Annotated in this window: 60 protein-coding genes (2 of these 60 only partly in view); 25 read left to right on the top strand and 35 right to left on the bottom strand. The window is 51.4% G+C overall.

The window, feature by feature from the left end:
* A protein-coding gene (locus tag H9644_RS15195) for an MgtC/SapB family protein (RefSeq protein WP_105289378.1) crosses the window boundary here: on the top strand, positions 1–423 show its 3' portion. The gene continues 225 nt to the left of window position 1, outside the view; only the last 423 of its 648 coding nucleotides appear in the window; its start codon lies beyond the left edge, outside the window; the stop codon is at positions 421–423.
* A 42-nt stretch (positions 424–465) separates the two neighbouring features.
* On the opposite strand, the gene H9644_RS15190 is transcribed toward H9644_RS15195, so the two are convergent.
* The 3 genes from H9644_RS15190 to H9644_RS15180 form a co-directional block, all read right to left on the bottom strand.
* On the bottom strand, positions 466–996 hold the full coding sequence (locus H9644_RS15190; protein ID WP_105289331.1) for a helix-turn-helix transcriptional regulator: 531 nt from the start codon (positions 994–996) through the stop codon (positions 466–468).
* 155 nt (positions 997–1,151) lie between these two features.
* Positions 1,152–1,721 (bottom strand): Slp family lipoprotein, encoded by a 570-nt coding sequence (locus tag H9644_RS15185; protein WP_105289332.1) that lies wholly within the window; start codon positions 1,719–1,721, stop codon positions 1,152–1,154.
* A 615-nt stretch (positions 1,722–2,336) separates the two neighbouring features.
* Positions 2,337–3,413: a permease gene (locus tag H9644_RS15180; protein ID WP_191775185.1), complete on the bottom strand. Its 1,077-nt coding sequence runs from the start codon at positions 3,411–3,413 to the stop codon at positions 2,337–2,339.
* A gap of 105 nt (positions 3,414–3,518) precedes the next feature.
* On the opposite strand from H9644_RS15180, the gene H9644_RS15175 reads away from it, so the two are divergent.
* Positions 3,519–3,839, top strand: coding sequence for an ArsR/SmtB family transcription factor (locus tag H9644_RS15175; protein WP_064527767.1), 321 nt, complete (start codon positions 3,519–3,521; stop codon positions 3,837–3,839).
* Between the two features lie 20 nt (positions 3,840–3,859).
* Here H9644_RS15175 and arsC read toward each other — a convergent pair whose 3' ends face one another.
* From arsC to H9644_RS15155, 4 genes are all read right to left on the bottom strand, one after another.
* Positions 3,860–4,285, bottom strand: coding sequence for a glutaredoxin-dependent arsenate reductase (arsC, locus tag H9644_RS15170; RefSeq protein ID WP_105289334.1), 426 nt, complete (start codon positions 4,283–4,285; stop codon positions 3,860–3,862).
* Between the two features lie 9 nt (positions 4,286–4,294).
* Positions 4,295–5,587 carry an arsenite/antimonite:H(+) antiporter ArsB gene (gene arsB, locus H9644_RS15165; protein ID WP_191775183.1) on the bottom strand — a complete coding sequence of 431 codons (1,293 nt, stop codon included), beginning with the start codon at positions 5,585–5,587 and terminating at the stop codon, positions 4,295–4,297.
* Between the two features lie 54 nt (positions 5,588–5,641).
* The gene (arsR, locus tag H9644_RS15160; protein WP_064527761.1) at positions 5,642–5,995 is read right to left on the bottom strand and encodes an As(III)-sensing metalloregulatory transcriptional repressor ArsR; all 354 of its coding nucleotides are present in this window, start codon (positions 5,993–5,995) and stop codon (positions 5,642–5,644) included.
* A 543-nt stretch (positions 5,996–6,538) separates the two neighbouring features.
* Positions 6,539–6,712 carry a hypothetical protein gene (locus H9644_RS15155; protein ID WP_157945703.1) on the bottom strand — a complete coding sequence of 58 codons (174 nt, stop codon included), beginning with the start codon at positions 6,710–6,712 and terminating at the stop codon, positions 6,539–6,541.
* A gap of 27 nt (positions 6,713–6,739) precedes the next feature.
* Between H9644_RS15155 and dinQ the strand changes: the two genes are divergently transcribed.
* Positions 6,740–6,823, top strand: a complete 84-nt coding sequence (gene dinQ / locus H9644_RS15150) for a damage-inducible type I toxin DinQ (protein WP_001295215.1) — start codon at positions 6,740–6,742, stop codon at positions 6,821–6,823.
* 53 nt (positions 6,824–6,876) lie between these two features.
* On the opposite strand, the gene gorA is transcribed toward dinQ, so the two are convergent.
* Positions 6,877–8,229 carry a glutathione-disulfide reductase gene (gorA, locus tag H9644_RS15145; RefSeq protein WP_000160819.1) on the bottom strand — a complete coding sequence of 451 codons (1,353 nt, stop codon included), beginning with the start codon at positions 8,227–8,229 and terminating at the stop codon, positions 6,877–6,879.
* 71 nt (positions 8,230–8,300) lie between these two features.
* A complete protein-coding gene (gene rlmJ / locus H9644_RS15140; RefSeq protein WP_105289337.1) occupies positions 8,301–9,143 on the bottom strand; it encodes a 23S rRNA (adenine(2030)-N(6))-methyltransferase in 843 nt (280 codons plus the stop codon).
* A 202-nt stretch (positions 9,144–9,345) separates the two neighbouring features.
* Between rlmJ and prlC the strand changes: the two genes are divergently transcribed.
* Together prlC and rsmJ are read left to right on the top strand one after the other, a co-directional pair.
* Positions 9,346–11,388 carry an oligopeptidase A gene (gene prlC, locus H9644_RS15135; RefSeq protein ID WP_021550035.1) on the top strand — a complete coding sequence of 681 codons (2,043 nt, stop codon included), beginning with the start codon at positions 9,346–9,348 and terminating at the stop codon, positions 11,386–11,388.
* A gap of 7 nt (positions 11,389–11,395) precedes the next feature.
* Positions 11,396–12,148, top strand: coding sequence for a 16S rRNA (guanine(1516)-N(2))-methyltransferase RsmJ (gene rsmJ, locus H9644_RS15130; protein ID WP_064527753.1), 753 nt, complete (start codon positions 11,396–11,398; stop codon positions 12,146–12,148).
* Positions 12,149–12,196: 48 nt separating this feature from the next.
* Here rsmJ and dtpB read toward each other — a convergent pair whose 3' ends face one another.
* The gene (dtpB, locus tag H9644_RS15125; RefSeq protein WP_191775181.1) at positions 12,197–13,666 is read right to left on the bottom strand and encodes a dipeptide/tripeptide permease DtpB; all 1,470 of its coding nucleotides are present in this window, start codon (positions 13,664–13,666) and stop codon (positions 12,197–12,199) included.
* 355 nt (positions 13,667–14,021) lie between these two features.
* Positions 14,022–14,456, bottom strand: a complete 435-nt coding sequence (gene uspA, locus H9644_RS15120) for a universal stress protein UspA (RefSeq protein WP_000323571.1) — start codon at positions 14,454–14,456, stop codon at positions 14,022–14,024.
* Positions 14,457–14,846: 390 nt separating this feature from the next.
* Between uspA and uspB the strand changes: the two genes are divergently transcribed.
* On the top strand, positions 14,847–15,182 hold the full coding sequence (gene uspB / locus H9644_RS15115; RefSeq protein WP_064527750.1) for a universal stress protein UspB: 336 nt from the start codon (positions 14,847–14,849) through the stop codon (positions 15,180–15,182).
* Positions 15,183–15,249: 67 nt separating this feature from the next.
* On the opposite strand, the gene pitA is transcribed toward uspB, so the two are convergent.
* Positions 15,250–16,749, bottom strand: a complete 1,500-nt coding sequence (gene pitA / locus H9644_RS15110) for an inorganic phosphate transporter PitA (protein WP_064527748.1) — start codon at positions 16,747–16,749, stop codon at positions 15,250–15,252.
* Between the two features lie 230 nt (positions 16,750–16,979).
* Here pitA and H9644_RS15105 point away from each other — a divergent pair, with 230 nt between their 5' ends.
* Positions 16,980–18,173, top strand: a complete 1,194-nt coding sequence (locus tag H9644_RS15105) for a BaiN/RdsA family NAD(P)/FAD-dependent oxidoreductase (protein ID WP_191775179.1) — start codon at positions 16,980–16,982, stop codon at positions 18,171–18,173.
* A 97-nt stretch (positions 18,174–18,270) separates the two neighbouring features.
* Here H9644_RS15105 and H9644_RS15100 read toward each other — a convergent pair whose 3' ends face one another.
* A complete protein-coding gene (locus tag H9644_RS15100; RefSeq protein ID WP_191775196.1) occupies positions 18,271–19,323 on the bottom strand; it encodes a DUF2776 family protein in 1,053 nt (350 codons plus the stop codon).
* A 494-nt stretch (positions 19,324–19,817) separates the two neighbouring features.
* Between H9644_RS15100 and H9644_RS21610 the strand changes: the two genes are divergently transcribed.
* The 4 genes from H9644_RS21610 (at position 19,818) to H9644_RS15085 (ending at position 24,917) form a co-directional block, all read left to right on the top strand.
* The gene (locus tag H9644_RS21610; RefSeq protein WP_222928543.1) at positions 19,818–19,931 is read left to right on the top strand and encodes a hypothetical protein; all 114 of its coding nucleotides are present in this window, start codon (positions 19,818–19,820) and stop codon (positions 19,929–19,931) included.
* A 62-nt stretch (positions 19,932–19,993) separates the two neighbouring features.
* Positions 19,994–21,061 (top strand): HlyD family secretion protein, encoded by a 1,068-nt coding sequence (locus tag H9644_RS15095; protein WP_105289340.1) that lies wholly within the window; start codon positions 19,994–19,996, stop codon positions 21,059–21,061.
* On the top strand, positions 21,058–23,793 hold the full coding sequence (rbbA, locus tag H9644_RS15090) for a ribosome-associated ATPase/putative transporter RbbA (protein ID WP_191775177.1): 2,736 nt from the start codon (positions 21,058–21,060) through the stop codon (positions 23,791–23,793). The genes H9644_RS15095 and rbbA overlap by 4 nt, the downstream gene beginning before the upstream one ends.
* Positions 23,793–24,917, top strand: coding sequence for an ABC transporter permease (locus H9644_RS15085; protein WP_105289342.1), 1,125 nt, complete (start codon positions 23,793–23,795; stop codon positions 24,915–24,917). Before rbbA ends, H9644_RS15085 begins: the two co-directional genes overlap by 1 nt.
* Positions 24,918–25,027: 110 nt before the next feature.
* On the opposite strand, the gene H9644_RS15080 is transcribed toward H9644_RS15085, so the two are convergent.
* The 15 genes from H9644_RS15080 to H9644_RS15010 form a co-directional block, all read right to left on the bottom strand.
* On the bottom strand, positions 25,028–25,879 hold the full coding sequence (locus H9644_RS15080; RefSeq protein WP_191775175.1) for a class II aldolase: 852 nt from the start codon (positions 25,877–25,879) through the stop codon (positions 25,028–25,030).
* A 31-nt stretch (positions 25,880–25,910) separates the two neighbouring features.
* The gene (locus H9644_RS15075) at positions 25,911–26,180 is read right to left on the bottom strand and encodes an HPr family phosphocarrier protein (protein ID WP_191775173.1); all 270 of its coding nucleotides are present in this window, start codon (positions 26,178–26,180) and stop codon (positions 25,911–25,913) included.
* Entirely contained in the window at positions 26,170–27,678 is a 1,509-nt protein-coding gene (locus H9644_RS15070) for an FGGY-family carbohydrate kinase (RefSeq protein ID WP_191775171.1), read from the bottom strand. The genes H9644_RS15075 and H9644_RS15070 overlap by 11 nt, the downstream gene beginning before the upstream one ends.
* Positions 27,671–29,029, bottom strand: coding sequence for a PTS galactitol transporter subunit IIC (locus H9644_RS15065; RefSeq protein ID WP_064527733.1), 1,359 nt, complete (start codon positions 29,027–29,029; stop codon positions 27,671–27,673). The genes H9644_RS15070 and H9644_RS15065 overlap by 8 nt, the downstream gene beginning before the upstream one ends.
* A 76-nt stretch (positions 29,030–29,105) precedes the next feature.
* Positions 29,106–29,387 (bottom strand): PTS sugar transporter subunit IIB, encoded by a 282-nt coding sequence (locus H9644_RS15060; RefSeq protein WP_000084021.1) that lies wholly within the window; start codon positions 29,385–29,387, stop codon positions 29,106–29,108.
* Positions 29,384–29,857 (bottom strand): PTS sugar transporter subunit IIA, encoded by a 474-nt coding sequence (locus H9644_RS15055; protein ID WP_064527731.1) that lies wholly within the window; start codon positions 29,855–29,857, stop codon positions 29,384–29,386. The genes H9644_RS15060 and H9644_RS15055 overlap by 4 nt, the downstream gene beginning before the upstream one ends.
* A gap of 24 nt (positions 29,858–29,881) precedes the next feature.
* Positions 29,882–30,628, bottom strand: a complete 747-nt coding sequence (locus tag H9644_RS15050; RefSeq protein ID WP_105289345.1) for a GntR family transcriptional regulator — start codon at positions 30,626–30,628, stop codon at positions 29,882–29,884.
* 198 nt (positions 30,629–30,826) lie between these two features.
* Positions 30,827–31,228 carry a nickel-responsive transcriptional regulator NikR gene (gene nikR / locus H9644_RS15045; RefSeq protein WP_001190062.1) on the bottom strand — a complete coding sequence of 134 codons (402 nt, stop codon included), beginning with the start codon at positions 31,226–31,228 and terminating at the stop codon, positions 30,827–30,829.
* Between the two features lie 5 nt (positions 31,229–31,233).
* Entirely contained in the window at positions 31,234–32,040 is an 807-nt protein-coding gene (gene nikE, locus H9644_RS15040; protein ID WP_191775168.1) for a nickel import ATP-binding protein NikE, read from the bottom strand.
* Complete coding sequence (nikD, locus tag H9644_RS15035) at positions 32,037–32,801, bottom strand: nickel import ATP-binding protein NikD (protein ID WP_191775167.1); 765 nt, start codon at positions 32,799–32,801, stop codon at positions 32,037–32,039. Before nikD ends, nikE begins: the two co-directional genes overlap by 4 nt.
* The gene (nikC, locus tag H9644_RS15030) at positions 32,801–33,634 is read right to left on the bottom strand and encodes a nickel ABC transporter permease subunit NikC (protein ID WP_064527724.1); all 834 of its coding nucleotides are present in this window, start codon (positions 33,632–33,634) and stop codon (positions 32,801–32,803) included. Before nikC ends, nikD begins: the two co-directional genes overlap by 1 nt.
* Positions 33,631–34,575: a nickel ABC transporter permease subunit NikB gene (gene nikB, locus H9644_RS15025; protein ID WP_086642429.1), complete on the bottom strand. Its 945-nt coding sequence runs from the start codon at positions 34,573–34,575 to the stop codon at positions 33,631–33,633. The genes nikC and nikB overlap by 4 nt, the downstream gene beginning before the upstream one ends.
* Positions 34,575–36,149 (bottom strand): nickel ABC transporter substrate-binding protein, encoded by a 1,575-nt coding sequence (nikA, locus tag H9644_RS15020; RefSeq protein ID WP_191775164.1) that lies wholly within the window; start codon positions 36,147–36,149, stop codon positions 34,575–34,577. The genes nikB and nikA overlap by 1 nt, the downstream gene beginning before the upstream one ends.
* Positions 36,150–36,259: 110 nt before the next feature.
* Complete coding sequence (gene acpT, locus H9644_RS15015; protein ID WP_064527720.1) at positions 36,260–36,847, bottom strand: 4'-phosphopantetheinyl transferase AcpT; 588 nt, start codon at positions 36,845–36,847, stop codon at positions 36,260–36,262.
* 54 nt (positions 36,848–36,901) lie between these two features.
* Positions 36,902–37,951: an AI-2E family transporter gene (locus H9644_RS15010; protein ID WP_191775162.1), complete on the bottom strand. Its 1,050-nt coding sequence runs from the start codon at positions 37,949–37,951 to the stop codon at positions 36,902–36,904.
* Between the two features lie 98 nt (positions 37,952–38,049).
* On the opposite strand from H9644_RS15010, the gene H9644_RS15005 reads away from it, so the two are divergent.
* Complete coding sequence (locus H9644_RS15005; RefSeq protein ID WP_123057972.1) at positions 38,050–39,300, top strand: MFS transporter; 1,251 nt, start codon at positions 38,050–38,052, stop codon at positions 39,298–39,300.
* A 2-nt stretch (positions 39,301–39,302) separates the two neighbouring features.
* On the opposite strand, the gene dcrB is transcribed toward H9644_RS15005, so the two are convergent.
* Together dcrB and H9644_RS14995 are read right to left on the bottom strand one after the other, a co-directional pair.
* Positions 39,303–39,860 (bottom strand): phage sensitivity protein DcrB, encoded by a 558-nt coding sequence (dcrB, locus tag H9644_RS15000; protein ID WP_064527714.1) that lies wholly within the window; start codon positions 39,858–39,860, stop codon positions 39,303–39,305.
* A 71-nt stretch (positions 39,861–39,931) separates the two neighbouring features.
* Positions 39,932–40,597, bottom strand: coding sequence for a 7-cyano-7-deazaguanine/7-aminomethyl-7-deazaguanine transporter (locus H9644_RS14995; protein WP_064527712.1), 666 nt, complete (start codon positions 40,595–40,597; stop codon positions 39,932–39,934).
* A 221-nt stretch (positions 40,598–40,818) separates the two neighbouring features.
* On the opposite strand from H9644_RS14995, the gene tusA reads away from it, so the two are divergent.
* Both tusA and H9644_RS14985 read left to right on the top strand, forming a co-directional pair.
* Positions 40,819–41,064, top strand: coding sequence for a sulfurtransferase TusA (tusA, locus tag H9644_RS14990; RefSeq protein WP_064527711.1), 246 nt, complete (start codon positions 40,819–40,821; stop codon positions 41,062–41,064).
* Positions 41,065–41,317: 253 nt separating this feature from the next.
* Positions 41,318–41,626, top strand: a complete 309-nt coding sequence (locus tag H9644_RS14985) for a hypothetical protein (RefSeq protein ID WP_064527709.1) — start codon at positions 41,318–41,320, stop codon at positions 41,624–41,626.
* A 32-nt stretch (positions 41,627–41,658) separates the two neighbouring features.
* On the opposite strand, the gene zntA is transcribed toward H9644_RS14985, so the two are convergent.
* A complete protein-coding gene (zntA, locus tag H9644_RS14980; RefSeq protein ID WP_064527707.1) occupies positions 41,659–43,857 on the bottom strand; it encodes a Zn(II)/Cd(II)/Pb(II) translocating P-type ATPase ZntA in 2,199 nt (732 codons plus the stop codon).
* A 73-nt stretch (positions 43,858–43,930) separates the two neighbouring features.
* On the bottom strand, positions 43,931–44,557 hold the full coding sequence (locus H9644_RS14975; protein ID WP_064527705.1) for a lysoplasmalogenase: 627 nt from the start codon (positions 44,555–44,557) through the stop codon (positions 43,931–43,933).
* Between the two features lie 141 nt (positions 44,558–44,698).
* On the opposite strand from H9644_RS14975, the gene H9644_RS14970 reads away from it, so the two are divergent.
* Positions 44,699–45,058 carry a DUF2500 domain-containing protein gene (locus tag H9644_RS14970; RefSeq protein WP_191775160.1) on the top strand — a complete coding sequence of 120 codons (360 nt, stop codon included), beginning with the start codon at positions 44,699–44,701 and terminating at the stop codon, positions 45,056–45,058.
* A gap of 137 nt (positions 45,059–45,195) precedes the next feature.
* Here H9644_RS14970 and H9644_RS14965 read toward each other — a convergent pair whose 3' ends face one another.
* Positions 45,196–45,465 (bottom strand): DUF1145 family protein, encoded by a 270-nt coding sequence (locus H9644_RS14965; RefSeq protein ID WP_064527701.1) that lies wholly within the window; start codon positions 45,463–45,465, stop codon positions 45,196–45,198.
* The gene (gene rsmD, locus H9644_RS14960; RefSeq protein WP_064527699.1) at positions 45,455–46,051 is read right to left on the bottom strand and encodes a 16S rRNA (guanine(966)-N(2))-methyltransferase; all 597 of its coding nucleotides are present in this window, start codon (positions 46,049–46,051) and stop codon (positions 45,455–45,457) included. Before rsmD ends, H9644_RS14965 begins: the two co-directional genes overlap by 11 nt.
* 149 nt (positions 46,052–46,200) lie before the next feature.
* Here rsmD and ftsY point away from each other — a divergent pair, with 149 nt between their 5' ends.
* From ftsY to ataT, 7 genes are all read left to right on the top strand, one after another.
* Positions 46,201–47,739 carry a signal recognition particle-docking protein FtsY gene (ftsY, locus tag H9644_RS14955; protein ID WP_105289347.1) on the top strand — a complete coding sequence of 513 codons (1,539 nt, stop codon included), beginning with the start codon at positions 46,201–46,203 and terminating at the stop codon, positions 47,737–47,739.
* Positions 47,740–47,741: 2 nt separating this feature from the next.
* Positions 47,742–48,410: a cell division ATP-binding protein FtsE gene (gene ftsE / locus H9644_RS14950; RefSeq protein WP_000617723.1), complete on the top strand. Its 669-nt coding sequence runs from the start codon at positions 47,742–47,744 to the stop codon at positions 48,408–48,410.
* Entirely contained in the window at positions 48,403–49,461 is a 1,059-nt protein-coding gene (ftsX, locus tag H9644_RS14945) for a permease-like cell division protein FtsX (RefSeq protein ID WP_064527696.1), read from the top strand. Before ftsE ends, ftsX begins: the two co-directional genes overlap by 8 nt.
* Positions 49,462–49,705: 244 nt before the next feature.
* Entirely contained in the window at positions 49,706–50,560 is an 855-nt protein-coding gene (rpoH, locus tag H9644_RS14940; protein WP_000130220.1) for an RNA polymerase sigma factor RpoH, read from the top strand.
* A 271-nt stretch (positions 50,561–50,831) separates the two neighbouring features.
* Positions 50,832–51,935 carry a branched chain amino acid ABC transporter substrate-binding protein LivJ gene (gene livJ, locus H9644_RS14935; RefSeq protein ID WP_074399485.1) on the top strand — a complete coding sequence of 368 codons (1,104 nt, stop codon included), beginning with the start codon at positions 50,832–50,834 and terminating at the stop codon, positions 51,933–51,935.
* 150 nt (positions 51,936–52,085) lie between these two features.
* A complete protein-coding gene (gene ataR, locus H9644_RS14930) occupies positions 52,086–52,352 on the top strand; it encodes a type II toxin-antitoxin system antitoxin AtaR (protein ID WP_191775158.1) in 267 nt (88 codons plus the stop codon).
* 6 nt (positions 52,353–52,358) lie between these two features.
* Positions 52,359–52,886, top strand: coding sequence for a type II toxin-antitoxin system toxin acetyltransferase AtaT (gene ataT, locus H9644_RS14925; protein WP_000342453.1), 528 nt, complete (start codon positions 52,359–52,361; stop codon positions 52,884–52,886).
* Here the strand turns inward: ataT and panM are convergent.
* On the bottom strand, positions 52,883–53,266 hold the full coding sequence (gene panM / locus H9644_RS14920) for an aspartate 1-decarboxylase autocleavage activator PanM (protein WP_191775156.1): 384 nt from the start codon (positions 53,264–53,266) through the stop codon (positions 52,883–52,885). The two genes, ataT and panM, sit on opposite strands and share 4 nt — an antisense overlap.
* 423 nt (positions 53,267–53,689) lie before the next feature.
* Between panM and livK the strand changes: the two genes are divergently transcribed.
* The 3 genes in view from livK to livM are tightly spaced (at most 47 nt apart) and all read left to right on the top strand, a layout consistent with a single transcriptional unit that may run on beyond the window.
* The gene (gene livK, locus H9644_RS14915; protein ID WP_064527689.1) at positions 53,690–54,799 is read left to right on the top strand and encodes a high-affinity branched-chain amino acid ABC transporter substrate-binding protein LivK; all 1,110 of its coding nucleotides are present in this window, start codon (positions 53,690–53,692) and stop codon (positions 54,797–54,799) included.
* 47 nt (positions 54,800–54,846) lie between these two features.
* Positions 54,847–55,773 carry a high-affinity branched-chain amino acid ABC transporter permease LivH gene (gene livH, locus H9644_RS14910; RefSeq protein ID WP_135405475.1) on the top strand — a complete coding sequence of 309 codons (927 nt, stop codon included), beginning with the start codon at positions 54,847–54,849 and terminating at the stop codon, positions 55,771–55,773.
* Positions 55,770–56,312: the 5' portion of a branched chain amino acid ABC transporter permease LivM gene (livM, locus tag H9644_RS14905; protein ID WP_191775147.1), read on the top strand. It continues 735 nt past the right edge of the window; only the first 543 of its 1,278 coding nucleotides appear in the window; its start codon is at positions 55,770–55,772; the stop codon falls past the right edge of the window. Before livH ends, livM begins: the two co-directional genes overlap by 4 nt.

Raw genomic sequence — 56,312 nt, 5'->3', positions numbered from 1 at the left:
GGCGTCGGTTTTATCGGTGCGGGTAACATCCTCGTTCGTAATCAAAATATTGTCGGCCTCACCACTGCAGCGGATATCTGGGTAACGGCAGCCATCGGCATGGTGATTGGCAGTGGTATGTATGAACTGGGTATCTATGGTTCAGTAATGGCTTTGCTGGTGCTGGAAGTTTTTCATCAATTAACCTACCGCTTGATGAATAAAAATTACCATTTACAGCTCACGTTGGTGAACGGTCATACGGTGTCGATGCTCGATTGGTTTAAGCAGCAAAAAATCAAAGCTGACTTAGTCTCATTACAAGAAAATGAAGATCATGAAGTAGTTGCTATTGATATTCAGCTTCGGGCTATGACATCAATTGAAAATCTATTGCGGTTATTGAAGGGAATGGCAGGCGTGAAAGGTGTCTCGATAAGTTAATGTGTGCGGCAGGGAAGCCTGGTTTGCCGTACCGCTCACAACTCAGACCAGATAATCAATATGTTGATGGCGCACCAGTTCATTGATCCGCTTAAGGTTGAGGATCATCATGATATTGTGCTTATGACAGTAAAACGTTTTTAATGATATTTTTAGTTGTTCCAGAATATCTTCCGTCGTCATTTGATTGGCAATGCAGGTAAGAACCTGATGCTGTTTGCATGAGAGTGAAACATCAGCTTCTGGCGCAGAGCAGTAACTGCCATTGATGAGCGCGATAAAGTCGATGATCGTGATGGCCCGCTGAACAAACGTCACCGGTATTTTCCCCAGACAACGTTTTATATTAAACGGTGAGAAAATGATTACATGAACGGGATTCAATCGTTTAATTTTATTGAGCAATGTTGAATGAAATACATTATTCATTAATGTATCAATAATGACTAAGGAATTTTGGTGCAACGTTAAGTCGATTTCTTCTTCGGTCTGTATATGGACGACATTACCTTTATTCAGGATGCTTTTCATCGCGGTGAAGAACATCATATCCCTAGTAATTATAAGAAACATAACCGACTCCTGTTGCGGACATTAACTTTATAATCAGGCTGCCAAAAGTAATTAACAGGACAGTGCTTATAATTATACTAATTAGCTTGCTGTGCATTAATTGGATGTGTTCGAAGATGCAGATACTTCATCAATATCCGCATCTTCAAGTAATGTTATTTGACCAGTTCTGGCGTTACCTGGCTAACCGCATCGGTATAGTAAGGTGTTCCGCCCCAGCCGGGTTCTGGCCAGAATGCGCCGTAGCCGTAATCCCACAGGTTGTAGGTGGTGTTCACCACTTCTCGTAAATGCCACACCTGAATTCCCTGCATATTCACTTCAACGAAGTTATATGGGACTTTATTGATAAAGCCAGGTTGTTCGCCCTGAATGGTTCCGAGGATGGTGACATAGTGGTTACGGTAGTTTACTGGGTCAAGGAAACCACTTTGTCTGGCAAGAAGCCGGCCCTGATAATTTGCTTCAATATCCGGTTTTGCATAGCTATCCAGCGGTAATACTGCGATTTCTAACAGTGTATCTGTTTTACCATTAATGACGTTAAGCACTTTACCGCCAAAACGAGCCTGCTGACCAACGTATAAATTGGGTTGGTTATGTACAGCAACAAAACTTTTCTGAATATCAGGCTGGTTGTTACCTTTGATATTTTGTGGAATAGAACTACACGCGGCAAGCAATAATGCAAGGCTGACGATGAGAGCACCTTTTGACTTGTTCATGTTACTATCCTTATCAACAAATGTTAAAACCATAATAGATATTTATTTATGGTTTTCATCTGATTCTTAAGTGATATGCCTGATAGTAGTGAAAAACTGTCTGATATTTATATGGCTTGCATTTAGTTCAATGCGGGAAATATTGGGGAGTGATATTATTATGTGTGGTATAGAACACAATCTATTTATTTTAAAATCACAAAAATTATATTATTCATTTGATGACTATAGAGTGTTAATCTTCAACGCGATGATAACACATTCAGATAAAAAATTTGTATGCTTTTTCACCACTTAGAATATCGATTTTCAATCTATGTTTAGTGTCTTTTACATCAGACCCTGGATGCATGTTTAAATTATTTGAAATCGTGTTGTATTAGTTATTAAAGTCTCTTCTTTAAAAATGAGCAAAACAGTTAGAAAGATATATTGCTTCTCTGACAAGAAGTCAGAGAAGCACGATTGTCCTTTTCTTGTTGATGGGACTATCAATTTTTTAGTCAATTCGTTAATTAAGATTATTGTGATTTTTAATTGATGTTGAATCCATGATTTTCTACTTAGATTGATTAGGAACTAACAATTCTATCTATAACATTATATTAGACTTTTTTAAAACAGCACTTGAGTCAAATAACCCATCAAGATAGCCATACTTAAAATAACCGTCAAAAATGCGATTATCATCGGCATTCTGAACATTGATTTAAGCAATATTACTTCTGTCAGGCTTGCTCCGGCACTACCGATAATCAGGGCCATTAATGCTCCCAGACCCATTCCTTTCGTCATCAGAACGGATGCAAGCGGTATCATTGCCTCAGCCCTGATATACAGCGGAATACCGACAATTGCACTTAGCGGAATGGCGAAGGGATTATCTGCTCCTGCATGAGTGGCAATCCATTCTGAAGGGATAAAACCATAAATAAAAGCGCCTATTAAAACGCCTAACAAAAGATAGGGCAGTACGTCTTTAAACTGCTGCAATGCATCATTCATAGCTAATTTTATGGGATTAATACTTACCTCAGCTTCGGCACTGCAACAGTTTACTGTGGATTTCTCAATGGGGTTAGCAGGGCAGCACCCTGATACGTTCTGCTCGTTTCGTATTGTCTGTATGTTAATGATGGGGTTTGCGGCTGAACTACAGCAACTCACTTTGATCGGCGTATATGTTGCCTTTGGCGCAGGTGTTGTCGAAGCTTTGGACGGAGTACAACAACTTGCTGATGAGCTTTTATTGGCAACGATATGGCGTTCAAATCCCAGAGAATCCAGGACAATGCTGGCGAGGACTGAGACACCGGCAGCGATAATTGCGTACAACAATGTGACTTTCCAGCCAAAGGTCATCCACATTAGCCCGACGATAATGGGATTAAGTAGCGGTGAGACAAATAAAAAAGTGAGGGTCGGACCAAACCCGGCTTTTGCCGATAACAATCCACGTAACATGGGTATTGTCGAGCAACTACAGAAAGGGGTAACGGCCCCTAATAGAGCTGCCAGAAGGTAGCCTTTCCCTTTTCTTGCCCCCATCATCTGCTGGATTTTATGGTCAGGCACCTTTTGTCTTATCAGACTGACACCGGCACTAATCACTATAAACAGTAAAGAAAGCTCGACGGCGAGAAACACAAACATCTCTGCGGCATCTTGCAGCATCGCAAGCCAACTACTCATATGTAACCTCATTGGATAAAACTATATTTCCAGAATAATCGAAATAAAATTCAGATCAAGATATTTCTGGTATTATCGAAATGTCAACCAGACAGAGGGGGTCACATGCAGTTGGAAGAAGTTGCTAAAGCGCTGAAAGAGCTAGGTCACCCGACCCGTTTGTTCATATTTAAACATCTTGTCAAAGCCGGGGAACAAGGTTTACCTGTCGGTGATTTGCAAAAGCAGCTTGGGATCCCTGGCTCGACACTCAGTCACCACATTTCCGCACTGGTATCCGTAGGGCTGGTTAAGCAAAACCGTGAGAGCCGGACGCTGATGTGTGTTTCGCAATACGCAATGCTGGAAGCGATAATTGAATTCTTACGCGAGGAGTGCTGTGTAAACAGCAAAACAGATGGCGAAGGAGCCGCGGAGAACAAATAAGGGGGTATATCCCCCTTTAGTCATTTCAGGCGCTTACCTGCCTCATCAACCACTTTCTCGCCATCTTCCTTGGTGAACGCGCTTTTTTGCGCATCTGGCAGAATTTCCAGCACGACTTCTGAAGGGCGGCACAATCGCGTACCCAGAGGCGTCACAACAATCGGGCGGTTAATGAGGATGGGATGTTGCAGCATAAAGTCGATTAACTGAGCGTCAGTTAAATCATCATCTTCAAGGTTTAGCGCTTCATAAGGTTCAACGTTCTTACGTAGCAGCGCACGAACGGAAATCCCCATATCGGCAATGAGTTTTACCAGCTCATCACGCGTCGGTGGTGTTTCCAGATAATGGATAATGGTCGGCTCTGTACCACTGTTACGGATCATCTCCAGCGTGTTACGCGACGTGCCGCAGGCCGGGTTGTGATAAATGGTAATGTTGCTCATTTCAGTATCTCATTGCAAAGTGAAAGAGAGGCGTAGCGCCAGCGCGGCCAGCGTTACAAACAGCACAGGCAGGGTCATGATAATCCCTGTACGGAAGTAATATCCCCAGCTGATTGTCATATTCTTCTGCGAAAGTACATGCAGCCAGAGCAGCGTCGCCAGGCTACCAATCGGTGTAATTTTTGGCCCCAAATCGCAGCCAATCACGTTGGCGTAAATCATCGCTTCTTTGATAACGCCAGATGCCGTGCTGCCATCAATGGACAATGCGCCAACCAGTACCGTTGGCATATTGTTCATAATAGAAGAGAGGAAAGCGGTGAGGAATCCAGTACCGAGCGTCGCGGCCCACAGGCCGTGATTTGCCAGCACGTTGAGTACGCCAGAAAGAGATTCCGTAAGTCCGGCATTGCGCAGGCCATAAACCACCAGATACATGCCGAGCGAGAAGATGACAATCTGCCAGGGCGCACCGCGTAGCACCTTACCCGTATTAATCGCATGACCGCGTTTAGCGACCACAAACAAAATCAGCGCACCTACCGCTGCAATGGCGCTCACCGGAATACCGAGTGGTTCAAGGACGAAAAATCCCACCAGCAGAAGCAGTAAAACAACCCAGCCAGTTTTGAAGGTAGCGGGATCTTTAATCGCTTCTGCGGGAGGTTTCAGCCGCGCCATATCGTAGTTTTGCGGAATGTCTTTGCGAAAATAGAGATGTAACATCACCAGAGTGGCAACAATCGCGGCGATATCAACAGGCACCATCACCGAGGCATATTCGCGAAAACCGAGGCCAAAGAAATCTGCCGAAACGATATTCACCAGGTTGGAGACAATAAGTGGCAGGCTGGCGGTATCGGCAATGAATCCGGCAGCCATCACGAACGCAAGCGTAGTGCCTTTACTGAACCCTAAAGCCAGCAGCATGGCGATGACAATCGGCGTCAAAATAAGCGCCGCACCATCATTGGCAAACAGGGCGGCAACGGCGGCACCGAGCAGGACAATCCAGGTAAACAGCAAGCGACCGCGTCCATTGCCCCAGCGTGAAACGTGCAGCGCCGCCCATTCAAAAAAGCCGGACTCATCCAGCAGCAGACTAATAATAATAACGGCAATAAATGCGGCAGTCGCGTTCCAGACAATATTCCATACCACTGGAATATCGTGTGGATGGACCACTCCCGTAACTAACGCCAGTACTGCGCCTAATGTCGCACTCCAGCCGATGCCTAAACCTTTCGGTTGCCAGATAACCAATACGATGGTCAGGACAAATATAGCGCCTGCCAGTAACATAATGCCTCCCTGATAAAACACATTCGATAATCCATATGTGTTTAGATAAATTTTTTAACTGCAAATGTTCTTACTGTCTGCGGAACAATTTTGTCGGGCCAGATTACGGACAATAGCCTGAACTTTTTCCTGTTCACATCGCCAGGCCTGCTCAATAATTTTCGCCGCCCAGGAAGGAATATGCGGTGATAAGCGGTAATGAACCCACTTACCTTGCTTGCGATCCAGCAATAACCCGCTTTCACGCAGCAATGCCAGGTGGCGCGAGATCTTGGGCTGCGACTGATTCAGGGCTGTACAGAGATCACAGACGCATAACTCACCCATCTCACTGAGCAGTAAAACGATGCCCAGACGCGTTTCATCGGCAAGAATTTTGAAGAGTTGGATGGGTAGCAGAAATGACATATTGCGCTCCTGATTGTTGCAGGTAGTGTCTATCTTTGAAGCGGATAAGTCAAAAACATATATGGTTTAACGAATGCGTAAGTGCAGAGGAAGATAATAGATGTGAATTAAGCGTTGGGTATTCATTTGAAAAAATGACCCGAATCAGGACGTAAAAAAACCGACTTTGCGTCGGTTTTTTACTTTCCAGCCCCGAGTTGGTGGCTCTGGCCGGAGTGAGAATGCCATCATCTAACAGCTCAATACTATTAGCCAGTGGCTAACATTGCAAGCGTTAGCGATTTCTTCAGCTGGCGGAGGGGGCTCTTCGGTATATATCGCAGTGAAAGACGATTTATATACTTTCACCGGGTCATCGCCGTATTAAGCCTTGTCCGAATCAGGACGTAAAAAAACCGACTTGTCGTCGGTTTTTTACTTTTCAGCCCTGAGTTGGTAGCTCTGGCTGGAGTGAGATAGCCATCATCTAACGCATCAATGCTAATACCATACTGAAACTATTGCAAGGACGTGCTGGTTTTATCACCTACACGTACTGTATGATTATCCAGTTAGCTCTGAGGCATTTTCACTCTGGTAATGCGCATAAACGCTTTCAAAGTCCTGGTCAGAAGTACGGGTGGTGCCGTTAACTGATGCTCTGGCCGGAGTGAGATAGTCGTCATCTAACAATGGGACATGCGCCGTGACAGGCAATGGATGAGTAAGCGGATGCATTCTCACTCCATCGCATGGAGAAAACGGGTGATTGATAAAGCAATCATCGTTCTTGGGGCGTTAATTGCGCTGCTGGAACTGATCCGCTTCCTGCTTCAGCTTTTGAACTGATAGCGGAAACGTAGCTAAGGGCTAAGAGCACACTACTCTTAGCCCTTTAACATTTAACGCATGGTAACGAACTCTTCTGCCGCCGTTGGGTGAATGGCGACGGTATTGTCGAAGTCTTTCTTGGTTGCGCCCATCTTCAGCGCCACCGCGAAGCCCTGCAACATTTCATCCATACCAAAACCAATGCCATGAATACCGACAATCTTCTCTTCCGGTCCAACGCATACCAGTTTCATGCGGCACGGTTGGCGGTGTGTGGTGACGGCGGTATACATGGCGGTGAAAGAGGATTTATACACTTTCACCTGGTCGTCGCCGTACTGCTCGCGCGCCTGCGGTTCCGTTAAACCAACAGTACCAATCGGCGGATGGCTGAAGACCACGGTCGGAATGTTGCTGTAATCCAGATGCTCATCCGGCTTGTTATTAAACAGGCGTTCAGAGAGACGACGACCCGCTGCAACTGCGACTGGCGTCAGTTCCACTGCCCCCGTGTTATCGCCCACCGCGTAAATACCTTCAACGTTGGTATTTTGATATTTATCGACGACGATATAGCCTTTTTCGTTGGTTTTCACGCCAGCTGCTTCGAGGTTGATGTTGTCATTGGCAGGCTCACGACCAATCGCCCAAATCAGGCAATCCACCGTTTCACTGCGACCATCTTCCAGCTCCAGCGTCAGGCTGCCATCGGCATTTTTTACTACCGCTTTCGGAATGGCGTTGGTATGCAACTGCGGGCCTTCGGCGTTCATCACTTCGACCAGTGTTTCAGTGATCATCGGGTCGAAGCTGCGCAGCGGCGCGTGTTTACGCACAAACAGATGCGTCTTCGCGCCGAGGCCGTTAATCACGCCCGCCAGTTCAACGGCGATGTAACCCGCACCAACAACCGCCACGCGCTCTGGCAACGCTGGGAGAGCGAAGAAACCATCGGAATCAATGCCGTATTCCACGCCCGGAATATCCGGGTGGCTCGGACGACCGCCGGTGGCGATCAGAATATGGTCGGCCGTGATAGTTTCACCGTTAACTTCCAGCGTTTTGGCATCAACGAAGCGGGCAAAGCCCTTGATTACATCAACGTTATTTTTACCGAGTACGTTTTCATAGGAGGTATGAATACGGTCGATATAGGCGGTACGGCTGGCGATCAACGTTTCCCAGTTGAATTTGTTGATGGTGGTATCAAAGCCATAATCCGGGCCGTACATGTGGATCGCTTCACGGATTTGCGCCGCGTGCCACATCACTTTTTTAGGTACGCAGCCGACGTTCACGCAGGTGCCGCCCAGCTCTTTGGCTTCAATCAGCGCGCATTTCTGGCCGTACATAGCCGCGCGGTTGATGGAGGCGATACCGCCGCTGCCGCCGCCGATGGCGATGTAATCATAGTGTTTTGTCATGACATATTGTCCTTATCGTTGATTACCGCGATTGTAGCGCGAGAAGTAATAGGTGCCAGCGATGGCTGCAATTACTCTGGCACGATCCAGCTTACGGTGGCATGCCCGGTGCCTGCCGGAACCAGTTTGCTGTGCAGCCACGGCAGCACGTTATTCATCTGTTGTTCCAGCTTCCACGGCGGGTTAATCACAATCATGCCGGAAGCGGTCATGCCACGGCGATCGCTGTCTGGCAGTACCGCCAGTTCAATTTGCAGAATTTTGCGAATACCCGTCGCTTCCAGGTCGTGGATCATGCGCTTAATTTGCTGACGCAGTACCACCGGATACCACAGTGCGTAAGTGCCGGTGGCGAAACGTTTGTAGCCTTCTGCTATCCCGCTGACCACCGCCTGATAATCTGTTTTCATTTCATACGGCGGGTCGATAAGGATTAAACCACGGCGGGAAACTGGCGGCAGTTTGGCCTTAAGCTGCTGGAAACCGTCGGCTTTTTCTACGCGCGCGCGATTGTCTTTCTGAAATTCAGAACGCAGCAACGGATAATCGCTCGGGTGTAGCTCGGTCAGTTGCAGGCTATCTTGTTCACGCAGTAACTGACGGGCAATCAACGGCGAGCCAGGGTAGTAACGCAACTGTCCGCTACGGTTGAAGTGTTTTACCACATTGATATATGGCTCCAGTTCTGCGGGCAAATCGTCCTGCTGCCAGATACGGGCGATACCTTCGAGATATTCGCCAGTGCGCTCGGCGTGTTCGCTGCTTAACTGATAACGCCCGGCACCCGCGTGGGTATCGAGATAGAGAAACGGTTTATCCTTCTCTTTCAGCGACTCGATGATCAGGCTCTGAACGGTATGTTTAAGGACGTCGGCGTGGTTGCCAGCGTGAAAGCTGTGGCGATAACTGAGCATGGGTAAAGGTGTTCCGGTAAGTAAAAATCGGCCCGTATTCGGGGCGCACAAAAGCATATCAGGACAGTATACCGAAAAGAGGCTGTCGCCGCGAAAGCGTAACGTTTCTCATTGAAATTCACTACACTTAACCCCATGCTACAAACATTATGTAAAGCGCCTGTTGAGCGCTTCCTTAACCTCTTTAACCAGGACTGCGCTAATGACGAATCCGTTACTGACTCCCTTTGAACTCCCGCCTTTTTCTAAAATCCTCCCGGAACATGTGGTTCCTGCCGTTACTAAGGCGCTGAATGACTGCCGCGAAAATGTGGAGCGCGTAGTCGCACAGGGTGCACCGTACACCTGGGAAAATCTCTGCCAGCCGCTGGCAGAAGTGGACGATGTGCTGGGGCGAATTTTCTCCCCGGTCAGCCACCTGAACTCGGTGAAAAATAGCCCGGAGCTGCGCGAAGCGTACGAACAAACCCTGCCGCTGTTGTCAGAATACAGCACCTGGGTAGGGCAACACGAAGGGCTGTACAAAGCATACCGCGATCTGCGTGATGGTGATTACTACGCCACGCTGAACACGGCGCAGAAGAAAGCGGTTGATAACGCACTGCGTGATTTTGAACTGTCTGGCATTGGTCTGCCGAAAGAGAAACAGCAGCGCTACGGCGAAATTGCTACTCGTCTTTCCGAGCTGGGCAACCAGTACAGCAACAACGTCCTTGATGCGACGATGGGCTGGACCAAACTTGTTACCGACGAAGCGGAACTGGCGGGGATGCCAGAAAGCGCACTGGCTGCGGCAAAAGCCCAGGCCGAAGCGAAAGAACTGGAAGGCTATCTGCTGACGCTGGATATCCCAAGCTACCTGCCGGTGATGACCTACTGCGATAACCAGGCTCTACGTGAAGAGATGTACCGTGCTTACAGCACACGCGCTTCAGATCAAGGTCCGAATGCCGGTAAGTGGGATAACAGCAAGGTGATGGAAGAGATCCTCACCTTGCGTCACGAATTGGCGCAACTGCTGGGCTTTGAAAACTACGCGTTTAAATCACTCGCCACCAAAATGGCGGAGAACCCGCAGCAGGTACTTGATTTCTTAACCGATCTGGCCAAACGTGCGCGTCCGCAAGGCGAAAAAGAGCTGGCACAGCTGCGCGCCTTCGCCAAAGCCGAATTTGGCGTCGATGAGCTGCAACCGTGGGATATCGCGTACTACAGCGAAAAACAGAAACAGCATCTCTACAGCATCAGCGACGAACAACTGCGTCCGTACTTCCCGGAAAACAAAGCGGTTAACGGCCTGTTTGAAGTGGTGAAACGTATTTACGGCATCACAGCCAAAGAACGTAAAGATGTTGATGTCTGGCATCCGGATGTCCGTTTCTTCGAGCTTTATGACGAAAACAACGAACTGCGTGGCAGCTTCTACCTCGACCTGTACGCCCGTGAGAACAAGCGCGGCGGGGCGTGGATGGATGACTGCGTAGGCCAGATGCGCAAAGCCGACGGTTCGCTGCAAAAACCGGTTGCGTATCTGACCTGTAACTTCAACCGCCCGGTGAATGGTAAACCAGCGCTGTTTACCCACGACGAAGTGATCACTCTGTTCCATGAGTTCGGTCACGGCCTGCACCATATGCTGACCCGCATTGAAACCGCTGGTGTATCTGGTATCAGCGGGGTGCCGTGGGATGCGGTCGAACTGCCGAGCCAGTTTATGGAAAACTGGTGCTGGGAGCCGGAGGCGCTGGCGTTTATCTCTGGTCACTACGAAACCGGTGAACCGCTGCCGAAAGAGCTGCTGGATAAAATGCTGGCGGCGAAAAACTACCAGGCGGCGCTGTTTATTCTGCGTCAGCTGGAGTTCGGTCTGTTCGATTTCCGCCTTCATGCAGAATTCCGCCCGGATCAGGGGGCTAAAATCCTCGAAACCCTGGCAGAAATCAAGAAACTGGTTGCCGTGGTGCCGTCTCCGTCCTGGGGCCGTTTCCCGCATGCTTTCAGCCACATTTTTGCCGGTGGTTATGCGGCAGGTTACTACAGTTACCTGTGGGCCGACGTGCTGGCGGCGGATGCATTCTCACGCTTCGAAGAAGAAGGCATTTTCAACCGTGATACCGGGCAGTCGTTCCTCGACAACATTCTGAGCCGTGGTGGTTCAGAAGAGCCGATGGAGCTGTTCAAACGCTTCCGTGGTCGTGAACCGCAACTGGATGCGATGCTGGAGCATTACGGCATTAAGGGCTGATCATTCAGTGAAAATCTGCTTAATTGATGAAACAGGCGCCGGAGACGGCGCCTTATCTGTTCTGGCGGCCCGCTGGGGGCTGGAGCATGATGAAGACAACCTGATGGCGCTGGTGTTAACTACAGCGCATCTGGAACTGCGCAAGCGCGATGAGCCGAAACTTGGCGGCATTTTCGTTGATTTTGTTGGCGGAGCGATGGCGCACCGACGCAAATTCGGCGGCGGACGCGGTGAGGCAGTGGCGAAAGCGGTAGGCATTAAAGGTGATTATCTGCCGGACGTAGTAGACGCTACCGCAGGACTGGGGCGCGATGCCTTTGTGCTGGCGTCGGTCGGCTGCCGCGTGCGGATGCTGGAGCGTAATCCGGTGGTTGCCGCATTGCTCGACGACGGCCTGGCGCGTGGTTATGCGGATGCGGAAATCGGCGGCTGGTTGCAGGAGCGTTTGCAGTTGATTCACGCTTCCAGCCTGACGGCGCTGACCGATATTACCCCACGCCCGCAGGTGGTCTATCTCGACCCGATGTTCCCGCATAAGCAGAAAAGCGCGCTGGTGAAGAAAGAGATGCGCGTGTTTCAGTCGCTGGTGGGGCCGGACCTCGACGCCGATGGGTTGCTGGAGCCTGCGCGGCTGCTGGCGACCAAACGCGTGGTGGTAAAGCGCCCGGACTACGCGCCACCGCTGGCGAATGTTGCTACGCCAAACGCGGTTGTCACCAAAGGGCATCGGTTTGATATTTATGCCGGAACGCCGGTGTAAAAGTAAAGCAGGGTAGCGTTATCGCTACCCTGTTTTCTGCAAGAATAATTAATGGCTTTCCGGCGTCTCAATCATCCGTTTCAGCCACGGCACCATCAACAACATCACTACAGCAACGGCCAGCGTGACCAGACCAATCTTACCAAACACGTTGGTGTAAACAGGCAGCGTCTCAAGTGGATCGGTAATGTTGTCCGGCACCGCAGTAAATGTTGCCACATAGCCGCCCAGCAAGAATGCGGCGGCCTGCGTCAGGAACCACATCCCGAGAATAAAGCCCATCAAATGTTGTGGCACCAGAGCGGCAATCATTGCCAGGCCCAGGGCGCTAATAAACAGTTCACCTAAGCTCTGAAATAAGTAAACCAGCACGATAAACCACGGCGATGTCAGCCCCTGGGCATCCGCAAACCACATTCCCGCAGCGGCGGCTGTTAAAAAGCCCAGCGAGCACATAAACATACCAAGGGTAAATTTCATCGGCATGGAGAGGTCTTTACCTTTATTCCCCAGATGCGTGTAAATACCTGCCAGTACTGGGCTGGCGAGCACCACCCAGAACGGGTTAAGCGCCTGGAAGCTCACCGGGTTGATGGAAAAACCGAGAATTTCATGATGCACGTTGTTGATGGCAAAGAAGTTCAGCGACGTTGGCATCTGGGCGTAGAGGATGTAAAACACCACAGCTTCAAGCATCAGCACAAAGGCGACAAACATCTTATTGCGCCCGGTTTTATCCAGCTTGAATGCCTGACGGAAGAAGATAATGGTCACGACAATAGAGAGAGCAATCAGTACCAGATTGGCAACTTCCACGTTGTGCATCAGCCATGCGCAGACGAAGATCATCACCACGCTGCCCATCAGCACGTACAACAGTTTGCCGAAGTTCAGCGGCCGGAAGTCTGGCTCTGAACCAATATCTTGCACCATCCCGCGACAGGCGATGTAGACCAGTAGCGCGACAATCAAACCTGCCCCGCATAAGTTATAGGTGACGGAATAGCCAAATCGGTCAGCGATAACCGGTGCTAGCGACAGCGCAATCAGAGAGCCGATATTGATCGACATATAGAACAGGGTGAAAGCACCGTCGAGACGTGGATCTTTCGGTGGATAGCATTTCGAAAGCAGGCTTGCCGGGTTGGCTTTAAACAGGCCGTTGCCGACGGCGATGGTTCCCAGCGCGATGAAGATCAGGTCAGGCTTGAGTAGCGACATCCCAGTCATGAAGTAGCCTATCGCCAGAACAATTGCCCCAAGGACAATGGTGCGTTTAGTCCCTAACAGATGGTCGCCAACATAACCACCGATCGAGATAAGGCCATAGACCAGCGCAGCAAAGGCACCAAAGGTGACAAAAGCCTGCTCTTGTGAGAAACCGAGCTGTTTAACGAAGAAAACGGCCAGGACGCCTTGCACGCCGTAGTAACCGAATCGCTCCCATAGCTCGACAAAAAAGATCATGAAGAATGGGCGAGGTTGTTGCAGCATTCCCGTGGGGGTTGTTGTATTCATAATTTTTAGCCTTTCAATACCATCATGAAAAGTATGAACGCGTAAGTGATTGCGCGCGAAAGAGTTTACACATGTCTAAAATTCTTAATATTGATGTAATGAATGCATTAATGCACTATCACATCAAAAAATAACCAGCTAATAATGCTGATGGTTTGAAATATGATGGCGTTAAATGCTGTTTTATTGGAGTGTAAATTTGAATTATTCGATGCGTAGTTGAAGTTTCTGAGCGCAGATGAACACAGGCCTGATTGAGCGCTCTCGTGTTTGTATCCGCACGTCGCATTCGGGTACAACACAAAAAGCAGAACGCCCGCATAAGCGGGCGTTCAGGAGCAAGTGGGGGAGATGATTATTCTTCTTCGTCGCGCAGCGGAACAATCAGCATATCAACGTGAACGGTGTTGATCAGCTGACGCGCGGAAGACATCAGTTTGCTCCAGAAGTCCTGGTGGTGACCACAGACAACCAGGTCCATGTCGTATTTCTTGATCGCATCAACCAGAACCTGACCCAAATCGCCGCTGCCGCTCAGGGTTTCAGTGATTGGGTATCCTGCGTTGGTGGAGAGTTCGGTTAATGCATGGTGAGTCTCTTCGGAAATGCGTTTCTGCATGTCACCCAGATTTACATCAATAAGTCCGGTGTATAGGTCAGAGTAGTTTACATCTACGTGGATCAGAGAAACTTTCGCATTGTAGGGGCGAGCCATAGAGACTGCTTTCTCTACCAGAACTTTGCTTTCCGGGGAGAGATCGACCGCGATGAGAATGTGTTTATAAGCCATAGTGTTACTCCTTCCATAAAGTTGTCGATGACTGGCCAGCTAGCGTTTCTTGTGCCGTTACGTCACCCGCGTCCTGCGAACTACGTGCGCGGGGCTAACCCAGCCGTAAAGATTCAGTGAAAAGACCATCCTTACCTTATAGCGACCTGGATGATCCGTCAATCCGCCTTGCTTACCAATCAGATAATCAAATTTTCTACATGAATATATTGATAGTGGTTAACCTTATGGAAAAAAAACAACCTGATCTCCTACACTATCTATAGAGCCGCTCGGATGTTGGTCACCACAAAAGCGGTTTCTCCAGGACCTGGTGTTAACTGATTGGCAGCGTATCGGGAGCGGTAGCCCCGGAGGGGAACTCCGCGGGCAGGTCGCCGGGGAGGGGGTATGATAAGCACCGTCGCATTATTTTGGGCTTTATGTGTCGTTTGCATTGTTAACATGGCGCGCTATTTCTCATCACTACGCGCGTTGTTAGTAGTACTGCGTAATTGCGATCCATTGCTCTATCAATATGTTGATGGAGGGGGCTTTTTTACCTCACATGGCCAACCCAACAAACAGGTGCGTCTCGTTTGGTATATCTATGCCCAACGTTATCGCGATCATCACGATGATGAGTTCATCCGTCGCTGCGAGCGCCTGCGCCGTCAGTTTATTCTGACCAGCGCATTGTGTGGCCTGGTGGTGGTAAGCCTGATTGCGTTGATGATTTGGCATTAAGTACCACAGCAATAACGCATAAAAAAAGCGGGCCAGAAAACTGACCCGCTTTTTTTTGTACGTGCGATTACAGGAACTGCAAGGAGATCCAGTACAGCCCGCCGGAGAGCAGAACTGCAGCCGGGAGGGTAAATACCCAGGCCATCAGAATGCTGGTCACGGTTTTACGCTGTAAGCCGCCGCCGTCAACCACCATCGTCCCCGCTACGGAAGAGGAGAGTACGTGAGTGGTGGAAACGGGCATCCCGGTATAACTCGCCAGGCCGATAGACACTGCTGCCGTCATCTGAGCAGACATCCCCTGAGCGTAGGTCATGCCTTTCTTACCGATTTTCTCACCGATAGTGGTCGCCACACGACGCCAGCCAATCATCGTACCGATACCTAACGCCAGCGCGACCGCCATGATGATCCATACCGGAGCATACTCGATAGTACTTAGCATATCGGACTTCAGTTTCTTCAACAGACGCTGATCGTCAGCATTTACGCCAGGCATTTTCACCACTTTGTCGATGGTGTCAGAAACGCACAGCATAATGCGGCGCATCTGGCTACGTTGGTCAAGCGACAGCTTGTCGTAGCTTTCCACGTCAGCAGTCAACATGCCTTTCAGGCGATTGAGCGCGTTAATGGTATTTGACGGATGGCAGTGGAACTCCGCAGGTTGTGTTGCGCCTGCTTCCGGAGCCGGCACTAACTTATCATCACCGGTCGCCTGTTTCAGCAGTGCAGGGTGCTGCTCAAAGTAAGCTTCCACATTGTTGATGGCATCACGGGTACGGGTGATTTCGTAGCCAGTGGCATTCATATTCACCACGAAGCCCGCTGGTGCGACGCCAATCAGCACCAACATAACCAGACCAATGCCTTTCTGACCATCGTTCGCGCCGTGAGAAAACGCCACGCCGACAGCGGAAAGGATCAGCGCGATACGCGTCCAGAACGGCGGCTTTTTCTTGCCGTCTTTCTTTTCACGCTCCGCTGGGGTCAGGTGGATACGGGCGCGTTTCTTGGTGCCACTCCAGTAGCGACGCAGCAAGAAAATCAGACCGCCGGCAAACACCAGGCCGACAATAGGGGAAACGATCAGAGATGCGAAAATACTTAATACTTTCGGGATATTGAGTGCATCCACCACTGACGTACCAGTCATCAACGCATTGGTTAAACCAATACCAATGATCGCGCCAATCAGCGTATGGGAGCTGGATGCAGGTAAACCAAAGTACCAGGTACCCAGGTTCCAGATAATCGCTGCCAGCAACATAGAGAACACCATGGCAAGACCATGGGACGACCCCATATTAAGCAGCAGATCTGTCGGCAGCATATGCACAATGGCATAGGCAACACTAAGACCACCCAGCAAAACACCCAGGAAGTTGAACACTGCCGCCATAACCACAGCGAGCTGAGAACGCATCGCGCGGGTATAGATGACAGTTGCCACGGCGTTGGCTGTGTCATGGAAACCATTGATGGCTTCGTAGAACAGCACAAAAGCCAGTGCAAGCAATAATAACAGCCCGGTATGCAAATCCAGGCCAGCAAACAAATGTAGCATAGGACGTTACGCCATTTTGAGGACATGAACGCGGCGCATTATCAGTGACTTTCGCGGCGCGGGCAAAGTGAAATATAGATTTTTTTGATTTGCCTCCTGTATGAATTTCACTCAAAAAATAATTATCTTATATAATTCAGGTAAATACTTCCCCTAAGTAATATTGATGCTGGTGCGGCCACTGAGGAATCTTTACAATTCACGCCCATTTTTTCTAAGAGGAGCGCAACGTGGAAAGGTTTGATGCCATTATTATAGGCGCTGGTGCGGCGGGTATGTTCTGTTCTGCGCTGGCAGGTCAGGCAGGACGCCGGGTTCTGCTGATCGATAATGGTAAAAAACCAGGGCGCAAAATCCTCATGTCTGGCGGTGGGCGCTGCAATTTTACCAACCTTTATGTCGAACCTGGTGCCTATCTGAGCCAGAATCCGCATTTTTGTAAGTCTGCGCTCGCGCGTTTTACCCAGTGGGATTTCATTGATCTGGTCAATAAACACGGCATCGCCTGGCACGAGAAAACGTTAGGGCAACTCTTCTGTGATGACTCTGCGCAGCAGATTGTCGACATGCTGGTGGATGAGTGCGAGAAGGGCAATGTGACCTTCAGATTACGTAGCGAAGTGTTGAGCGTGGCGAAGGATGACGCGGGATTCACGCTTGAACTGAACGGCATGACCGTAGGTTGCGATAAACTGGTCATCGCGACGGGTGGCCTCTCGATGCCTGGCCTTGGCGCGTCACCATTTGGTTATAAGATTGCCGAACAATTCGGGCTGAACGTGTTGCCAACCCGCGCAGGCCTGGTGCCATTCACCCTGCATAAACCGTTGCTGGAGGAGTTACAGGTGCTGGCGGGCGTGGCGGTGCCTTCAGTGATCACCGCTGAAAACGGCACCGTATTCCGCGAGAACTTACTCTTCACCCACCGCGGCTTGTCTGGCCCTGCGGTATTGCAGATTTCCAGCTACTGGCAACCGGGGGAATTTGTCAGCATCAACCTGCTACCTGATGTCGACCTGGAAGCCTTTCTTAATGAACAGCGTAACGCGCATCCGAATCAGAGCCTGAAAAACACGTTGGCAGTTCATCTGCCGAAACGGTTGGTTGAACGGTTACAACAACTCGGGCAAATTCCGGATCTCTCGCTAAAACAGCTCAACGTGCGTGACCAACAGGCACTGATAAGCACATTGACCGACTGGCGCGTACAACCCAACGGCACCGAAGGCTATCGCACCGCGGAGGTGACGCTCGGCGGCGTGGACACCAACGAACTCTCTTCACGGACGATGGAAGCGCGCAAAGTGCCGGGCTTGTATTTTATCGGTGAAGTGATGGATGTTACCGGCTGGCTGGGGGGATATAACTTCCAGTGGGCGTGGTCCAGTGCGTGGGCTTGTGCGCAGGATTTGGCGGCAGAATAAGAAGCAAAATACCCCCTCGTTTCGCGGTGTAACCAGGGGGATTAACCTGAATAAAGCCCAGATAAGACGCTCAACGCCTTATCTGAAGCCTTTTCTATTATTTTTTCGCTGAACCTGCTTCTAAAATAGACACGATGGAAAACAGTGTAAAACACACCGCACCTAAGCCAATCAGAACTCGCGAAGGAATAAAATACCCCATATCGGTTTGCGCAATTTCAGCAAGGAACGCCGCGAGGAACAGGCAAAACAGACAGGTAAATACCGGAATCATGGGTATTCTGTTGGCTAACGAACAGGTGCGTCGCCATACCAGCGCCAATAACCATACTTTAGAGAAAATACTGTAGCAGATCATCCCCAGACAAATGAGAATAATGCCGGGTGCCAGACGGGCGTTTGCATCTGAACTGATTAATACGTAGATGCCCTGAATAACGGTAAGTGATCCGAGCAAAATAACCCAATAGCACCACAGCCAATGCTCTTTCACTGAGAACGTATTCCGCGTTTGATGGACAATAGTGGCGACAAGACCAATAAGGCAAGCGCAAATTGCCGTTAACCCCAGCAGTACGTGACCAGCAACATAATGTGGTGTGATAGTTGCACTACGTAACAGCGCGACTGACCAAATGAAACCAAAGAGAGTAAGCAGAACGGGAACGGCAATTAAGCAATTACCGATTGTTGAAGAATAAGCCTGCAACGGTGTGCCATCACTCTTACTGCCCGAGGCGTTTTTGGGGATCAGCAGGAAATGTCCGGAAGACGCCGCCACGGTTGATACGCAAGCAGCAATCATACCAACACCAAAAATAACATGCCCGGCGACAAATTCATCTGCCATCACATTATCGCTGGACAGAAACGACCATCCCCAAATCATAGTTGCAATGGAGCCAGCGTAACCAATAACAGGAAATAATGTGTTGTAGAGTTTATTCACGCCATGATTTAATTGAGAGATAATAATAAATGCGGTAGTGAATAATGCCAGACAAATTGCAGAGAGAGAAATCAGAACATGCCCTGCAACGAAATATTCACTTTGTCCAGAACCTGCTAATACAAACTCACCTAATGCAATGCATATTATGCCCATTATCAAAGGGATTAATTTAAACAACAATCCGATATATATGTTCATCTCAATCTCCATATGCGTTTCCGCTAATGTCAGAAAGCGTGTAAGTAGTATTTTTAGTCAATTAAATATAACAATGAGATACCACTAATTGTAAAAGTAACTTTACTATAGCCGGATTTATTGTTCTGAGTATTGAGTTTTATAGGCGAGTTAATGCTGGTAAATAAATATTTATCCTACGGCTAATTCTGAATGAATATCTTTTCCTTATTTTTCCTCGTTGCTTAAGACGCAGTTTTTTCTCATCTACCCTCTTTTTGCAAAAATACTGTATTACCCTTCGTTAAGATATTTGCACATAAGACAATAATAACGATATGTGATAGTCACCAATAATATTAAAAATATTTTTGGTTAAAAACGTAATCGAAATGTTGAACATCGCGATGTATCACAAGCTGATGGTAATCAAATAGACAACATGAATATAACTGTTAGTATTTAATTGATTTCACTTATGAGTATGCGTGTTTCATTTACGGCCAGGAATGCTGATGATGACAACATTACTACCCGTTTTCACTAAGCTTTCCCCGTCGGCGCTCAGTTTGCTGCGCCCAGGCCGCCTTTGCCGTTTCCTTCTTATCCCGGATGGAATAATTCGCTGAACGTTGTTCGGCGGCAGTTGTAACACGCGTCGTTTGCTTACAGGGATTATGGCGGGTCGATTATGGATAATATTAAGCGCCATCTGGCGTGGTGGGTTGTAGGGTTACTGGCGGTTGCTGCTGTCGTGGCGTGGTGGTTATTGCGTCCGGCAGGTGTACCGGAGGGCTTTGCTGTCAGTAATGGTCGCATTGAAGCGACGGAAGTGGATATCGCCAGTAAAATTGCCGGACGTATCGACACCATTCTGGTGAAGGAAGGTCAGTTCGTCCGCGAGGGGGAAGTGCTGGCGAAGATGGATACCCGCGTGTTGCAGGAGCAACGGCTGGAAGCCATCGCACAAATCAAAGAGGCGCAAAGTGCCGTTGCCGCCGCGCAGGCTTTGCTGGAACAGCGGCAAAGTGAAACTCGTGCCGCGCAGTCGCTGGTCAATCAACGCCAGGCAGAACTGGACTCCGTAGCCAAACGTCATACGCGTTCCCGCTCGCTCGCCCATAGTGGGGCTATTTCTGCGCAACAACTGGATGACGATCGCGCCGCCGCCGAAAGCGCCCGTGCTGCGCTGGAATCGGCAAAAGCCCAGGTTTCGGCTTCTAAAGCCGCTATAGAAGCGGCACGTACCAATATCATTCAGGCGCAAACGCGCGTCGAAGCGGCACAAGCCACCGAACGGCGTATTGCGGCAGATATCGATGACAGCGAACTGAAAGCCCCGCGTGACGGACGCGTGCAGTATCGGGTCGCCGAACCTGGAGAAGTGCTGGCGGCAGGCGGTCGGGTGCTGAATATGGTCGATTTGAGCGATGTATACATGACTTTCTTCCTGCCAACTGAACAGGCTGGCACGTTGAAACTGGGCGGGGAAGCACGTCTGATCCTCGACGCCGCGCCAGACCTGCGTATTCCCGCAACCATCAGCTTTGTTGCCAGCGTTGCCCAGTTCACGCCAAAAACCGTCGAAACCAGCGATGAACGGCTGAAACTGATGTTCCGTGTCAAAGCGCGTATCCCACCGGAATTACTCCAGCAGCATCTGGAATATGTCAAAACCGGTTTGCCGGGCGTGGCGTGGGTGCGGGTGAATGAAGAACTTCCGTGGCCTGAAGACCTGGCGGTGAGGTTGCCGCAATGACGCATCTGGAACTGGTTCCCGTTCCGCCTGTCGCGCAACTGGCGGGCGTGAGCCAGCATTATGGAAAAACCGTTGCGCTGAATAATATCACTCTCGATATCCCGGCCCGCTGCATGGTCGGGCTGATTGGCCCGGACGGCGTCGGTAAGTCGAGTTTGTTGTCGTTGATTTCTGGTGCTCGTGTCATTGAGCAGGGCAATGTGATGGTACTGGGTGGCGATATGCGTGACCCGAAGCATCGCCGAGACGTCTGCCCGCGCATCGCCTGGATGCCGCAGGGGCTGGGCAAAAATCTTTACCACACTCTGTCGGTGTATGAAAACGTCGATTTTTTCGCCCGCCTGTTTGGCCACGACAAAGCGGAACGGGAAGTACGTATTAATGAGCTGCTGACCAGCACCGGGTTAGCACCGTTTCGCGATCGCCCGGCGGGGAAACTCTCCGGCGGGATGAAGCAAAAGCTTGGGCTGTGCTGTGCGTTAATCCACGACCCGGAACTGTTGATTCTTGATGAGCCAACGACGGGGGTTGATCCACTTTCCCGCGCCCAGTTCTGGGATCTGATCGACAGCATTCGCCAGCGGCAGAGTAATATGAGCGTGCTGGTCGCCACCGCCTACATGGAAGAGGCCGAACGCTTCGACTGGTTGGTGGCGATGAATGCCGGAGAAGTGCTGGCGACCGGCAGCGCCGAAGAACTGCGCCAGCAAACGCAAAGCGCCACGCTGGAAGAAGCGTTTATCGCTTTGTTACCGGAAGCGCAACGCCAGGCGCATCAGGCGGTAGTGATCCCGCCGTATCAACCTGAAAACGCAGAGATTGCCATCGAAGCGCGCGATCTGACCATGCGTTTTGGTTCCTTCGTTGCCGTTGATCACGTCAATTTCCGCATTCCACGCGGGGAGATTTTTGGTTTCCTCGGTTCGAACGGCTGTGGTAAATCCACCACCATGAAAATGCTTACCGGACTGCTGCCCGCCAGCGAAGGTGAAGCGTGGCTATTTGGGCAACCGGTTGATCCAAAAGATATCGATACTCGTCGCCGGGTTGGCTATATGTCGCAGGCGTTTTCGCTCTATAACGAACTCACCGTGCGGCAAAACCTTGAGTTACATGCCCGTTTGTTTCACATCCCGGAAGCGGAAATTCCCGCGCGAGTGGCTGAAATGAGCGAGCGTTTTAAGCTCAACGACGTTGAAGATGTTCTGCCGGAGTCATTACCGCTCGGCATTCGCCAGCGGCTTTCGCTGGCGGTGGCGGTGATTCATCGTCCGGAGATGTTAATCCTTGATGAGCCTACTTCTGGCGTCGATCCGGTGGCGAGGGATATGTTCTGGCAGTTGATGGTGGATCTCTCGCGCCAGGACAAAGTGACCATTTTCATCTCCACCCACTTTATGAACGAAGCGGAACGCTGCGACCGTATCTCGCTAATGCACGCAGGAAAAGTGCTCGCCAGCGGTACACCGCAAGAACTGGTTGAGCAACGCGGAGCCACCAGTCTGGAAGAGGCATTTATCGCCTGTTTGCAGGAAGCGGCAGGGCAGAGCAACGAAGCCGAAGCGCCGCCCGTGGTACACGACGCTACACACGCGCCGCGCCAGGGATTTAGCCTGCGCCGTCTGTTTAGCTACAGCCGCCGCGAAGCACTGGAATTGCGCCGCGATCCGGTCCGTTCGACGCTGGCGCTGATGGGAACGGTGATCCTGATGCTGATAATGGGTTACGGCATCAGTATGGATGTGGAAAACCTGCGCTTTGCGGTGCTCGATCGCGACCAGACCGTCAGTAGCCAGGCGTGGACGCTCAATCTCTCCGGTTCCCGTTACTTTATCGAACAGCCGCCGCTCACCAGTTATGACGAGCTTGATCGTCGGATGCGTGCGGGCGATATCACGGTGGCGATTGAGATCCCGCCCAATTTCGGGCGCGATATCGCGCGTGGTACGCCTGTGGAACTCGGCGTCTGGATTGACGGTGCGATGCCGAGCCGTGCTGAAACGGTAAAAGGTTACGTGCAGGCCATGCACCAGAGCTGGCTACAGGATGTGGCGAGCCGACAATCCACACCCTCCAGCCAAAGCGGGCTGATGAACATTGAGACGCGCTATCGCTATAACCCGGACGTAAAAAGCCTGCCAGCGATTGTTCCGGCGGTGATCCCGCTTCTGCTGATGATGATCCCGTCAATGCTAAGCGCCCTTAGCGTGGTGCGGGAAAAAGAGCTTGGGTCGATTATCAACCTTTACGTGACCCCCACCACCCGTAGCGAATTTTTACTTGGCAAACAGCTGCCATACATCGCGCTGGGGATGCTGAACTTTTTCCTGCTCTGTGGCCTGTCGGTGTTTGTGTTTGGCGTGCCACATAAAGGCAGTTTCCTGACGCTCACCCTGGCGGCGCTGCTGTATATCATCATCGCCACCGGAATGGGGCTGCTGATCTCTACCTTTATGAAAAGTCAGATTGCCGCCATTTTCGGTACGGCGATTATCACGTTGATTCCGGCGACGCAGTTTTCCGGGATGATCGATCCGGTAGCTTCGCTGGAAGGGCCAGGACGTTGGATCGGCGAGGTTTACCCCACCAGTCATTTTCTGACTATCGCCCGCGGGACGTTCTCGAAGGCGCTTGATCTGACTGATTTGTGGCAACTTTTTATCCCGTTGCTGATAGCCATCCCGCTGGTGATGGGCTTAAGCATCCTGCTGCTGAAAAAACAGGAGGGATGATGCGCCATTTACGCAATATTTTTAATCTGGGTATCAAAGAGTTGCGCAGTCTGCTCGGCGATAAAGCGATGCTGACGCTGATTGTCTTCTCGTTTACGGTGTCGGTGTACTCCTCGGCGACTGTCACGCCAGGATCGTTGAACCTCGCGCCGATCGCCATTGCCGATATGGATCAGTCGCAGTTATCGAACCGGATCGTTAATAGTTTTTACCGCCCGTGGTTTTTGCCACCAGAGATGATCACCGCCGATGAGATGGATGCCGGACTGGACGCCGGGCGCTATACCTTCGCGATAAATATTCCGCCGAATTTTCAGCGTGATGTCCTCGCCGGACGCCAGCCGGATATTCAGGTGAACGTTGATGCCACGCGCATGAGCCAGGCGTTTACCGGCAACGGGTATATCCAGAATATTATCAACGGTGAAGTGAACAGCTTTGTCTCGCGCTACCGTGATAACAGCGAACCGTTGGTATCGCTGGAAACGCGGATGCGCTTTAACCCGAACCTCGATCCCGCGTGGTTTGGCGGGGTGATGGCGATCATCAACAACATTACCATGCTGGCGATTGTGTTGACCGGATCGGCGCTGATCCGCGAGCGTGAACACGGCACGGTGGAACACTTGTTGGTAATGCCGATAACGCCGTTTGAGATCATGATGGCGAAGGTCTGGTCGATGGGGCTGGTGGTGCTGGTGGTATCGGGATTATCGCTGGTACTGATGGTAAAAGGCGTGCTGGGCGTACCGATTGAAGGCTCGATTCCGCTGTTTATGCTGGGCGTGGCGCTCAGTCTGTTTGCCACCACGTCTATCGGTATTTTTATGGGGACGATAGCGCGTTCGATGCCACAACTGGGGCTGCTGGTGATTCTGGTGCTGTTGCCGCTGCAAATGCTTTCCGGTGGTTCTACGCCGCGCGAAAGTATGCCGCAGATGGTGCAGGACATTATGTTGACCATGCCGACGACACACTTTGTCAGCCTGGCGCAAGCCATTCTCTACCGTGGTGCCGGATTCGAAATCGTCTGGCCGCAGTTCCTGACGCTGATGGCGATAGGCAGCGTGTTTTTCACCATCGCGCTGCTGCGATTCAGGAAGACGATTGGGACAATGGCGTAAATAAAGTTGCCCGATGCGTAAGCTTATCGGGCCTACGTGTTGGTGCAATTTATTGAATTTTATTGGTTTTGTGGGCCGGATAAGGCGTTTACGCCGCATCCGGCGAGAAATTACTTCATCAACCGATGACCCTCATTCATCATCAGGATTTTGCTATACACATCTTCCTCGACGGCGTTTTTCGCTGATGCCATCACCCGTGCCAGATTCGCTTCGTTGTGATTATTCACATACGCTTTGCCGACGGCGGTGATAAACGCTTTGCGCAGATCGCTGGCGATATTTACTTTAGTGACGCGATAATTAACGAAACTGCGTAATATCTCCGGGGCGATACCGGAACCGCCGTGAATCACCAGCGGCACCGGGCAGACTTCGGCAATGCGTTTCAGCAGGGGGATATCGATACGCGGTATATCGTCCAGGCCATGAACGTTGCCAATGGAAACCGCTAACATGTCGCAACTGGTACGCTCGACAAAGGTTTTCACCTTTTCCGGCTCCGTTTTGCAATCTGCTTCGCTGACGTGATCGTCTTCTTTACCGAGAATGGCCCCCAGCTCTGCTTCAACCGGTACGCCATAGGATTTACAGAAATCGACAGCTTCCTGAGTGAAAGCAATATTCTCTTCAAAAGAGAATGCGGCACCGTCAATCATGACGGAGGTAAAGCCCGCTCGCACCGCCTGTTTAACATCCTCCTGAGTTTTCCCGTGATCCAGATGAAGACTAACAGGAACATCCATTTTATCGGCGTGGCGTTTCACGATTTCATAAATGTAATCGTATCCCGAGAGTTGCGCATTGGTGGGCGCAATCTGAATGAAGTTGGGTAATCCGGAACGCTCAATGGCGTTTAAAATTGAAATCGTCGTCTCCAGATTGGTGGTATTAAACGCGCCCGCTAATACCCGTTTTTCCTGAATGCGGTCGAGCAGTATCCGTCCATTAACTAATGGCATATTGAAAACCTCATCTTTTAATATCAGTTAATTATTCAGCTTCACCGAAGCGGTCACGAAATAAGGCGGCGAGAGTCTGTATTGCCTCGTTTTCATCATCACCTTCGCAGCGTATTTCTACCGTTTTCCCGCCTTTTATACCGGCGCGCATAATATTCATCATGCTGGTGGCATTAATATCATTACCTTCATAGTGCAGCGTCACTTTACAGCTATATTTTTTGGCGGCCTTCGCCAGACAGGCCGCCGGACGTGCATGCAGGCCAGTACTGTTTCTGACCTCCACAGTTTTACTCAACATAGTGTTCCTCCCGATGATGTAATGGAATCACGCCTTCTTGTTGTAATTTCAGTTGATACCAGCTTTTCCACTTGTGCTGATAACGCTGTAATTGATGATACCTTGCCCGATTGGGTAACAAACGTTGGGCAATGGTGGCTTGCGGCGGTGGAATATCCGGTGCTGCGGTTAATAATGCTCCGACAGAAACGGCTTCGTTAAATGCAATTGCTTCAACCGGACGCTGTAAAATATCCGCCTTTAATTGCAGCCAAAGAGGATTATGGGTCGCTGGGCCAATCACTTTTAACGCACTGGTGCCGGGTACGTTAAAACAGGCAAAGCAATTGGCAAATTCCATGGTTAATCCCAGTGATACGCTGGCAATTAACATGTCGATATTTAGCGTATCGCCAAGCCCATAAAATAATCCCCGAGTATGGCGATTTTTATAGGGCGAACCCGAACCACGAAGATGTGGAATAAAGACGGGAATATCATCGAGCAACCAATTCCCCGCCAGATAATCCACATGCCCGCGAGTGAGTGATGCAGCGATCTCCTCATCGGTTAACCGGAACGTATTACGTAGCCACTCCAGAGCGAAGCCGCCCACGGGCAGCGACGCAAACAAGGTGAACTGGTTGGCAAGCGAATAACAGCCGTTTGCCAGCTTGTCACGTTTGGCCTGTTCATCCAGCGTCGGTTGTGTATCCAGTTGCAGAATGCCTTCTGTGGTACCCGTCGAGTTAAGGATATCGCCAGGCATCATCTGCAACGCTCGTGCGCCCACCATATGGTCATGCCCGGCCAGCGTCACGCTGACCGGTTGCGAGAACCCAAGCGTTTTGCAGAGCGACTCGCTGACCCATCCGGCGTGTTCACCTGGTTGCACTAATGGCGCAAATGCCGAACAGGGAACGTGTAACAACGCTGCCGCTTTCGCTGACCATTCGCCTTTGCGCACGTCCAGACACAGCGTACGGCTGGCTAAGGTGATATCTGTGCGTTGTTCGCCGGTCAGCCGCCAGAGCAGCACTTCCGGTGCATGTAGCCAACGCAGACCGCGGCGATTACGCAACGGGTAATGCTCCAGTAACCAACGCATTTTGAAGGCAGAGTAATTGCTGTGCAGCGGTAGCCCGCAGATGTCATAAAGTGCCGCACTGTCTGCCTCACTAAGCGTTGCCAGATACTCCTCACCGCGACGGTCATACCAGGCCAGCATTGGCGTCAGGATCTCGCCGTGCTCGTCAAGGAACACGCCTGACTCGCCAAAACTGGCAATGCTGATCCGCCTGACTGGCAGCGGCGAAGCGGCGTTTAGTTGCGCTATCGCCTGGCGGACCTCCTGCCAGAGGGCGTCGATATCGAAATCGATATCGCCCTGTGGGGAGATCTGTTTTGCCGTCACAAATTTATGCGCGCCCAACGTCGTTGCGTCCTGGCAGGAAAAGCAGGTGACTTTGCAATTGGTGGTGCCAATATCGATAACGATAGCTGCGCTGTTATCAGGCATAAACCGTGCTCCGCGTCATTCGGAAAATGCCATACAGTACCAGGGCAATAACCGGCACCAGACCAATGGCGATGATATTGCCGTTGAAGATTTCCAGCAGCCAGAAGCGGAACGGGTTACCGCCATCAAGGAAACTGGAAACCTGGCCGCTGGAGCCTTCGGCAAATTTGAAGTTAACGTCTTTTGCCATTCCGGTAATAAACGGCGCGATTTTGGTGGCAATCCACAAGTCAGCAATAATCACCGGGATTGCTGCAATAACGGTACGGAAAATATTGCCACGGTTGGCTAAAGCTATCATTGATGCCATTACTGCCAGGTTAGCAAGGTCGCCAAGCGGCAGGACTTCATTACCCGGCAATACAAAAGCGATAAAGACTGAGATTGGCGTCAGCAGCAGAGCGGTGGAAATAATCGCCGGGTTACCTACGGCAACGGCGATATCCAGGCCGATATAGAGATCGTCACGGTCAGGATATTTGGCGTTGAGATACTTCTTGATGGCTTCAGACAGCGGTAATAAACCTTCCATCAGGATGCGTACCATGCGTGGCAGAATGAACATCACACCGCCAATGCTGATGCCAAGCAACAAGACTTTTTTGAAATCGTATCCGGCAATCACGCCGAGCAGAATGCCCAGAATGGTGCCAACCATCATCGGTTCGCCGAAGATGCCAAACTTTTTCTGTACAGTTTCTGGATCGATATGAATACGGTTGAGGCCAGGGATATGGTCGATGATTTTGTCGACCAGTAGACCGACCGGAAAGAACACCACCGAAGAGAGCGTCGGCAATGAGATCCCTTCCAGACCAAAATATTTTTGTACCAGCGGCGCAGACCAGTCGGCGAGTTTCAGCACCACCACCGCAGCAATCGCCGCCGCCAGCAAACCAAAGAACAGGCTGCCAGTGCTGTAATACACCAGCGTACCTGCAAGGGCAAAATGCCAGTAGTTCCACATATCTACGTCAACGGTGCGTGTTTTATTTAACGCCAGCATCGCGACGTTAATCAGAATGGTCAGGGGAATAACAAACGGGGCAATTGGCGAACCCCATGTAATAGCGGAAAGCGGTGGCCAGCCTAAATCCACCACCGGCAAATTAATTCCGGTGCGTTCAACCATCGCCTGGGCTGCTGGCCCAACGTTGCTGGTAAGAATATCGAAAATGGCATAAATACCGACAAAACCAATGCCGACCGTTAATGACGATCGTAAAGCTTTAGCGGGTTTTACTTTAAAACAGAGAGCAAGAATAAATAACACCAACGGTAACATTACCGTGGGGCCAAATCCCAATATATATTGCACAATATTATAGAGGGTATGCGCGATATCGTTCATAATAAACCTCTTTTTCAGGCGAGAGCGCACCTCGCGTTAGCGCCTGATGGAGTGTGTTGAAATTAATTATTATTAATTACTTTTTAAGAATAGAAACAATTTGCGCCAGTACTTTCTCTTCGCCAATACCAGTAATAATTGGTAAGCCGTTAACCACCGGCACGTCGAGTTCATAAGGCACTTTAGTGGTTGATACAACCAGTGCTACGCCGTCAGTATTTCCAGGTAAAGAGGCAACGTTGGTTTGGGAATAATTGACGTTAAGACCGTGCTCTTTGCAATATTCCATGACTTTTTCTGTTACCGCCGTAGATGTGGCAATACCCGTAGCGCAGACAAATAAAATGGTTTGACTCATATTTCACCTCGTTCTTTCATTTTGTTTAAGATTACAGTGTGTATTTCTGTTGTTTCCATCGTAAGCAGGGCGCGCATAAATGACGTATCCTGAATCATTTCCATAATCCATCCCAGGGCATTTAATTGTTTGTTGCTTTCGCTTAATGCGAGCAAAAAAATCACCCGAACAGGTACAGGGTCAGGATCGCCGCCCATATCAGCAAATTCTACCGGTTCCGGCAGGATGCCGACGGCAATTGCATTGCGCCTGACATGTTTATGATCCGTGTGCGGAATGGCGACGCACGGCGGTTCAGTGGGCAGCCCCGTTGGGTACGTCGCCTCACGTTTCAGCACATGGTCGGCAAAATCAGGGACCACCAGTTCAGCGGCAACCAACGGTTGCGCTAACTGACGGATGATCTGTTCAACGCTTAACCCTGCCGGAAGTTGTTGAATATAATTTTCCTGAAACTGTATTCCTTGCATTTCATTCCTCATTAAAAAGTGTATTTAACTCACTTCCCGGCGTTGCAGCACGGTGCCAAGATAATATTTGTTGCCTTTTAACCAGACGTTGCCAAACTCAACGGGCAGCTCGCGGGAAAAAAAGACTAACTGCTCCAGATGCAAAACAGGTGCATCTTCACTGATATCTAAAAAATGACCGCGCTCATTACCAATTAATCGCGCGGCATAGCGACTTTCCGAGTAACGAATTTTTCTTTGCGACAAATTTTCTATTGTTGGAAATAAATTGTGTTGATTAAAATCGATTTCCGCGATGCCGGGACATAGCTCAATATTGATACGATTCTCTATCAGCATCGCTTTTTCATCGCCAATCGAACGTAAACGTTCAAGGTAAAGAATATCCTGACCTGGCGTTATTCTTAATTTCTCTGCCACATAACGATTAGCAGGTTCAATACGTGAAGTAATAACTTCAGTGGTAAAATGTATTTTCTGGCTTTCCAGAGATTCCGCAAATGACAATAATCCTTCACCTAATGGATATGCCACGTTCTCTTTTTTAACAAATGTTCCCTTGCCCTGGACCTGAATCAACACGCCTTCTTTTACCAGTTGGGCGACCGCTTTTTTAACGGTTCCCCGGCTCACTTCCAGCATATCCATAATCTGGTATTCCGAAGGAATGCGATCGTCTTCCACCAGATCCCCGGTATAAATACTTTCTCTTATCCATTCCACCACTTGTTGATAGAGCGGTATTTGTGACGACTTACTTAATGATTTCATGGCGCGCACCTGAACATTTACAGTTGTCTATGGACAATCATGGACAACTTCAAGCGTATAGTAGGTGAACAGGCGAAAAAGAGGATCGAAGCGTCTCACATTTTGGGGGACCGAATCGTGATCAAAAAAATGTGACGCAAGTCGATATTTGGCAGGAATTTACCGCGCCGTCAGGAAATAACGGCGCGTTGGTAGGCGTTAATCTTCTTTCGGCAGACACTGCAAATGCCCGTGCCGCACGCCGCGCTGGGCGATAACGTCATCGGCAAAATGCTGCACGTCACCCATGTCACCTTTCAGCACGGCGATTTCCAGGCAGTCGTCGTGGTTGATATGGACATGCAGCGTGGCGACCGAGAGATCGTGGTGATGATGCTGCGTGGAGACGATACGGCTGGCTAAGTCGCGTTTTTCGTGTTCATACACATACGACAGCACCGCGAAGCCTTGTGTGCCGTGCTGTTGAGTAGCCTCCTGCGCCAGGGCGCTACGCAGAATATCGCGGATAGCTTCGGAACGGTTGTTATAGCCGCGACGCTGGCTCAGGCTGTCCAGCGTCTCCAGTAAATCGTCATCAAGCGTGATGGTGACTCGTTGCATTTGCGTTAAACCTTTTCTGTGGCGCGACGGCGCACGGGGAATGCGGGTAATACCGCGTTTTGTAGCACACGTCCGGCGTCAGAGGAAAAGGTTAATTTATCTCCCACCGCCTGGGTTTCGACGATTTGTCCGTTGTCCATCACCATCACTCGCTGGCAAAAGCGTTCCACCAGGCGTAAGTCGTGGGTGATGAACAGACAGGCAGTGCCAAATTGCTGTTGCAGCTTTTTCAGCAGACGAATGACGCCCGCCTGCAGCACGAGATCAAGGTTAGAAACGGCTTCATCCAGAATCAGTAGTTTCGGTTCGACCGCCAGCGCGCGCGCCAGGCAGACGCGCTGAAGCTGGCCGCCGCTCAACTGCGGTGGGCGTTTGTCGAGCACGCTGTCATCGAGATCTACCGCCTTCAGCATTTCGCTGGCGCGCGCCAGTTGCTCCGATTTTTTCAGCGATAACAGATGGCGCATCGGTTCACGCAGGATTTCGCGCACGGTTTTACGTGGATTCACGGCGCTGATGGAGTCCTGAAATACCATCTGAATATCGCGGCGGAAGGCTTTACGTTGAGCGCGATTGAGCTTCGCCAGCGGTTCGCCGCGCCAGCGAATATTGCCCTGCGAGGGTGATTCTAAACCTACCAATAGCCGCGCGAGGGTACTTTTCCCGCAGCCGCTGCGCCCCAGCAGGGCGACGGTTTCGCCGCTTTTCAGGGTCAGAGAAACGTTATTCAGCACCGTCTGGTGCTGATGTTTTCCGCTAAATCCACCGTGCGCATAGTGATGTGAAAGGTCGGAGACGTTAAGTAAAGTCATGATGCCAGCTCCATACCGTAGAGAGCGAGGTGAGCCGAAACCAGGCTGCGTGTCACCGCATGTTTAGGGGCATTAAACAGCGTTTCGACATCGCCCTGTTCGACAATCTTACCGTGAGACATTACCGCCACGTCATCCGCCAGACGCGCCACCACGCCCATATCATGAGTGACCAGCAGCATCCCCGGCGCTTGTTTTTGCATAATGCTTTCCAGTAGATCGAGGATGCGCGCCTGCGCCACCACGTCAAGATCGGTGGTCGGTTCGTCGGCGATGATAAACGGCGATTCGCACAGCACCGCCATCGCAATCATCATGCGCTGCAACATGCCGCCGCTCATCTCGAACGGGTACAGCTTCAGCACGTGTGCGGCATTTTCCAGCCCCACGGCTTCTAATGCTGCGGTAAGCGTGGCGTCATCGGCGGGTTTCCCTAACGCCAGGCAGGTTTCTCGCGCGTGGGTCTGCATGGTGTGCAGCGGATTAAAGGCGCTGCGCGGGTTCTGCATGATGGTGGCAATTTTGATGCCGCGCAGGGCGCAGGGGGAAACCGGTTTGCCATCGGCTAAAATTTCCCCCGCCGTCTGGCGAACGCCTGCGGGCAGAATGCCCAGCGCGGCGGCGCAGGTTAATGATTTCCCGCTGCCGCTACCGCCGACTAACGCCAGCACGCGCCCGCGTTGCAGGGTTAACGATACACCGTGTACCAGCGGCTGCGCGGCCTGTAGCGCGATATCGCGCAGTTCAATCTGTTGTGGCATTAATGTGCGTGCTCCGTCACCAGATGCGGGTCCAGATGATCGCGCAGGGCGTCACCTACCAGGTTAAAGGCCATCACGCTGATAAACAGCGCCAGCCCCGGCCAGAACATTTGCAGCGGCTGGGTCCAGATATACTGGCGCGCATCGTTAATCATCACGCCCCATTCGGCGGTCGGCGCGGTCACGCCGAGGCCGAGGAAGGACATCCCCGCGACGTGCAGCATCATATGGCCGATATCCAGCGTCGCCAGCACCAGCAGCGAAGGGATCACCGCGCCTGCCAGATGATCAACAAACACTCGCACATGGCCCGCGCCGGAAAGCCGTGATGCCAGCACAAACTCGCGCTGGCGCAGCGAAATCACCAGGCTGCGTACCATGCGCGCGTACCACGCCCAGTGTGACAGGGCGATGGCGATGATTACGTTAGTCAATCCGGTGCCGAGCACACCAACCATAAAGAATGACAGAATCGAGGTCGGGAAGGTCATGAACATATCGGCGACGCGCATGGTGGCCTGATCAACGCGCCCGCCAATCAGCCCGGCGCTGCCGCCAATAACCAGCCCTAATGCCAGCACCAGCAGCAGGCAGGCCATTACCGAGCCGAGCGACACGCGAGTTGCCGCCATCAGTCGCGAAAAGATATCGCGCCCTAAGTGATCGGTCCCCAGCCAGTGCTGCGCATCCGGCGAAAGCAGGCGCGAAGGTAAATCAATCGCCTGTGGGTCATACGGTAGCCACCACTGGCTGGTGAGCGCAATCAGCGCCAGCAGGGCGATAATGACCAGCGCCAGGCGAACGGACCAGCGGGAAGAGAGGAAAAAGTTCACGCGTGCGCTCCTTCATGACGACGAATGCGCGGGTCCAGCGCGGCGTTGAGCAAATCAACAATCAAATTACAGACCACAAAAACCACCACCATCATCAGCGTAAAGCACTGAATCACCGGATAGTCACGGTTGAAAATCGCCGACACCGCATAGCGCCCGACCCCCGGCCAGGCAAAGATGTTTTCGATAATCATCGTCCCGCCAATCAGTTCGCCAATGTGCATCCCAACTGCGGTGATCATCGGCAGCGAGGCATTGCGCAGGATGTGGCGGCGTTCGGTCTGTTTGTCGTTCAAACCGCGCAGCCGCGCCCAGGTGACGTGACGCTGACCGGCGACGTCCAGCATACTGGCGCGCAGCAGACGCGCGTTAATCGCCAGCGACATAAAGGCGATGGAAACCGCAGGCAAAATGATGTGCTGCCAGCCGCCGTAGCCCATTGCAGGAAGCCATTGCAGATACACCGAAAATGTCATCACCAGTAAAAACGCCAGCCAGAAGTTAGGCATCGACACACCAAGAAACGCGATAAAACGCACGGCGAAATCGGGCAGGCGGTCGCGATGACGTGCCGCCCAGATGCCGAGTGGCACGGAAGTGAGCAGAATTAACACCAGCGCCGCACCAGCAAGTTCCAGCGTGGCTGGCAGGAAGTTCAGCATATCATCGAGTACCGGGCGTTGACTGGCGAATGAAATACCAAAGTCAAGATGCAGCGCCTTCCATAGCCAGGTGCCGTACTGTACATACAGCGGCTGATCCAGCCCCAGCATCGTACGAGTAGAGGCCAGCATTTCCGGCGTCGGCGGCAGGTTAGAGAGCCGCAGATAATCGAGTGCCGGGTCGCCGGTGCCGAGGCGCAGCATCAGAAAAATAATCACCGAGGCGGCGAGCACCATCGGGATCAGCAGCAGAAAGCGGCGTAATACGTAACGCAACATTAAGGTTTCACCGGTTTAATCTGTTCGAACGGAATTTCAGTGGCGATCGGCGCGTAGGGGATGTTACCCAGTTCCGGTTTTGATACCACCATCATTGAGATGTAGCTGATCGGCAGATATACCGCTTCGTCATGCAGACGGGTCAGAATGTCGCGATACAGTGCCTGACGTTGCGTTTCGTCATGGGTCGCCAGTACTTCGCCGATCTCTTTATCAATTAGCGGCTTGTCGGCTAAACCTTGCTGTGCCTGGAAGTCAGCGTGTGAGGGTACGCGCATCGAACTCAGGAAGGCGTGTGGATCGTATGGCGCGCCCCAGGTACGGTGGAAAATCATGCCAAAACGACCGTCGCGCTGACGCGCATAGATACTGCTCTCTTCTTCGCCGATCAGCGAGACATCAGCGCCAATCTGGCGCATATCAGCCTGAATGATCTCCGCCATTGATTTGCTTAACGCATCGGTGCCGATGAACGACAGTTCAATGCGCAGCGGCTGCCCATTTTTCTCGCGGATATCTTTGCCCGCAGGCAGAGTCCAGCCTGCTTTTTCCAGTAACTCTTTTGCTTTCTGCGGATCGTACTGGCGCGGTTTCAGGCCAAGGTTGGCGTAAGGCACTGTAGGGGCAAACAGGGTGTCGGCAACCTGCTGGGTGCCATACAACGCGTTATCGATCAGCGATTTTTTGTTTACCGCGTGATTGAGTGCTTCACGAACTGCAAGCTCGTTGGTCGGGGCTTTGGCCGTATTGAGCGCCAGCATCACGGTTTCGATCGGCTGTGACAACTGGGTATGGTAAGCCGGATTCTGGCTAAAGCGGGCGAAGGTATCGAGTGGCAACAGTCCTTCGTTACCGTACAGCAGGTCGATATCGCCGGTTTCAAACGCTACCGCGCGGGTGGTCGGGTCCGGGATGACGTTAAAGGTAATCTTTTTAATCGCCGGTTTTTCGCCCCAGTAGTTTTCGTTACGCACGAAGACGTCGTACTGATTCAGTTTCGATTCCTGCAAAACCCACGGCCCGGTGCCAATTGGCGCTTTAATCCCGTTCATGGTTTCATGGTTTTTAAACTGCGATGGGGCGATAAAGCGAAAAGGGCGGGGCAGGGCTAGTTCTTGCAGGAAAGGATAGTAGGCGCTTTTCAGGGTGATTTGCAGCTCTGTTTTGCTGAGTACTTTGACATCAACAATCTGGTTTGCCAGCTCCAGCCAGGCGTGACGTTGGCGGTTATCGAGTACTGCGCGGAAGTTTTCTGCCGCCGCCTGTGCATCAAACGGTTCACCGTTAGAGAATTTCACGTCATCGCGCAGGGTGAAGGTCCAGGTTTTGCCATCTTCCGAATGGGTCCAGCTTTTTGCCAGCCACGGGATCACCGAGCCATCTGCCTGATATTTCACCAGAGGTTCATAGACCATGCTCTGGGCGAACATCTGGTTAGGCGTGTAAAGGTGCGGGTTTAGTGGCCCGACATTCACCGGCCAGGCGGTGGTGATTTCATCTGGCGTGGCGGCATGTGCGAAAAAAGTGGCACAGGTCAGCAGCGCAAATAGAGTGCGGCGGAGTGCGGAGAACATGGTAACCCCAATGGATTAAAATAGATGGCGGAAATAAGTATGACGATTTTAAGTATTCGTCATACTGATTACCTGTTCTGGATCAAAAGATGGGCAGTCGGAGGAGCGGATCAGTTAAGCGAATCGATCCATTGCACACTATCGGCGGTGAGCGTAAAGGGAGTCGGAGTGCAGATCGCCAGGCTTAAATTTTCAAGCTGACAATGGCTGACTGACAGTGAGGACTGATAGGTGCTGTCTACGCTGACGATTTGCCAGGCGCTGCCGCCGCGCTGTTTAACGATGGCTTCTTTGCGCGTCCAGATGCGCCAGAACACTTCCAGTTGCTGATCTGGATGGACGGCGTCCATTTCGGCGTGTTCCCCAAGGCTGAACACGGCGTTCGCCAGCCAGCGCCAGTTGGCGCGCGGGCGAATCACTTCGATATCGCAGCCGACTTCGCCTTCATCGCTCAATAGCAGGGCGATATCGTCGCCGCTATGGCTTAAGTTGAACCATAGCGGAGTCTCTGGGGCGAAAGCAGGTTTGCCTTGTTCACCGTAGATGATGTCTGGTAGTGGAGAAAGCGTATGCGAAAGCAATGCACGCCCCGCCAGCCAGCGTTCGCGCCGTGGACCTTGCGGTGCTTGATCGCGCAAAGCCGGTGGCAGTGGAGCTGCGCTTAAGGTCGAAACTTTCCCCAGAACTATCCGATACATATCAGGGCCAACGTTTAATGGAAAAGGAAAGTGCGTATCGTATCACTTGTCGCCTCATCCCGGTAACCGACTTTTCGGTCTGCCTGGTCCCAGTAAAATCGCCAGTTTGCTGCCGCCTTTAGTGGTTTCCATCCAGATTTTACAGACACTGGTTAATGGCACTGAAAGCAGCATACCGACCGGGCCGAGCAGCCATCCCCAAATCAACAACGAAAGAAATACCACCATGGTGGACATCCCCAGACGATGGCCCATCATCCGTGGTTCTAAAATATTGCCGATGACCATATGGACAACTAAAAACAATGCGCCGACCAGAATACATTCGTAAACGCCATTAAACAGCAACACCTGGATCATTGGCGGCACGGCGGAGATCACCGCGCCAATATTGGGGACGTAGTTGAGTAAAAACGCCAGCACCGCCCACATCAGTGCAAACTGTATACCCATCAGCGCCAGCCCCAGCCAGACAATCACGCCCGTCCATAAACTGAGTAGCGTTTTTAATGCCAGATAGTGCGAAACGCCTTTTAATGCGCGGTGTAGTCCGGCGATGTGAATCTGTGGATTATTCAACGCAAAGCGCATTTTGTAAGGGACGTGGCGTACTTCAAACAGCATGAAAACTACAGTCATCACCAGCAGAAGCACGCTCGCCATTGCCCCGGAAAGCCCGGTCATTAGCGCCGTGGTGAAGGTAACCACTTTTTCTGAATCCATCCGCTGCAGCATTCGTTCCGGCGACATATGCAAATTAAGAAAAGGCAGCATTTCCTGCAATTTAAAAAGCTTGCGCGTCAGCTCCTTATTAAACTTCGGCAGCATAGAGATGAATTCGTTAAACGATGCCGCCAGCACACCAACCAGCGCGGTAAGTGCGATCAGCATCACCACCACCACAATCGTAATGGCAACAGGGCGTTGTACTCCGCGACGAATAAACCAGGTCACCAGTGGGTTGAGAACGATGGCGAAAAACAGCGCCAGTAACAATTGCACAATGATATCTGCTGCTGCGTGAATACCCGCAAGGATCACTACCAGTGAAGCCAGCTTGAGTAGAATATGCATGCCCGTTTTATCGGGTTGAGATGTTTCCATTGGGGCTTCCTTGTGACTTTTTGTATTAAGTGTAGCGGGAGTCACGCCAGCAATATTCTGATTCTTCCTGCTGATTTTCACGCCACCACGTGGTAAAAATGAAACACTGTTGTAAAAATGTGGTGATCCTCATGCCCGTACCCGTTGCCGAACCGGCGCTTAACGGATTGCGCCTGAATTTGCGCATTGTCTCCATTGTCATGTTTAACTTTGCCAGCTATCTGACCATTGGGTTACCGCTCGCCGTCCTGCCTGGCTATGTCCATGATGTGATGGGCTTTAGCGCCTTCTGGGCGGGGCTGGTTATCAGCCTGCAATATTTCGCTACCTTGCTGAGTCGTCCTCATGCCGGACGTTATGCTGATTTGCTGGGGCCAAAAAAGATTGTCGTCTTCGGTTTGTGTGGCTGCTTTTTGAGCGGGCTGGGGTATCTGACGGCAGGGTTAACCGCCAGCCTGCCTGTCATCAGCCTGTTATTACTGTGCCTGGGACGCGTGATTCTTGGGATTGGGCAAAGTTTTGCCGGAACGGGGTCGACACTGTGGGGCGTTGGCGTGGTGGGTTCAATGCATATCGGGCGGGTAATTTCGTGGAACGGCATTGTCACTTACGGGGCGATGGCGATGGGCGCGCCGTTGGGCGTGCTGTTTTATCACTGGGGCGGATTACAAGCGTTGGCGTTAATCATCATGGGCGTGGCGCTGGTGGCTATTTTGTTGGCAATACCGCGTCCAACGGTGAAAGCCAGCAAAGGCAAACCTCTGCCGTTTCGTGCGGTGCTTGGGCGCGTCTGGTTATACGGCATGGCGCTGGCGTTGGCTTCTGCCGGATTCGGCGTTATCGCCACCTTTATCACACTGTTTTATGACGCTAAAGGCTGGGACGGTGCGGCTTTTGCGCTGACGCTGTTTAGCTGTGCATTTGTCGGTACACGATTGTTATTCCCTAACGGCATAAATCGTATCGGCGGCTTAAATGTGGCGATGCTCTGCTTTAGCGTTGAGATTATCGGCCTGCTGTTGGTTGGCGTGGCGACCATGCCGTGGATGGCGAAAATCGGCGTCTTACTGGCAGGGGCCGGTTTTTCTTTGGTATTCCCGGCGCTTGGCGTGGTGGCGGTCAAAGCGGTGCCGCAGCAGAATCAGGGGGCGGCGCTGGCAACCTATACCGTGTTTATGGATTTATCGCTGGGCGTGACCGGGCCGCTGGCTGGGTTAGTCATGAGTTGGGCGGGTGTGCCGGTGATTTATCTGGCGGCGGCGGGGCTGGTAGCAATCGCGTTATTGCTGACGTGGCGGTTAAAAAAACGGCCTCCGGTGGAAGCACCTGAGGCCGTCTCGTCATCTTAAAATTACTGAATAACCAGCGTATTAATGATGTTTTCTGCGGTGGTCTGCGCTTTTTGCTGATCGTCAGCAGGCAGTGTGATTTGCATCGTCAGCATTTGATTTCCCACGTTACCCAGAATGATGGAAGAGTACGCTGTCTGGCCTTTAGCGGAGATGATGCTGTCTAACTGCTGCATTTTATGACCTTTCAGCTCAATGGCTTTGTTGGTCACCACTTGCAGCTGTGGATCGCGGCTACGTTGCTGATCTTCCAGACGCTTCGCCAGCACAGCCAGGTCTTCTTTCGGATCATCGCCCATAATAATAATCACCGCTTTCTGCCCGGTGGCATCGGACCAGACGTGCATGTTATTGGCCTCTGTTCCCAGCTTACCGCTCTGGTCGGTCATATCTGCTGGCAACGAGAAGCTTAACTTGCCATCAAGCAGGCTGACGGGATTCGCGGTAGCGTTACTTTCCGCGACTGTACCTTCCGCTGTAGCGTTAGTGTCTTTATCATCACAGGCCGCAAGCCCCATAACCAGCAGGCCAATTCCGACATATTTAACCAGATTGCGCATTGATTCTTCCTTTCGATAAACGGCCATAACGGCTCATTCATCCATCTTATCACAAGTCTGATAACGAACCTTTAACTGGCCTGCAAAGCGTTGATTTCGGATTTATCTGCCAGTCTTTTCAATAGCATATTGAGTAATACGCCATACATTGGCAGGAAGAAAACAATGCTGATTAACACTTTGAAACAGTAATCAACCAGCGCGATTTCCATCCAGTGTTCGGCCATAAAGGCATCCGGGCTACGCCAGAAAGCAATGAAGAAGAAGGCCAGCGTATCGCTAACGTTACCAAACAGTGTGGAAGCCGTCGGAGCCAGCCACCATCGGCGGTTCTGGCGCAGGCGGTTAAAGACGTGCACGTCGAGGATCTGTCCCAGCGCGTAGGCCATAAAGCTGGCGGTGGCGATACGGGCGACGAACAGGTTGAAGTGGACGAGAGCGCCGAATCCCTGCCATGAACCCATATAAAACAGTGATGAGATGACGTAGGAGATCAGCAACGCGGGGATCATCACTGCAAAGATGATGCGACGAGCCAGCGGCGCGCCAAAAATACGCACAGTCAGGTCGGTAGCAAGAAAAATAAACGGAAAGCTAAACGCGCCCCAGGTGGTATGAAAACCAAAAATGGAGACGGGAAGCTGAACCAGATAGTTACTGGAGGTGATCACCAGCAGATGAAATAACGACAACCAGAACAACGCCTTATAGCGCTGAGTTTGCGAGAAAACGTTCATATTGTACCTTTTTGATTAACCATTGGGGTGAGGGAACCCAATACGTACAACACGTTATTTTATGTTGAGATAATAACGTGCTTACCCTTTTTTCGAGCCGCCGCATGATACTGCTTTACGTTGACAATGCAATGGTTAATTTTCACGCAATCGTTAACCTGGTTTGCTAACGGACTCACAGGGCGTAAACTAGCGCCGTTTTTTTATGTGATGAGAAGAAAATGACCGATCTCTTTTCCAGCCCTGACCACACACTCGACGCGCTTGGCCTGCGCTGCCCGGAACCGGTGATGATGGTGCGCAAAACCGTGCGCAATATGCAGCCTGGCGAAACATTGTTGATTATCGCCGATGATCCGGCCACGACCCGCGATATTCCTGGGTTTTGTACCTTTATGGAGCATGAACTGGTGGCCAAAGAGACGGACGGGTTGCCTTATCGTTATTTGATTCGCAAAGGGAGCTGATAGGGCAGCCTGATGCGACGCTGGCGTGTCTTATCAGGCCTACGTTGATACGGTCATCGAACACGCTCAATGTTGTGATCGGCTTGTAGGCCGGATAAGGCGTTTACGCCGCATCCGGCGATACGGTGCGCAATGCCTGATGCGACGCTTCCGCGTCTTATCATGCCTACTAATATATCGAAATTTCAGCTGCTTATAGGACGGATATGGTGTTTACGCCGTATCTGGCACGCAAGTGTAATGGAATACACAAATGGATTATTTAATTCCAGTTTGTCTGGTATTGCTGGGATTGCTCGCGATGTTCGCCCCCAATTGGCTGATGCCTGTTTTTATCGTCGTGGCGGGATGGTTGGGGATACTTGCCTGTGGTTGGCTTTGGCTATTGCTATTTTTCCCTTTACTCAACGGCGTCGGGCTTGCTTATGCCCTGTGGTTGATGTTCAAAAGGCCATCATTTATGTCCCGCCTGGTTGCTGTATTTTGTGTTATCTCCGTCATTCTGATGTTAGCACTATATTACGCTTTCCTGACCATGCCGCCGTTCCCGGCCCAGCATTAAGCCTGATAGCCTCTGGCTATCAGGCAACACCTTTATTTCCTGCGCAACAGCCTTAACGCATTTGCCGTCACCAGCACCGTCGCACCGGTATCTGCCAGCACCGCCAGCCACAGGCCGGTCATCCCTAACAGCGTGGTGACGAGGAAAACGCCTTTCAGCCCCAGCGCAATAGTGATGTTCTGGCGGATATTGGCGTGAGTGGCGCGCGCTAGTTCAATCATTTGCACCAGACCGCGCAGGTGGTTATGCGTTAATGCGGCATCTGCGGTTTCCAGCGCCACGTCTGTGCCGCTCCCCATTGCAATCCCGATTGCGGCAGCTTTCATCGCTGGTGCATCGTTAATACCGTCGCCGACCATCGCCAGCGGCGCATGTTGATTCAACGCTGTCACCGCTTTGACTTTATCTTCCGGCAATAGGCCCGCTTTAAATTCCAGCCCCAGTTCCCCGGCGATTGCCGCCGCTGCGCGTGGATTATCGCCAGTAAGAATCACCCCTTTGACGCCCAGCGCGTTCAGTTCACTGATAGCCGTCGCGGCGTCGGCGCGCAGGGTATCCTGCAGGGCAATAACGCCAAGCACTTCATTGTTACGTACTACCAGCACTACCGTTTGCCCGGCGCTTTCAAGTTCATTAATCAAACCAGCAAATGCATCAGCAGGATGTTTACCAGCAGCGCAAATCAATATGCGCTCACCGTTAACCTGCGCTTCAATGCCAGACCCGACCAGCGCCCGCTGTGATTCGGCGGCGGGAATGGTCAGTGCAGCGACCTGCGCTTCGCGCACAATGGCCTGTGCCAGCGGATGCGTCGCACCTTGTTCTACCGCCGCAGCCAGTGCCAGTAGGTCAGATTCGCTAACGCCCGTTGCCGGATGAATCGCGGTGACGCGCGGTTTGCCGACCGTCAGCGTACCGGTTTTATCAAACGCCACCTGGGTAACACGACCTAGCTGTTCCAGCGCCGCGCCGCCTTTAATCAGCGCTCCACGACGCGCCGCTGCTGCCAGCCCGGAGGTAATCGCCGCGGGCGTGGAGATAACCAGCGCACACGGGCAGCCAATAAGCAGCAGCGTCAGCCCTTTATAAATCCACTCTTGCCAGCTGGCGGCAAACAGCAGCGGTGGCACCAGCGTCACCAGCAGGGCGACGGCCATAATTGCTGGCGTGTAAATACGGCTGAAACGGTCAATAAACCGCTCAATAGGTGCGCGGCGCTCTTCGGCTTCTTCAATCAGTTTCAGAATGCGGTCAATGGCGCTGGCACCCGGTTCTGACAACACTTCCAGCGTAACCAGACGGTCTACGCTGGTGGCGCCTGCTGGAACTTTATCGCCCGTTGCACGCTCCACCGGAATGGATTCTCCGGTCAGGGCGCTTTCATCAAAACTGGCAAATGGCGAGAGTAGTTTACCGTCGGCAGGCAAACGTCCACCCGCCGCAACTTCAATCACATCGCCAGGGCGCAGACTGTTAATTGCCACCTCTTCACGCTCGCCGTTACGCAGGCGCGTGGCGGTTTCTGGTTTCAGCGCCATCAACGCGCTAACGCCCTGACGTGCGCGGCTGGCAGCCCAGCCTTCCAGTCGTTCGCCAATCAGAAACAGCAATAACACCATCGCAGCTTCAGCCGTTGCGCCAATAAACAGTGCGCCAATGGCGGCCACGCTCATTAACGTTTCAATGGCAAAGTAACTACCGGATTTGATCAGCCGTAATGCCTGGCGAGCAATCGGGTACAGCCCAACCAGTGTGGTGGCGATAAACGCCAGTTGGCCGAACGGATGATTAAATTGCTCCAGTCCCCAGCTGATTGCCATCATCACGATAAGCGTAATCAGCGGCAGGTTTTCCTTCAGGCGTGATGCTTGCGGTTCTTCGGCAGCCTGTTCATCGCGCAGGGAATAGCCCGCTTTTTGCACCGCCGATTCAACTTGCGCACGGATGTCATTGTTGGCATCCACCACCAGTTTTTCGGTAGCGAACAACACCTGTACCTGATTCACACCTGCAAGCTGGCGCACAGCATTTTCCACTTTGCGCGCACAGGCGGCGCAGTCCATGCCGCTAACTTTCCAGCTATAGCGGGTGCCGGAGACTTTTTCCGAGAGTGTTGGCGTGCTGGAACATGCGCCGTCGCAGCAACAGTCGTTGGCGTTCTGTGCCGTGGTTAGCGGTTTGAACGCGGCAAATTGAGGGGCTTTTTTGCCGTGATTGTCGGGAGTCGACATGGCATCCTCCGGTTAAGTTTTTTCTCATTAACCGAAGGATACACTCTGGAGTCGACTCCAGAGTCAAGTTTTATCAGAGATACAGCGAGCGGACGATGAGGAAGTGACCGGCAAAGTAACAAGCTGCAGCAATCGCGTTATCGGCCCGGAAGCGGCGGCGATAGTGGCTACCCAGCCAGACAAAGTTACTGATAAACAGTAACGAAGCACCGACAAACGCAGAAAGGGCCGGAGCAGTCGGGCGGAAGAACCACAGTTCACCTGCCAGCCACACCATCACCAGCGTCATACCGACAAAGGTACAAATGGGCCAACGTAACTCTTCCAGGCGCGTCCAGATAATGGCCAGCAACAGCGCGCCCAGTACCAGCAGCACCAGCGGCAGCGGCCAGAAGAAAGAGAGCGTCATCTGGCTGGCGAAATAGATGGTGTACAGTAGGTGAGAGAGGAAAAATGCGCCAATGGCGTACATCAGACGCTGACGTGGTAATAGCGTTAGCGCATCGCCCAGCAGCGACGCACATAGCCCCGCCAGTACCAGATAGCTAATGGCGTCGAACATCGGCGCTTGCCAGGCCAGTAATAGCAGGAGAAGAAGCGTTAACGGTTTAAACACCCAGCGTTGCCAGGTTGAACCACGATAGGAGGCATCCACAGATAGCCATGCGGAAAGACAGACAGCGATAAACGACCAAAGCATCTTAGTTCCTTGAATTCGTTATTATTTAGTAAGCGGAATGCCTACAGTCTTGTTATTCAGTTTAGTGGCGAGGGCGGACAGATGACAACACCATAACGGGCAGGGTATGCTTATTTCCGCATTTTCCGATAAGGTACAAAGATGAGTAAACCACCTCTTTTCTTTATTGTTATCATTGGCTTAATTGTCATCGCAGCATCGTTTCGCTTTATGCAGCAGCGGCGGGAAAAAGCTGATAATGATATGGCGCCGCTCCAGCAAAAGCTGGTGGTGGTGAGTAACAAGCGGGAAAAACCAATTAACGATCGCCGTTCGCGCCAGCAGGAAGTGACTCCGGCTGGCACCAGTATGCGCTATGAGGCAAGCTTCAAACCGCAAAGCGGCGGGCTGGAGCAGACGTTTCGTCTTGATGCCCAGCAATACCATGCCCTGACGGTGGGGGAAAAAGGTACGTTGAGCTATAAAGGCACGCGATTTGTCAGCTTTGTTGGCGAGCAATAAGGTTATTTCAGGACAGATAATCGCCTGAACCGCCGCGCTTATCAGGCCTGCATATTGAATTTGCAATATTTTGCAGGCCGGATAAGGCGGTTTTGCTGCATCTGGCATAAACAAAGCGCACTTTGTTAATGGTCAGGTTATTTTTTGACCTTAAATTTCTTCTGCCAGACCAGCAGTTCAAACACGCCGAAAAGGAAAATACGCACCTTTTCAGCAGTGGTCATCTGAGGGCCATCTTTCGGCAAGGTAGATTTCAGTAATGCCAGTTGCAAACCATGCATCAGCACCATAAAAATCAGCGCCACGTTAACGAAAATATTCAGCGGTCGCGGAAATGGCTGAACAAGATTGAGGATTAAAAATCCCCATACGAAAAGCATTAACAAACGTCCAATATTAATCAGCATCACTTTCTCCTTGTGTTTCACGCTGATACAACCGATAAGCAACTTGACCCGCCACTTTTTCCCGATATAACGACCAGTTTGCTGGCACAGTAGGCAGGCCATTTTCTACTTCGCTCTCGACATAGACCCAGGCTTCGTCAGCTAGCCAGCCGTTGTCTTCCAGTAAATTAATGGTTTCTTCCAACAAACCCCGGCGGAATGGCGGATCGACAAACACGATATTATGCGGTGTGCCTTTTTGCGCCAGGAATGACATTGCATTGCTGTTAACCACCCGTGCATTATCTGCTTTCAGGGTTGCCAGATTCTTGATTAATTGCTGATGCACCGCGCGATCCATCTCAATCAGCGTGGCGCCCGCAGCGTAGCGTGACAAGGCTTCCAGCCCCAGCGCGCCGCTACCGGCAAAGCAATCCAGGCATTGCGCATCGACGATAACCGGAGCCAACCAGTTAAATAACGTTTCGCGCACGCGATCGGTGGTGGGGCGCAGGCCTGGGCTGTCGGGAACCGGGAGTTTACGGCCTCGCCACTGCCCGCCAATAATGCGGATTTGGCCGCTACCGGAATGATTCGGTTTTTTCATGATAAATTGCTCAATCCGCCAGATAACACATAATTGCAGGCGGTGATGTGTATTCAGTTAAGTGATAGACTATTTCATCATTTTTTTAGCTGCTATGTACATAGCGTTAACGCTGTGCCATGAAGCAACAGCGAGGAGTGTAGTCGCAGATGGCGAAAGAAAAAAAACGTGGCTTTTTTTCCTGGCTGGGCTTTGGTCAAAAAGAGCAGACCCCGGAAAAAGAGACAGAAGTCCAAAACGATCAATCAGTTGTAGAAGAAACTGTCCAGGCAGAAGAGCCTGCGAAGGTTGCTGAACAACCTGTTGAGGAGTTGCCGCAGGCCCATACAGAAGCCGAGGCGGAAACTTTTGCTGCCGAAGTAGTGGAAGTGACTGAACAGGTTGCCGAAAGCGAGAAAGTGCAGCCTGAAGCTGTTATCGAAGCGGAAGTCAGTGCGCAGCCAGAACCTGTAGTGGAAGAATCGTCAGCACCGGTAGTTGAACCTGAAGTTACGCCGGAGCCAGTGGCTATTGAGCGTGAAGAGCTGCCATTGCCGGAAGACGTTAAAGCCGAAGAAGTTTCGCCAGAAGAATGGCAGGCAGAAACGGAAACCGTGGAGATTGTCGAAGCGGCGCAAGAAGAAGCGGTTAAAGAAGAAATCACCGACGAAGAGCTGGAAGCACAGGCGCTGGCCGCCGAAGCGGCAGAAGAGGCGGTGATGGTGGTTCCTCCGGCAGAAGAAGAGCAGCCGGTGGAAGAAATCGCTCAGGAGCAGGAAAAACCGACCAAAGAAGGTTTCTTCGCGCGCCTGAAACGCAGCCTGTTAAAAACCAAAGAAAACCTCGGTTCCGGATTTATCAGCCTGTTCCGCGGTAAAAAAATCGACGATGATCTGTTTGAAGAGCTGGAAGAACAGCTTTTAATCGCCGATGTGGGTGTGGAAACCACGCGTAAAATCATCACCAATCTGACAGAAGGCGCATCCCGCAAGCAGCTTCGTGACGCTGAGGCGCTCTATGGCCTGCTGAAAGAAGAGATGGGCGAGATTCTGGCGAAAGTTGATGAACCGCTTAATGTCGAAGGCAAAGCGCCGTTTGTGATCCTGATGGTAGGCGTCAACGGCGTGGGGAAAACCACGACGATTGGCAAGCTGGCGCGTCAGTTTGAGCAGCAAGGTAAATCGGTCATGCTGGCGGCGGGCGATACTTTCCGTGCGGCAGCGGTTGAACAGTTGCAGGTCTGGGGCCAGCGCAACAATATCCCGGTGATTGCCCAGCATACTGGTGCGGATTCCGCCTCTGTTATCTTTGACGCCATTCAGGCTGCGAAGGCGCGTAATGTTGACGTTCTGATTGCCGATACCGCCGGACGCTTGCAGAACAAATCGCACCTGATGGAAGAGCTGAAGAAAATCGTCCGCGTGATGAAGAAACTCGACGTTGAAGCCCCGCATGAAGTTATGCTGACTATCGACGCCAGCACCGGGCAGAATGCGGTAAGCCAGGCCAAACTGTTCCACGAAGCGGTTGGCTTAACCGGCATCACGTTAACGAAACTGGACGGCACGGCGAAAGGCGGGGTAATTTTCTCGGTGGCTGACCAGTTTGGTATTCCTATCCGCTACATTGGTGTCGGCGAACGTATTGAGGATTTGCGTCCGTTTAAAGCGGACGACTTTATAGAGGCACTTTTTGCCCGAGAGGATTAACAATGATTCGCTTTGAACATGTCAGCAAGGCTTATCTCGGTGGGAGACAGGCGCTGCAGGGCGTTACGTTTCATATGCAGCCGGGTGAGATGGCGTTTCTGACCGGCCATTCCGGCGCAGGGAAAAGTACCCTCCTGAAGCTGATCTGTGGGATTGAGCGGCCCAGTGCCGGGAAAATCTGGTTTAGCGGCCATGACATCACGCGTCTGAAAAACCGTGAAGTTCCGTTTTTGCGCCGCCAGATCGGCATGATTTTCCAGGATCACCATCTGCTGATGGACCGTACAGTCTACGATAACGTGGCGATCCCGTTGATTATCGCCGGTGCCAGCGGTGACGATATTCGTCGCCGTGTGTCTGCGGCGCTGGATAAAGTCGGGCTACTGGACAAAGCGAAAAACTTTCCGATACAGCTTTCTGGCGGTGAACAGCAGCGCGTTGGTATTGCCCGCGCGGTAGTGAACAAACCTGCGGTACTGCTGGCGGACGAACCGACCGGTAACCTGGATGATGCGCTGTCAGAAGGGATTTTACGTCTGTTTGAAGAGTTTAATCGCGTTGGGGTAACAGTATTGATGGCAACACACGACATCAACCTGATTTCACGACGTTCCTATCGCATGCTCACCCTGAGCGATGGTCACTTGCATGGAGGCGTGGGCCATGAATAAGCGCGATGCAATCAATCATATCCGGCAGTTTGGCGGGCGTCTTGATCGCTTCCGTAAATCGGCAGGCGGCTCTGGCGACGGTGGTCGTAACGCACCGAAACGTGCGAAGTCCTCGCCAAAACCGGCAAATCGCAAAACCAACGTTTTCAACGAACAGGTGCGCTATGCGTTCCACGGCGCTTTGCAGGATTTAAAAAGCAAACCGTTCGCCACGTTTTTAACCGTGATGGTCATCGCCATCTCCCTGACGCTACCAAGCGTTTGTTATATGGTGTACAAAAACGTCAACCATGCGGCGACGCAATATTATCCGTCACCGCAAATTACCGTTTATCTGCAAAAAACGCTGGACGATGATGCCGCAGCGGGCGTGGTGGCGCAGCTACAGGCCGAGCAGGGCGTGGAGAAAGTGAACTATCTTTCTCGTGAAGACGCGCTGGGCGAGTTCCGTAACTGGTCTGGTTTTGGCGGCGCGCTGGATATGCTGGAGGAAAACCCGCTTCCGGCTGTGGCGGTGGTGATCCCAAAACTCGATTTTCAGGGGACGGAGTCACTGAATACACTGCGCGACCGTATCACCCAGATTAACGGTATTGATGAAGTGCGAATGGACGATAGCTGGTTTGCCCGTCTGACCGCGCTGACGGGGCTGGTTGGGCGTGTTTCGGCTATGATTGGTGTGCTGATGGTGGCGGCAGTGTTCCTCGTCATCGGCAACAGTGTGCGTCTGAGCATTTTTGCCCGCCGTGACTCCATCAACGTGCAGAAACTGATTGGTGCAACGGATGGTTTCATCCTCCGTCCGTTCCTGTATGGTGGCGCACTGCTGGGATTTTCTGGCGCATTGCTGTCATTAATTTTGTCAGAAATTTTGGTACTGCGTTTGTCATCGGCGGTTGCGGAAGTGGCACAGGTTTTCGGAACGAAGTTTGATATCAATGGCTTATCGTTCGATGAATGTCTGCTTTTGCTGCTGGTGTGTTCGATGATTGGCTGGGTGGCAGCGTGGCTTGCCACGGTACAACATTTACGCCATTTTACGCCGGAATAATAAAAGCGTGCTATACTCTTTCCCTGCAATGGGTTCCGTAGCAGGGAAAGACATCCCGTTGTCTCTTCCCGGTATTTCATCTCTATGTCACATTTTGTGCGTAATTTATTCACAGCGTTGCATTGAACTTGTGGATAAAATCACTGTCTGATAAAACAGTGAATGATAACCTCATTGCTCTTAAGCTCTGGCACAGTTGTTGCTACCACTGAGGCGCCAGAAGATATCGATTGAGAGGATTTGAATGACTGACAAAATGCAAAGTTTAGCTTTAGCCCCTGTTGGCAACCTGGATTCCTACATCCGGGCAGCTAACGCGTGGCCGATGTTGTCGGCCGACGAGGAGCGGGCGCTGGCTGAAAAGCTGCATTACCATGGCGATCTGGAAGCAGCTAAAACGCTGATCCTGTCTCACCTGCGGTTTGTTGTTCATATTGCTCGTAATTATGCGGGCTATGGCCTGCCACAGGCGGATTTGATTCAGGAAGGTAACATCGGCCTGATGAAAGCAGTGCGCCGTTTTAACCCGGAAGTGGGTGTGCGCCTGGTATCCTTCGCCGTTCACTGGATCAAAGCAGAGATCCACGAATACGTTTTGCGTAACTGGCGTATTGTCAAAGTTGCGACCACCAAAGCGCAGCGCAAGCTGTTCTTTAACCTGCGTAAAACCAAGCAGCGTCTGGGCTGGTTTAACCAGGATGAAGTCGAAATGGTGGCTCGCGAACTGGGCGTAACCAGCAAAGACGTACGTGAGATGGAATCGCGTATGGCGGCACAGGACATGACTTTTGACATGTCTTCCGACGACGATTCCGACAGCCAGCCGATGGCTCCGGTGCTCTATCTGCAGGATAAATCATCTAACTTTGCTGACGGCATTGAAGATGATAACTGGGAAGAGCAGGCGGCAAACCGTCTGACCGACGCGATGCAAGGTCTTGACGAACGTAGCCAGGACATCATTCGCGCGCGCTGGCTGGACGAAGACAACAAATCTACGTTGCAGGAACTGGCCGACCGTTACGGTGTTTCCGCTGAACGTGTGCGTCAGCTGGAAAAGAACGCGATGAAAAAACTTCGCGCTGCTATTGAAGCGTAATTTGCGCTGTTAAGCAGAGAACCCTGGATGAGAGTCCGGGGTTTTTGTTTTTTGGGCCTCTGTAATAATGAATTTTCCCCTCCGACAAAACGCCAATCCCCACGCAGATTGTTAATAAACTGTCAAAATAGCTATTCCAATATCATAAAAATCGGGTATGTTTTAGCAGAGTATGCTGCTAAAGCACGGGTAGCCATGCATAAAACGAAATAAAGTGCTGAACAACAACATCACAACACACGTAATAACCAGAAGAATGGGGATTCTCAGGATGAATATAAAGGGTAAGGCGTTACTGGCAGGATGTATCGCGCTGGCATTCAGCAATATGGCTCTGGCAGAAGATATTAAAGTCGCGGTCGTGGGCGCGATGTCCGGTCCGGTAGCCCAGTACGGTGACCAGGAGTTTACTGGCGCAGAGCAGGCGGTTGCAGATATCAACGCTAAAGGCGGTATCAAAGGCAACAAACTGCAAATCGTGAAATATGACGATGCCTGTGACCCGAAACAGGCAGTCGCGGTGGCGAACAAAGTTGTTAACGACGGCATTAAATATGTCATTGGTCACCTCTGTTCATCATCAACGCAGCCTGCGTCTGATATCTATGAAGACGAAGGCATTTTAATGATCACCCCAGCGGCAACCGCGCCAGAACTGACCGCGCGCGGCTATAAGTTGATTATGCGCACCACCGGCCTGGACTCCGATCAGGGACCAACGGCGGCGAAATATATTCTTGAGAAAGTGAAACCGCAGCGTATTGCTATCGTTCACGACAAACAACAGTACGGTGAAGGTCTGGCGCGTGCGGTGCAGGACGGCCTGAAGAAAGGCAATGCTAACGTGGTGTTCTTTGATGGCATCACCGCCGGGGAAAAAGATTTCTCTACCCTGGTGGCACGCCTGAAGAAAGAGAATATCGACTTCGTTTACTACGGCGGTTATCACCCGGAAATGGGGCAGATCCTGCGTCAGGCGCGCGCGGCAGGGCTGAAAACTCAGTTTATGGGGCCGGAAGGTGTGGCTAACGTCTCGCTGTCTAATATTGCGGGCGAGTCAGCGGAAGGACTGTTGGTGACCAAGCCGAAGAACTACGATCAGGTTCCGGCGAACAAACCGATTGTTGATGCCATCAAAGCGAAAAAACAGGACCCAAGCGGCGCGTTCGTCTGGACCACCTATGCAGCGCTGCAATCTTTACAGGCGGGCCTGAATCAGTCTGACGATCCGGCTGAGATCGCCAAATACCTGAAAGCGAACTCAGTTGATACGGTGATGGGACCGCTGACCTGGGATGAGAAAGGCGACCTGAAAGGTTTTGAGTTCGGTGTGTTTGACTGGCACGCCAACGGCACGGCGACTGATGCGAAGTAATTGTTAGATAAATGAAAATGCCCGATGCGCTGAACTGCCATCGGGTTTTTTTGTGTTTGTCGAAATGGTTGTAGAAAGATTAAACAATCCAGGATATGCTTATCGTACGGTGATATTCCGTACATATTTATAAGTAGCAGGAGAGTTTACATGTCTGCTGTTAAAAAGCAGCGTATCGATCTGCGTTTAACTGACGATGACAAAAGTCTAATTGAGGAAGCGGCTGCAATATCTAATCAGTCCGTCAGCCAATTTATGTTGAACAGCGCTTCGCAGCGGGCTGCGGAAGTGATTGAACAGCATCGGCGGATGATTCTCAATGAGGAATCCTGGACACGGGTGATGGATGCGCTGAGTAATCCACCGTCGCCAGGTGAAAAGCTAAAACGTGCGGCAAAACGTCTTCAGGGAATGTAATTATTTATGGATGATCTGACGATAGAGATTCTGACCGATGATGCAGATTATGATCTACAGCGATTCGACTGCGGCGAGGAAGCCTTAAATCTCTTTCTGACGACACATCTGGTTCGTCAACATCGCAATAAAATTCTGCGAGCGTATATCCTTTGTCGCAACACTCCAGAACGTCAGGTCCTGGGATATTACACATTATCCGGCAGTTGTTTTGAACGAGCCGCACTGCCCTCGAAATCGAAACAGAAAAAAATCCCCTACAAAAATATTCCCAGCGTCACTCTTGGGCGTCTGGCAATTGATCGTTCATTACAGGGGCAGGGATGGGGAGCAACACTGGTTGCTCATGCCATGAAAGTCGTCTGGTCAGCCTCTTTAGCGGTAGGTATTCACGGTCTTTTTGTCGAGGCGCTGAATGAAAAAGCCCATACGTTTTATCAGTCGCTGGGCTTTATCCCGTTGGTCGGAGAAAACGAAAATGCGTTATTTTTCCCAACCAAATCCATAGAACTGCTTTTTACACAGAGCGATTAACGCTTCTCCCAGCCGCCCTGCTGTGCCGTAAACCCCAGTGTCTGCATAAACGCCGTCATCACGCCGCGATCCTCCACGCCTGCATCCGCCATCCACCAGCATGAAACGCTGGCATTATCACGCAAAACCTCTTCCAGCAGATATTGCCCCACACCGCGACGTCGGGTGACTTCCCGCACGCGCAGGGAATCCAGTGTTCCCTGAGTGCCGCTTAAGGTTACTCGCACGGCAGCGAGCAGGCGCTCGTTAAAACGCGCGGCGTAGATACGGTGACTATCGTCAACCTGTAAAGAGGAAGGGGAGTACTCCGGCCAGATCTTTTGCAGGTCAATCCGGTCCTGGTCGCTAAAGTTTTCTAATCGAATGATGGTCAGCTTCATGGGGAACCCGTACAAATCACAAAAGTGGAACCAGTGTAACGAAATAATTTAATCGGAGGCTTTCTCTTTTTTATTTCTTTTGGCAGGTGATTAATTTTTTTTCAGCAATAATTACAAAGTTAAAACATTAGAGAATGAAAATTGCCCAGCATAATCCCCTGAATGGTAGTGAATTATTCCGCCCTTTATGCCGTTATTTTATGCTGACAACGACGCTTTTTTCTGTTTATCTATCAACATATTCAGAATATTATCTGTTCTTAATCGACTGAAAAATAGGGATTTTAATCGCTATTATCACAATATACTGCGCTAAACCCTTAATCAGACAGGTAAAAACAGTGCAGTATAAAAAAAGAACAGTCTGATTTTTGAATACATAAAAACAAAGCAACACAACATTACGAGTGGGGATTTTTGAATATGAAACGGAATGCGAAAACTATCATCGCAGGGATGATTGCACTGGCAATTTCACACACCGCTTTAGCCGACGATATTAAAGTTGCCGTTGTCGGCGCGATGTCCGGCCCGATTGCCCAGTGGGGCGATATGGAATTTAATGGCGCACGTCAGGCGATTAAAGACATTAATGCCAAAGGGGGAATTAAGGGCGATAAGCTGGTTGGCGTGGAATATGACGACGCCTGCGACCCAAAACAAGCCGTTGCGGTCGCCAACAAAATCGTTAATGACGGCATTAAATACGTTATTGGCCATCTGTGTTCCTCTTCTACCCAACCTGCGTCGGATATCTACGAAGACGAAGGTATTCTGATGATCTCGCCGGGGGCGACCAACCCGGAGCTGACCCAACGCGGTTATCAACACATCATGCGTACTGCCGGGCTGGACTCTTCCCAGGGGCCAACGGCGGCAAAATACATTCTTGAGACGGTGAAGCCTCAGCGCATCGCCATCATTCACGACAAACAACAGTATGGCGAAGGTCTGGCGCGTTCGGTGCAGGACGGGCTGAAAGCGGCTAACGCTAACGTCGTCTTCTTCGACGGCATTACCGCTGGCGAGAAAGATTTCTCCGCGCTGATCGCCCGCCTGAAAAAAGAAAACATCGACTTCGTTTACTACGGCGGTTACTACCCGGAAATGGGGCAGATGCTGCGCCAGGCGCGTTCCGTTGGCCTGAAAACCCAGTTTATGGGGCCGGAAGGCGTGGGTAACGCGTCGCTGTCGAACATTGCCGGTGATGCCGCCGAAGGCATGTTGGTCACCATGCCAAAACGCTATGACCAGGATCCGGCAAATCAGGGCATCGTTGATGCATTGAAAGCAGACAAGAAAGATCCGTCCGGGCCTTATGTCTGGATCACCTACGCGGCGGTGCAATCTCTGGCAACTGCCCTTGAGCGTACCGGCAGCGATGAGCCGCTGACACTGGTGAAAGATTTAAAAGCTAACGGTGCAAACACCGTGATTGGGCCGCTGAACTGGGATGAAAAAGGCGATCTGAAGGGATTTGATTTTGGTGTCTTCCAGTGGCATGCCGACGGTTCATCCACGGCAGCCAAGTGAAAATCCCTCTGCCCGTGAAAAGCGGGCAGGTTTAGAAAGGTTACCTTATGTCTGAGCAGTTTTTGTATTTCTTGCAGCAGATGTTTAACGGCGTCACGCTGGGCAGTACTTACGCGCTGATTGCCATCGGCTACACCATGGTTTACGGCATTATCGGCATGATCAACTTCGCCCACGGCGAGGTTTACATGATCGGCAGCTACGTCTCATTTATGATCATCGCCACGCTGATGATGATGGGCATTGATACCGGCTGGCTGCTGGTGGCGGCGGGATTCGTCGGCGCGATAGTCATCGCCAGCGCCTACGGCTGGAGTATCGAACGGGTGGCCTATCGCCCGGTGCGTAACTCTAAACGCCTGATTGCCCTCATTTCTGCAATCGGTATGTCCATCTTCCTACAAAACTACGTCAGCCTGACCGAAGGTTCGCGCGATGTGGCGCTGCCCAGCCTGTTTAACGGTCAGTGGGTGGTGGGTCATAGCGAAAACTTCTCTGCGTCTATTACCACCATGCAGGCGGTTATCTGGATTGTTACCTTCCTCGCCATGCTGGCGCTGACGATTTTCATTCGCTATTCCCGTATGGGGCGCGCCTGTCGTGCCTGTGCCGAAGATCTGAAAATGGCGAGCCTGCTTGGCATCAATACCGACCGGGTAATTGCGCTGACCTTTGTGATTGGCGCGGCGATGGCGGCGGTGGCGGGTGTGCTGCTCGGCCAGTTTTACGGCGTGATTAACCCTTACATCGGCTTTATGGCCGGGATGAAAGCCTTTACCGCTGCGGTGCTCGGTGGGATTGGCAGTATTCCAGGGGCGATGATTGGCGGCCTGATTCTGGGGATTGCGGAGGCGCTCTCTTCTGCCTATCTGAGTACGGAATATAAAGATGTAGTCTCATTTGCTCTGCTGATTCTGGTACTGCTGGTGATGCCGACCGGTATTCTGGGGCGCCCGGAGGTAGAGAAAGTATGAAACCGATGCATTTTGCAATGGCGCTGCTCTCTGCTGCGATGTTCTTTGTTCTGGCGGGTGTCTTTATGGGCGTACAACTGGAGCTGGATGGCACCAAACTGGTGGTCGCCAGAGCTTCAGATGTCCGTTGGGAATGGGTGTTTATCGGCACGGCGGTGGTCTTTTTCTTCCAGCTTCTGCGACCTGCTTTCCAGAAAGGGTTGAAAAGCGTTTCCGGGCCGAAGTTTATTCTGCCAGCGATTGATGGTTCCACGGTGAAACAGAAACTGTTCCTCGTGGCGCTGTTGGTTATTGCGGTAGCGTGGCCGTTTATGGTGTCGCGTGGGACGGTGGATATCGCTACCCTGACCATGATCTACATTATTCTTGGCCTCGGGCTGAATGTGGTGGTAGGGCTTTCTGGCCTGCTGGTGTTGGGTTACGGCGGCTTTTACGCCATCGGTGCTTACACCTTTGCGCTGCTCAATCACTATTACGGCCTTGGCTTCTGGACCTGTCTGCCGATCGCCGGGTTAATGGCAGCGGCGGCGGGCTTCCTG

Source organism: Escherichia whittamii, assembly GCF_014836715.1.
Lineage (GTDB): Bacteria > Pseudomonadota > Gammaproteobacteria > Enterobacterales > Enterobacteriaceae > Escherichia > Escherichia whittamii.
Note: the sequence above shows the minus strand (reverse complement) of the source record. Positions and strands in the feature narration are given on the sequence as shown.

Coding starts and splice junctions, on each gene's coding strand:
- H9644_RS15065 (WP_064527733.1), bottom strand. CDS start 29,029: ATGAACGATATCGCGCATACCCTCTATAATATTGTGCAATATATATTG.
- H9644_RS15005 (WP_123057972.1), top strand. CDS start 38,050: ATGAAACACTGTTGTAAAAATGTGGTGATCCTCATGCCCGTACCCGTT.
- rsmD (WP_064527699.1), bottom strand. CDS start 46,051: ATGAAAAAACCGAATCATTCCGGTAGCGGCCAAATCCGCATTATTGGC.
- gorA (WP_000160819.1), bottom strand. CDS start 8,229: ATGACAAAACACTATGATTACATCGCCATCGGCGGCGGCAGCGGCGGT.
- ftsX (WP_064527696.1), top strand. CDS start 48,403: ATGAATAAGCGCGATGCAATCAATCATATCCGGCAGTTTGGCGGGCGT.
- panM (WP_191775156.1), bottom strand. CDS start 53,266: ATGAAGCTGACCATCATTCGATTAGAAAACTTTAGCGACCAGGACCGG.
- H9644_RS14995 (WP_064527712.1), bottom strand. CDS start 40,597: ATGAACGTTTTCTCGCAAACTCAGCGCTATAAGGCGTTGTTCTGGTTG.
- H9644_RS15060 (WP_000084021.1), bottom strand. CDS start 29,387: ATGAGTCAAACCATTTTATTTGTCTGCGCTACGGGTATTGCCACATCT.
- arsR (WP_064527761.1), bottom strand. CDS start 5,995: ATGTCATTTCTGCTACCCATCCAACTCTTCAAAATTCTTGCCGATGAA.
- pitA (WP_064527748.1), bottom strand. CDS start 16,749: ATGCTACATTTGTTTGCTGGCCTGGATTTGCATACCGGGCTGTTATTA.
- ataT (WP_000342453.1), top strand. CDS start 52,359: ATGGATGATCTGACGATAGAGATTCTGACCGATGATGCAGATTATGAT.
- nikE (WP_191775168.1), bottom strand. CDS start 32,040: ATGACTTTACTTAACGTCTCCGACCTTTCACATCACTATGCGCACGGT.
- prlC (WP_021550035.1), top strand. CDS start 9,346: ATGACGAATCCGTTACTGACTCCCTTTGAACTCCCGCCTTTTTCTAAA.
- dcrB (WP_064527714.1), bottom strand. CDS start 39,860: ATGCGCAATCTGGTTAAATATGTCGGAATTGGCCTGCTGGTTATGGGG.
- uspA (WP_000323571.1), bottom strand. CDS start 14,456: ATGGCTTATAAACACATTCTCATCGCGGTCGATCTCTCCCCGGAAAGC.
- H9644_RS15070 (WP_191775171.1), bottom strand. CDS start 27,678: ATGCCTGATAACAGCGCAGCTATCGTTATCGATATTGGCACCACCAAT.
- H9644_RS15085 (WP_105289342.1), top strand. CDS start 23,793: ATGCGCCATTTACGCAATATTTTTAATCTGGGTATCAAAGAGTTGCGC.
- livH (WP_135405475.1), top strand. CDS start 54,847: ATGTCTGAGCAGTTTTTGTATTTCTTGCAGCAGATGTTTAACGGCGTC.
- H9644_RS14965 (WP_064527701.1), bottom strand. CDS start 45,465: ATGCTGATTAATATTGGACGTTTGTTAATGCTTTTCGTATGGGGATTT.
- livK (WP_064527689.1), top strand. CDS start 53,690: ATGAAACGGAATGCGAAAACTATCATCGCAGGGATGATTGCACTGGCA.
- H9644_RS15100 (WP_191775196.1), bottom strand. CDS start 19,323: ATGAACATATATATCGGATTGTTGTTTAAATTAATCCCTTTGATAATG.
- nikB (WP_086642429.1), bottom strand. CDS start 34,575: ATGTTGCGTTACGTATTACGCCGCTTTCTGCTGCTGATCCCGATGGTG.
- zntA (WP_064527707.1), bottom strand. CDS start 43,857: ATGTCGACTCCCGACAATCACGGCAAAAAAGCCCCTCAATTTGCCGCG.
- H9644_RS15185 (WP_105289332.1), bottom strand. CDS start 1,721: ATGAACAAGTCAAAAGGTGCTCTCATCGTCAGCCTTGCATTATTGCTT.
- H9644_RS15075 (WP_191775173.1), bottom strand. CDS start 26,180: ATGTTGAGTAAAACTGTGGAGGTCAGAAACAGTACTGGCCTGCATGCA.
- H9644_RS15190 (WP_105289331.1), bottom strand. CDS start 996: ATGTTTCTTATAATTACTAGGGATATGATGTTCTTCACCGCGATGAAA.
- H9644_RS14985 (WP_064527709.1), top strand. CDS start 41,318: ATGGATTATTTAATTCCAGTTTGTCTGGTATTGCTGGGATTGCTCGCG.
- dtpB (WP_191775181.1), bottom strand. CDS start 13,666: ATGAATACAACAACCCCCACGGGAATGCTGCAACAACCTCGCCCATTC.
- nikD (WP_191775167.1), bottom strand. CDS start 32,801: ATGCCACAACAGATTGAACTGCGCGATATCGCGCTACAGGCCGCGCAG.
- ataR (WP_191775158.1), top strand. CDS start 52,086: ATGTCTGCTGTTAAAAAGCAGCGTATCGATCTGCGTTTAACTGACGAT.
- H9644_RS15010 (WP_191775162.1), bottom strand. CDS start 37,951: ATGGAAACATCTCAACCCGATAAAACGGGCATGCATATTCTACTCAAG.
- rpoH (WP_000130220.1), top strand. CDS start 49,706: ATGACTGACAAAATGCAAAGTTTAGCTTTAGCCCCTGTTGGCAACCTG.
- H9644_RS14970 (WP_191775160.1), top strand. CDS start 44,699: ATGAGTAAACCACCTCTTTTCTTTATTGTTATCATTGGCTTAATTGTC.
- rbbA (WP_191775177.1), top strand. CDS start 21,058: ATGACGCATCTGGAACTGGTTCCCGTTCCGCCTGTCGCGCAACTGGCG.
- H9644_RS15050 (WP_105289345.1), bottom strand. CDS start 30,628: ATGAAATCATTAAGTAAGTCGTCACAAATACCGCTCTATCAACAAGTG.
- rlmJ (WP_105289337.1), bottom strand. CDS start 9,143: ATGCTCAGTTATCGCCACAGCTTTCACGCTGGCAACCACGCCGACGTC.
- nikA (WP_191775164.1), bottom strand. CDS start 36,149: ATGTTCTCCGCACTCCGCCGCACTCTATTTGCGCTGCTGACCTGTGCC.
- acpT (WP_064527720.1), bottom strand. CDS start 36,847: ATGTATCGGATAGTTCTGGGGAAAGTTTCGACCTTAAGCGCAGCTCCA.
- uspB (WP_064527750.1), top strand. CDS start 14,847: ATGATAAGCACCGTCGCATTATTTTGGGCTTTATGTGTCGTTTGCATT.
- ftsE (WP_000617723.1), top strand. CDS start 47,742: ATGATTCGCTTTGAACATGTCAGCAAGGCTTATCTCGGTGGGAGACAG.
- H9644_RS21610 (WP_222928543.1), top strand. CDS start 19,818: ATGATGACAACATTACTACCCGTTTTCACTAAGCTTTCCCCGTCGGCG.
- H9644_RS15175 (WP_064527767.1), top strand. CDS start 3,519: ATGCAGTTGGAAGAAGTTGCTAAAGCGCTGAAAGAGCTAGGTCACCCG.
- ftsY (WP_105289347.1), top strand. CDS start 46,201: ATGGCGAAAGAAAAAAAACGTGGCTTTTTTTCCTGGCTGGGCTTTGGT.
- livJ (WP_074399485.1), top strand. CDS start 50,832: ATGAATATAAAGGGTAAGGCGTTACTGGCAGGATGTATCGCGCTGGCA.
- tusA (WP_064527711.1), top strand. CDS start 40,819: ATGACCGATCTCTTTTCCAGCCCTGACCACACACTCGACGCGCTTGGC.
- H9644_RS14975 (WP_064527705.1), bottom strand. CDS start 44,557: ATGCTTTGGTCGTTTATCGCTGTCTGTCTTTCCGCATGGCTATCTGTG.
- H9644_RS15180 (WP_191775185.1), bottom strand. CDS start 3,413: ATGAGTAGTTGGCTTGCGATGCTGCAAGATGCCGCAGAGATGTTTGTG.
- H9644_RS15055 (WP_064527731.1), bottom strand. CDS start 29,857: ATGCAAGGAATACAGTTTCAGGAAAATTATATTCAACAACTTCCGGCA.
- arsB (WP_191775183.1), bottom strand. CDS start 5,587: ATGTTACTGGCAGGCGCTATATTTGTCCTGACCATCGTATTGGTTATC.
- arsC (WP_105289334.1), bottom strand. CDS start 4,285: ATGAGCAACATTACCATTTATCACAACCCGGCCTGCGGCACGTCGCGT.
- nikR (WP_001190062.1), bottom strand. CDS start 31,228: ATGCAACGAGTCACCATCACGCTTGATGACGATTTACTGGAGACGCTG.
- H9644_RS15155 (WP_157945703.1), bottom strand. CDS start 6,712: ATGCATCCGCTTACTCATCCATTGCCTGTCACGGCGCATGTCCCATTG.
- H9644_RS15080 (WP_191775175.1), bottom strand. CDS start 25,879: ATGCCATTAGTTAATGGACGGATACTGCTCGACCGCATTCAGGAAAAA.
- H9644_RS15095 (WP_105289340.1), top strand. CDS start 19,994: ATGGATAATATTAAGCGCCATCTGGCGTGGTGGGTTGTAGGGTTACTG.